General features: G+C 63.4%; 50 protein-coding genes. 19 read left to right on the top strand and 31 right to left on the bottom strand.

The genetic code is table 11. The features are described from left to right. Window positions 1–114: 114 nt before the first annotated feature. Window positions 115–951, bottom strand: a complete 837-nt coding sequence (locus tag I0K07_RS03910) for a 2-keto-4-pentenoate hydratase (RefSeq protein ID WP_203291525.1) — start codon at window positions 949–951, stop codon at window positions 115–117. A gap of 203 nt (window positions 952–1,154) precedes the next feature. Here I0K07_RS03910 and I0K07_RS03905 point away from each other — a divergent pair, with 203 nt between their 5' ends. Genes I0K07_RS03905 through I0K07_RS03890 form a run of 4 tightly spaced genes read left to right on the top strand, consistent with a single transcriptional unit; the run spans window position 1,155 to window position 5,468 of the window. Next, on the top strand, window positions 1,155–2,681 hold the full coding sequence (locus I0K07_RS03905) for a pectate lyase family protein (protein ID WP_203291524.1): 1,527 nt from the start codon (window positions 1,155–1,157) through the stop codon (window positions 2,679–2,681). 26 nt (window positions 2,682–2,707) lie between these two features. After that, window positions 2,708–3,691 carry a TRAP transporter substrate-binding protein gene (locus I0K07_RS03900; protein ID WP_203291523.1) on the top strand — a complete coding sequence of 328 codons (984 nt, stop codon included), beginning with the start codon at window positions 2,708–2,710 and terminating at the stop codon, window positions 3,689–3,691. Further along, a complete protein-coding gene (locus I0K07_RS03895) occupies window positions 3,691–4,185 on the top strand; it encodes a TRAP transporter small permease (RefSeq protein ID WP_203291522.1) in 495 nt (164 codons plus the stop codon). The genes I0K07_RS03900 and I0K07_RS03895 overlap by 1 nt, the downstream gene beginning before the upstream one ends. Window positions 4,186–4,187: 2 nt before the next feature. Next, the gene (locus I0K07_RS03890) at window positions 4,188–5,468 is read left to right on the top strand and encodes a TRAP transporter large permease (RefSeq protein ID WP_203291521.1); all 1,281 of its coding nucleotides are present in this window, start codon (window positions 4,188–4,190) and stop codon (window positions 5,466–5,468) included. On the opposite strand, the gene I0K07_RS03885 is transcribed toward I0K07_RS03890, so the two are convergent. From I0K07_RS03885 to I0K07_RS03875, 3 genes are all read right to left on the bottom strand, one after another. After that, window positions 5,465–5,926: an XRE family transcriptional regulator gene (locus I0K07_RS03885; protein WP_203291520.1), complete on the bottom strand. Its 462-nt coding sequence runs from the start codon at window positions 5,924–5,926 to the stop codon at window positions 5,465–5,467. The two genes, I0K07_RS03890 and I0K07_RS03885, sit on opposite strands and share 4 nt — an antisense overlap. A gap of 174 nt (window positions 5,927–6,100) precedes the next feature. After that, the gene (locus tag I0K07_RS03880) at window positions 6,101–6,769 is read right to left on the bottom strand and encodes a DUF1013 domain-containing protein (protein WP_203291519.1); all 669 of its coding nucleotides are present in this window, start codon (window positions 6,767–6,769) and stop codon (window positions 6,101–6,103) included. Between the two features lie 155 nt (window positions 6,770–6,924). Further along, the gene (locus I0K07_RS03875) at window positions 6,925–7,911 is read right to left on the bottom strand and encodes an NAD(P)H-quinone oxidoreductase (RefSeq protein WP_203291518.1); all 987 of its coding nucleotides are present in this window, start codon (window positions 7,909–7,911) and stop codon (window positions 6,925–6,927) included. A gap of 62 nt (window positions 7,912–7,973) precedes the next feature. On the opposite strand from I0K07_RS03875, the gene I0K07_RS03870 reads away from it, so the two are divergent. Both I0K07_RS03870 and rcdA read left to right on the top strand, forming a co-directional pair. Continuing rightward, window positions 7,974–8,171: a DUF1192 domain-containing protein gene (locus I0K07_RS03870; RefSeq protein ID WP_203291517.1), complete on the top strand. Its 198-nt coding sequence runs from the start codon at window positions 7,974–7,976 to the stop codon at window positions 8,169–8,171. Window positions 8,172–8,250: 79 nt separating this feature from the next. Next, window positions 8,251–8,775: a protease adaptor protein RcdA gene (gene rcdA, locus I0K07_RS03865; protein WP_203291516.1), complete on the top strand. Its 525-nt coding sequence runs from the start codon at window positions 8,251–8,253 to the stop codon at window positions 8,773–8,775. On the opposite strand, the gene I0K07_RS03860 is transcribed toward rcdA, so the two are convergent. The 4 genes from I0K07_RS03860 to rpmE all read right to left on the bottom strand — a co-directional run bounded on the left by I0K07_RS03860 (window position 8,772) and on the right by rpmE (window position 11,716). Further along, window positions 8,772–9,398, bottom strand: a complete 627-nt coding sequence (locus I0K07_RS03860; RefSeq protein ID WP_203291515.1) for a helix-turn-helix domain-containing protein — start codon at window positions 9,396–9,398, stop codon at window positions 8,772–8,774. The genes rcdA and I0K07_RS03860 overlap by 4 nt on opposite strands. A 56-nt stretch (window positions 9,399–9,454) precedes the next feature. Next, window positions 9,455–9,916: a BLUF domain-containing protein gene (locus tag I0K07_RS03855; RefSeq protein ID WP_203291514.1), complete on the bottom strand. Its 462-nt coding sequence runs from the start codon at window positions 9,914–9,916 to the stop codon at window positions 9,455–9,457. Next, window positions 9,916–11,268 (bottom strand): globin-coupled sensor protein, encoded by a 1,353-nt coding sequence (locus I0K07_RS15950; RefSeq protein ID WP_203291513.1) that lies wholly within the window; start codon window positions 11,266–11,268, stop codon window positions 9,916–9,918. Before I0K07_RS15950 ends, I0K07_RS03855 begins: the two co-directional genes overlap by 1 nt. 229 nt (window positions 11,269–11,497) lie before the next feature. Next, window positions 11,498–11,716, bottom strand: a complete 219-nt coding sequence (rpmE, locus tag I0K07_RS03845; RefSeq protein ID WP_203291512.1) for a 50S ribosomal protein L31 — start codon at window positions 11,714–11,716, stop codon at window positions 11,498–11,500. Window positions 11,717–11,885: 169 nt separating this feature from the next. Between rpmE and I0K07_RS03840 the strand changes: the two genes are divergently transcribed. Together I0K07_RS03840 and I0K07_RS03835 are read left to right on the top strand one after the other, a co-directional pair. After that, complete coding sequence (locus I0K07_RS03840) at window positions 11,886–12,179, top strand: type II toxin-antitoxin system CcdA family antitoxin (RefSeq protein ID WP_238934507.1); 294 nt, start codon at window positions 11,886–11,888, stop codon at window positions 12,177–12,179. Then, window positions 12,179–12,484, top strand: a complete 306-nt coding sequence (locus I0K07_RS03835) for a CcdB family protein (RefSeq protein ID WP_203291511.1) — start codon at window positions 12,179–12,181, stop codon at window positions 12,482–12,484. The genes I0K07_RS03840 and I0K07_RS03835 overlap by 1 nt, the downstream gene beginning before the upstream one ends. A gap of 6 nt (window positions 12,485–12,490) precedes the next feature. Here the strand turns inward: I0K07_RS03835 and I0K07_RS03830 are convergent, their stop codons facing one another. Next, window positions 12,491–13,480, bottom strand: a complete 990-nt coding sequence (locus I0K07_RS03830; protein ID WP_203291510.1) for a peptidoglycan-binding protein — start codon at window positions 13,478–13,480, stop codon at window positions 12,491–12,493. Window positions 13,481–13,483: 3 nt separating this feature from the next. Beyond that, on the bottom strand, window positions 13,484–14,479 hold the full coding sequence (locus I0K07_RS03825; RefSeq protein ID WP_203291509.1) for a hypothetical protein: 996 nt from the start codon (window positions 14,477–14,479) through the stop codon (window positions 13,484–13,486). Window positions 14,480–14,711: 232 nt separating this feature from the next. Here I0K07_RS03825 and I0K07_RS03820 point away from each other — a divergent pair, with 232 nt between their 5' ends. Next, window positions 14,712–15,320 (top strand): FMN-dependent NADH-azoreductase, encoded by a 609-nt coding sequence (locus I0K07_RS03820; protein ID WP_203291508.1) that lies wholly within the window; start codon window positions 14,712–14,714, stop codon window positions 15,318–15,320. A 6-nt stretch (window positions 15,321–15,326) separates the two neighbouring features. Here I0K07_RS03820 and I0K07_RS03815 read toward each other — a convergent pair whose 3' ends face one another. From I0K07_RS03815 to thiE, 4 genes are all read right to left on the bottom strand, one after another. Beyond that, window positions 15,327–16,121 (bottom strand): inositol monophosphatase family protein, encoded by a 795-nt coding sequence (locus I0K07_RS03815; RefSeq protein ID WP_203291507.1) that lies wholly within the window; start codon window positions 16,119–16,121, stop codon window positions 15,327–15,329. Between the two features lie 6 nt (window positions 16,122–16,127). After that, window positions 16,128–16,694: an elongation factor P gene (gene efp, locus I0K07_RS03810; RefSeq protein ID WP_203291506.1), complete on the bottom strand. Its 567-nt coding sequence runs from the start codon at window positions 16,692–16,694 to the stop codon at window positions 16,128–16,130. Between the two features lie 117 nt (window positions 16,695–16,811). Beyond that, window positions 16,812–17,957 (bottom strand): tetratricopeptide repeat protein, encoded by a 1,146-nt coding sequence (locus I0K07_RS03805; protein WP_203291505.1) that lies wholly within the window; start codon window positions 17,955–17,957, stop codon window positions 16,812–16,814. Between the two features lie 68 nt (window positions 17,958–18,025). After that, window positions 18,026–18,643: a thiamine phosphate synthase gene (gene thiE / locus I0K07_RS03800; RefSeq protein WP_203291504.1), complete on the bottom strand. Its 618-nt coding sequence runs from the start codon at window positions 18,641–18,643 to the stop codon at window positions 18,026–18,028. 154 nt (window positions 18,644–18,797) lie between these two features. Here thiE and I0K07_RS03795 point away from each other — a divergent pair, with 154 nt between their 5' ends. Both I0K07_RS03795 and I0K07_RS03790 read left to right on the top strand, forming a co-directional pair. Beyond that, complete coding sequence (locus I0K07_RS03795; RefSeq protein ID WP_203291503.1) at window positions 18,798–19,262, top strand: peptidase S1; 465 nt, start codon at window positions 18,798–18,800, stop codon at window positions 19,260–19,262. 206 nt (window positions 19,263–19,468) lie between these two features. After that, complete coding sequence (locus I0K07_RS03790; RefSeq protein WP_238934505.1) at window positions 19,469–19,906, top strand: peptidase S1; 438 nt, start codon at window positions 19,469–19,471, stop codon at window positions 19,904–19,906. 79 nt (window positions 19,907–19,985) lie between these two features. On the opposite strand, the gene I0K07_RS03785 is transcribed toward I0K07_RS03790, so the two are convergent. The 3 genes from I0K07_RS03785 to gap form a co-directional block, all read right to left on the bottom strand. Beyond that, the gene (locus tag I0K07_RS03785; RefSeq protein ID WP_203291501.1) at window positions 19,986–21,023 is read right to left on the bottom strand and encodes a class I fructose-bisphosphate aldolase; all 1,038 of its coding nucleotides are present in this window, start codon (window positions 21,021–21,023) and stop codon (window positions 19,986–19,988) included. A gap of 189 nt (window positions 21,024–21,212) precedes the next feature. After that, the gene (locus I0K07_RS03780) at window positions 21,213–22,424 is read right to left on the bottom strand and encodes a phosphoglycerate kinase (RefSeq protein ID WP_203291500.1); all 1,212 of its coding nucleotides are present in this window, start codon (window positions 22,422–22,424) and stop codon (window positions 21,213–21,215) included. A 24-nt stretch (window positions 22,425–22,448) separates the two neighbouring features. Further along, complete coding sequence (gene gap / locus I0K07_RS03775; protein WP_203291499.1) at window positions 22,449–23,462, bottom strand: type I glyceraldehyde-3-phosphate dehydrogenase; 1,014 nt, start codon at window positions 23,460–23,462, stop codon at window positions 22,449–22,451. Between the two features lie 400 nt (window positions 23,463–23,862). Between gap and I0K07_RS03770 the strand changes: the two genes are divergently transcribed. After that, window positions 23,863–25,074, top strand: coding sequence for an NAD-dependent epimerase/dehydratase family protein (locus tag I0K07_RS03770; protein ID WP_203291498.1), 1,212 nt, complete (start codon window positions 23,863–23,865; stop codon window positions 25,072–25,074). A 132-nt stretch (window positions 25,075–25,206) separates the two neighbouring features. Then, window positions 25,207–26,139, top strand: coding sequence for an acyl-CoA thioester hydrolase/BAAT C-terminal domain-containing protein (locus I0K07_RS03765; protein ID WP_203291497.1), 933 nt, complete (start codon window positions 25,207–25,209; stop codon window positions 26,137–26,139). On the opposite strand, the gene argE is transcribed toward I0K07_RS03765, so the two are convergent. The 4 genes from argE to I0K07_RS03745 all read right to left on the bottom strand — a co-directional run bounded on the left by argE (window position 26,136) and on the right by I0K07_RS03745 (window position 29,477). After that, the gene (gene argE / locus I0K07_RS03760; protein WP_203291496.1) at window positions 26,136–27,296 is read right to left on the bottom strand and encodes an acetylornithine deacetylase; all 1,161 of its coding nucleotides are present in this window, start codon (window positions 27,294–27,296) and stop codon (window positions 26,136–26,138) included. The two genes, I0K07_RS03765 and argE, sit on opposite strands and share 4 nt — an antisense overlap. Window positions 27,297–27,371: 75 nt before the next feature. Then, window positions 27,372–27,785: a TadE/TadG family type IV pilus assembly protein gene (locus I0K07_RS03755; protein ID WP_203291495.1), complete on the bottom strand. Its 414-nt coding sequence runs from the start codon at window positions 27,783–27,785 to the stop codon at window positions 27,372–27,374. Then, window positions 27,775–28,218, bottom strand: a complete 444-nt coding sequence (locus I0K07_RS03750; RefSeq protein ID WP_203291494.1) for a TadE family protein — start codon at window positions 28,216–28,218, stop codon at window positions 27,775–27,777. Before I0K07_RS03750 ends, I0K07_RS03755 begins: the two co-directional genes overlap by 11 nt. Window positions 28,219–28,223: 5 nt before the next feature. After that, on the bottom strand, window positions 28,224–29,477 hold the full coding sequence (locus I0K07_RS03745; protein WP_203291493.1) for a pilus assembly protein TadG-related protein: 1,254 nt from the start codon (window positions 29,475–29,477) through the stop codon (window positions 28,224–28,226). 249 nt (window positions 29,478–29,726) lie between these two features. Here I0K07_RS03745 and I0K07_RS03740 point away from each other — a divergent pair, with 249 nt between their 5' ends. After that, window positions 29,727–31,223: a TadE/TadG family type IV pilus assembly protein gene (locus tag I0K07_RS03740; RefSeq protein ID WP_203291492.1), complete on the top strand. Its 1,497-nt coding sequence runs from the start codon at window positions 29,727–29,729 to the stop codon at window positions 31,221–31,223. 96 nt (window positions 31,224–31,319) lie between these two features. Next, window positions 31,320–32,873, top strand: coding sequence for a TadE/TadG family type IV pilus assembly protein (locus tag I0K07_RS03735; protein WP_203291491.1), 1,554 nt, complete (start codon window positions 31,320–31,322; stop codon window positions 32,871–32,873). A 9-nt stretch (window positions 32,874–32,882) separates the two neighbouring features. Here I0K07_RS03735 and I0K07_RS16085 read toward each other — a convergent pair whose 3' ends face one another. From I0K07_RS16085 to I0K07_RS15945, 3 genes are all read right to left on the bottom strand, one after another. After that, a complete protein-coding gene (locus I0K07_RS16085; protein WP_203291490.1) occupies window positions 32,883–33,476 on the bottom strand; it encodes a BamJ family beta-barrel-assembly machinery protein in 594 nt (197 codons plus the stop codon). Window positions 33,477–33,481: 5 nt separating this feature from the next. Further along, a complete protein-coding gene (locus tag I0K07_RS03725) occupies window positions 33,482–36,349 on the bottom strand; it encodes a M16 family metallopeptidase (protein WP_203291489.1) in 2,868 nt (955 codons plus the stop codon). 84 nt (window positions 36,350–36,433) lie between these two features. After that, the gene (locus I0K07_RS15945; protein ID WP_275297413.1) at window positions 36,434–38,293 is read right to left on the bottom strand and encodes an ABC transporter ATP-binding protein; all 1,860 of its coding nucleotides are present in this window, start codon (window positions 38,291–38,293) and stop codon (window positions 36,434–36,436) included. Window positions 38,294–38,565: 272 nt separating this feature from the next. Between I0K07_RS15945 and I0K07_RS03715 the strand changes: the two genes are divergently transcribed. Then, window positions 38,566–42,027, top strand: a complete 3,462-nt coding sequence (locus I0K07_RS03715) for a PAS domain-containing protein (RefSeq protein ID WP_203291487.1) — start codon at window positions 38,566–38,568, stop codon at window positions 42,025–42,027. Here I0K07_RS03715 and I0K07_RS03710 read toward each other — a convergent pair whose 3' ends face one another. From I0K07_RS03710 to I0K07_RS03700, 3 genes are read right to left on the bottom strand one after another with little or no spacing between them, the layout of a single operon-like run. Beyond that, window positions 42,028–43,263 carry an ABC transporter permease gene (locus I0K07_RS03710; protein ID WP_203291486.1) on the bottom strand — a complete coding sequence of 412 codons (1,236 nt, stop codon included), beginning with the start codon at window positions 43,261–43,263 and terminating at the stop codon, window positions 42,028–42,030. Continuing rightward, window positions 43,260–43,940 (bottom strand): ABC transporter ATP-binding protein, encoded by a 681-nt coding sequence (locus I0K07_RS03705; protein WP_238934501.1) that lies wholly within the window; start codon window positions 43,938–43,940, stop codon window positions 43,260–43,262. Before I0K07_RS03705 ends, I0K07_RS03710 begins: the two co-directional genes overlap by 4 nt. After that, complete coding sequence (locus I0K07_RS03700; protein ID WP_203291485.1) at window positions 43,937–45,412, bottom strand: efflux RND transporter periplasmic adaptor subunit; 1,476 nt, start codon at window positions 45,410–45,412, stop codon at window positions 43,937–43,939. The genes I0K07_RS03705 and I0K07_RS03700 overlap by 4 nt, the downstream gene beginning before the upstream one ends. 155 nt (window positions 45,413–45,567) lie before the next feature. Here I0K07_RS03700 and I0K07_RS03695 point away from each other — a divergent pair, with 155 nt between their 5' ends. Continuing rightward, complete coding sequence (locus I0K07_RS03695; RefSeq protein ID WP_203291484.1) at window positions 45,568–45,879, top strand: hypothetical protein; 312 nt, start codon at window positions 45,568–45,570, stop codon at window positions 45,877–45,879. On the opposite strand, the gene I0K07_RS03690 is transcribed toward I0K07_RS03695, so the two are convergent. The 3 genes from I0K07_RS03690 to I0K07_RS03680 form a co-directional block, all read right to left on the bottom strand. Beyond that, on the bottom strand, window positions 45,876–47,300 hold the full coding sequence (locus tag I0K07_RS03690) for an efflux transporter outer membrane subunit (protein WP_238934499.1): 1,425 nt from the start codon (window positions 47,298–47,300) through the stop codon (window positions 45,876–45,878). The two genes, I0K07_RS03695 and I0K07_RS03690, sit on opposite strands and share 4 nt — an antisense overlap. Then, window positions 47,297–50,494, bottom strand: coding sequence for an efflux RND transporter permease subunit (locus tag I0K07_RS03685; protein WP_203291483.1), 3,198 nt, complete (start codon window positions 50,492–50,494; stop codon window positions 47,297–47,299). The genes I0K07_RS03690 and I0K07_RS03685 overlap by 4 nt, the downstream gene beginning before the upstream one ends. A gap of 115 nt (window positions 50,495–50,609) precedes the next feature. Next, window positions 50,610–51,803: an efflux RND transporter periplasmic adaptor subunit gene (locus tag I0K07_RS03680; RefSeq protein ID WP_203291482.1), complete on the bottom strand. Its 1,194-nt coding sequence runs from the start codon at window positions 51,801–51,803 to the stop codon at window positions 50,610–50,612. A gap of 144 nt (window positions 51,804–51,947) precedes the next feature. On the opposite strand from I0K07_RS03680, the gene I0K07_RS03675 reads away from it, so the two are divergent. After that, window positions 51,948–52,520 (top strand): TetR/AcrR family transcriptional regulator, encoded by a 573-nt coding sequence (locus I0K07_RS03675; RefSeq protein WP_203291481.1) that lies wholly within the window; start codon window positions 51,948–51,950, stop codon window positions 52,518–52,520. Here I0K07_RS03675 and I0K07_RS03670 read toward each other — a convergent pair. After that, window positions 52,517–53,290 carry an SDR family oxidoreductase gene (locus I0K07_RS03670; protein WP_238934497.1) on the bottom strand — a complete coding sequence of 258 codons (774 nt, stop codon included), beginning with the start codon at window positions 53,288–53,290 and terminating at the stop codon, window positions 52,517–52,519. The two genes, I0K07_RS03675 and I0K07_RS03670, sit on opposite strands and share 4 nt — an antisense overlap. A gap of 217 nt (window positions 53,291–53,507) precedes the next feature. Between I0K07_RS03670 and I0K07_RS03665 the strand changes: the two genes are divergently transcribed. Beyond that, window positions 53,508–56,240, top strand: a complete 2,733-nt coding sequence (locus I0K07_RS03665; protein ID WP_203291480.1) for a M16 family metallopeptidase — start codon at window positions 53,508–53,510, stop codon at window positions 56,238–56,240. Window positions 56,241–56,344 lie beyond the last annotated feature (104 nt).

Raw genomic sequence — 56,344 nt, 5'->3', positions numbered from 1 at the left:
ACCCGGGGTGTCAGCGAACCCTATCGGATGTTCACTTCTCGGGCTGAATACCGGCTGACCTTGCGGGCGGACAATGCCGACCAACCCCTCGTTCTTTTTTGGGCTTCGGGAAAATCAGGCGCTGGCGGCCTTGCTGCCGGTTTCAGCCATGGGTGACAGGGCACTCAGCTCAAGATCGAACGCGCCGTCAGCGCCGAAGCTCACCCGGCTTTTGGCGCCCACTTCGGCCTGGTGAACGCCGGTGACGGCACCCGTCGAAATCAGGCTTCCCCGGGGCAGGGCGATCCCGCGGACCTGCATCAGACGCAGAATGAATTCCAGCGCCCCGAGCGGACCGCCCGGCAGAGAGGCGGCCGTGGTTTCACCAACCGTGACACCATCAATCTCCACCTTGGCCGGCAGATCCGTTAGCGGACGGGTGCGCCAGTTCGCGATTTCCGGGCCGAGGATCAAACCGTAATTATTGCCGAAATCACTGATCACGCAGATCGGGCCCAGATCATTGATGCCCGGAAACGGGCTGGACGCGATCTCGACACCCACATGCAGGGACGCCGCAACCTCACGGGCCAGTTCCGGGGTGATCTCGGTCCCGACGGGCACGTCCGCACCCAGCTTGACGACGAATTCCGCCTCGACCGCAGCAAACCCGTCGGCAAAAACCGGCATGTCGTGGAGCTGGCCTTCCGTATGGGAATGCACCAAGTCCGCAAAGATGGGCCCCACCAGTCGCTCCGCCCCGACCGCTTCGCGGAAATCGGGGGGCACAAGGCCGATCTTCCAGCCCGCAACCGCGTCCGGCCAGCGCGAAATGGAGTAATCCTGGATCTCGTAACCTTCCGCCATACTGCCGGGCAGCGTGCCGGGATATTGCGGCAGGCCAGCCGCCTTTCGGCGAGCCGACACGAAGGCATCCGAGATGGATTTCTGGTTAGGCGTCAAAGCGTGCATTCCCCGGTTTTCCTCGCCTTGTTGTGCGGCGGGTTGGTCTGACGAAGGGGCTTGAACCGCCTTCGTTTTGGGTTACGGTTCCAAAAAAGGAAACCGGTGTCATTTTTCACGGTATTCCCTCAAGATCAAGCCGCAAGCACAAATCTGCGGCCAGCAATTGGGGCGCTGCAGGGGTATAAGGGCAGGCCCGGGAGGAGACGGACATGTTGAGAAGCGCTTTGCTCATTGGCGTTTGCGCCATCGCGACCGGTTGCAGCGATACGCCGCAGCCCGATACCGCCCTTGAAGCCCCCGCATCACCGCACGCCGCAACGTCAGACAATCACGCGGCGGCCCCGCAGATCATCGCCTTCCCGGGCGCAGACGGTTTCGGACGTTACGCGGTCGGCGGTCGCGGCGGCCGGGTCTACACAGTCACCAATCTCAATGACAGCGGACCGGGCTCCCTGCGCGAGGCCGTCGAGGCCGAGGGGCCGCGCACGGTCGTATTTGCCGTCTCCGGCACCATCCAGCTGGAAGACCGGCTGACGATCGAGAATGACAATATCACCATCGCCGGACAGACCGCTCCAGGCGCCGGTATTGCGCTGCGCGACTATCCGCTGCGGATCAATGCCAACAATGTCATCGTGCGCTATATCCGCTCCCGGATCGGTGGCGAAAGCCTGGTCGAGGATGACAGCATTTCCATCGTCGGCGGCTCCGACATCATCGTCGATCACGTCTCGACAAGCTGGGCCATCGACGAAGTCCTGTCCTCCTCGCAGAGCTTCCGCGGCCTGCCCGGGCAGAAACACCTGACCAATCTGACGGTGCAATGGTCGATCATTTCCGAGGGCCTGTATGATGCCGGCCATGAAAAGGGCGACCGCGCTTATGGCAGCCTGATCCGGGGCAATAATGGGGCCCGCTATTCCTGGCACCACAATCTGTGGGCCAACAACCATTCCCGCATGCCGCGCATCGGCAATTACGCGACGCCCTTCGATGATCCGGACGGGCTGCTGATCGATTTCCGCAATAATGTCTTCTACAATTGGGGACATGGCGCGCAGACCGATTTTTGGGACTGGGTGCCGGAAAGCGCCTCCTTTGATCCCAGCCAGCACATGGGCCTGAACCAGCCGCCGCTCTATGGCCGCGAGGGCACGGATTTCCACTATGCCGCCGGTACGGATCTCGATCCCGCCTCGGTCGCCCGCTACAATTTCGTCAATAATGCCTATGTCCAGGGCCCCGACACGCTGGGTCCGATCATCTTCTACATGCGCAACACGACGGGGCGCGCCTATTTCGCCGGCAATACGATGGATGGCGAACTGGGCGAGCAAATGCCCATGCTGCGCTCCGCCGCCCATGAGCTGAGCTGGGTGGATGAACCCTATGATGTCGTCTTCGGCGAGACCCAGACCGCGCTGGATGCCTATGAGGCTGTCCTCAATGGGGTCGGTGCCTCGCTGTGGCGCGATGCCGTGGATGAGCGCGTGATCAATGATGTCCGCAATGGCACGGGCCAGATCATTTCCTCCGAAGCGGAAGTCGGCGGATGGCCGGACCTGCCCGGTGGTGATCCGCGCCCGGACAGCGATGGGGACGGCATGCCGGATGCCTGGGAAGAAACCCATGGCCTGGACGCCGCCGATCCCGCCGACGGTGCGCTGGACAGCGATGGCGACGGCTACACAAATCTGGAAGACTGGCTGAACAGCCTGGTCCCGGCGAACGGATAACGCTGCGGATCCGGGGAGGAGACGCCATGATCAACCGACGACATCTGATTGCCTCGGGTGCAGCCCTGGCTGTAGCCGGATGCGGTCGCGGCGAACGCGCCCTGAATTCGGCCGACGCCCATGCGGCGGACTATCCGACCGTTCAGGGCGTGCAAGCGATGGCCGACATGATCGCCGAACGGTCCGGCGGCCGGCTGTCGATGAAGATCTTTGCCGGCGGACAGCTGGGCTCCGAGCGTGACACGCTGGAACTCACCGTGTTCGGCGCGCTCGACCTCAACCGGGTCAATCTGGCGCCGCTCAACTCGATTGCGTCGGAAACCGTGGTTCCCGCCCTGCCCTTCCTGTTCAATTCGATCGACCATATGCGCCGCTCCCTGGATGGCGCACCGGGTCAGGCCATCCTGGATTCGCTGGAACCGCACGGGCTGATCGGGCTGTGCTTCTATGACAGCGGTGCCCGCAGCTTCTACAATACGCGCGGCCCGATCATGGAACCGGCCGACCTGCAGGGCCTGAAGATCCGCGTGCCCAATTCGGACGTCTATGTCTCCATGGTCGGTGCTCTGGGCGCCAATGCGACGCCCATGTCCTTCGGCGAGGTCTATCAGGGCCTGGTCCAGGGCGTGATCGACGGGGCCGAGAATAACTGGCCCTCCTATGAGGCCACCCGGCATTTCGAGGCGGCCCGCTATTACTCCCTGTCACGCCATGTCATGGCACCGGAAGCCCTGGTCATGTCCAGGCGCAGCTGGGACCGGTTGTCACCGGACGATCAGGACCTGTTCCGCCAGGCGGCCCGCGACAGCGTGCCGGTCATGCGGGCGCTGTGGGATGCCCGGGTTGATGCCTCGCGGCAGCGCGTGCTGGATGCCGGCATCCAGGCCAATGAAATCCCCGATATCGGTGCCTTTTCCGAACGCATGGGCGATGTCTGGGACCGGTATGTGACCAGCGATGTCCAGCGCCGCCTGGTCGAGGATATCCGCAATATGGGGGCCGCGGTCTGATGTCTGCCATTGCCCATTTCCTGCGCCTGGCCAGTCGCAGCCTGCTCGTGCTCGGCGGGATCGGCCTGAGTGTGATGACACTGATCATCGGCTGGCAGGTCTTCGCCCGCTATGTCCTCAATGCCAGCCCGTCCTGGTCCGAACAGGCCTCGCTTGTGCTGATGATCTGGTATGTCTCCTTCGCCGCAGCCGCCGGCGTGAAGGAAGGCTTCCACATCCGCATTTCCGCCCTGGTGAATGCCCTGCCCTCCGGCCCGCAGAAACTGATCAATATCGGTGCCCAGCTCGTGGTCGCCCTGGTCGGTGTCGCCATGGCCGTCTGGGGCGGGGAGTTGATCACCCGCACCTGGGAACATGTCATCCCGACCCTGGGTATTCCGCGCGGCGCGGCCTATCTGCCCCTGCCCGTTTCCGGTGCCCTGATCACCCTGTTCGCGCTGGAAAACATCCTGGAAATCCTCAATCCGGCCGCCGCCGGCGAAACGGAGGCGTAGGCATGGAACTCGCCATTCTCCTCGGAGTTCTCACCCTGCTTCTGGTCTGCGGTGTGCCCGTCGCCTTCTCCCTGCTGGGCGCGACCCTGGTCACCTTTTTCTTCATGGATTTGCCGGCCATCGGCGTGTTCCAGCGCATGGCGGGCGGGATGAGCGTGTTCTCGCTCATGGCCATTCCCTTTTTCGTCTTTGCCGGCGAACTCATGCACCGATCCGGCATCGCCGAAAGACTGGTCAGGGTGGCTGAAGCCGCCTTCGGCCGGGCGCGGGGCGGTCTGGGTCAGGTCGATGTCGGCGCCTCCATGCTGTTCGGCGCTGTCTCTGGTTCGGCCATTGCCTCGGTCTCGGCCATGGGATCCACCCTGATGCCGATGATGAAGTCGCGGGGCTATGACGCGGACTATGCCGTCAATGTCACCTCGACCTCGGCGATCTGCGGCCTGCTGATCCCGCCCTCGCACAACATGATCATCTATGCGGCCGCGGCGGGTGTCGGCGTGTCGATCGGCGAGCTTTTCGTGGCCGGGATCGTGCCGGGCCTGCTAACCGGCGGCGCCCTGATGGTGGCGGCCTGGGCCGTCGCCGTGAAGCGCGGTTATCCGCGCGGCGAATTCCCGGGCTGGATGGTCTTCCTGCGGGCCCTGATCATGGCGCTGCCGGGCCTGATGACCGCGATCATCATCGTCGGCGGCGTATTGGGTGGTTTCTTCACCGCCACGGAAAGCTCGGCCATTGCCGTCATCTACACGGTCGCCGTGGCGGCCCTTCTGTATCGCTCCATGGGGGCGAAGGCCTTTCTGGAAGCGGCCGTGCAGGCCGTGCGGACCACCGCCATGGTCCTGCTCATCATCGGTTCGGCCTCGGCTTTCGGCTGGACACTGGCCCTGCTGGAAGCGCCGGCCCAGCTGGCCAGCCTGATCACCACGCTGACCGACAATCCGATCCTGATCCTGCTGATCATCAATGTGATCTTGCTGGTGCTGGGCACCTTCATGGACATGTCACCGCTGATCGTGATCACCACACCCATCTTCCTGCCGATCGTTTCGGGCCTGGGGATGGACCCGGTCCAGTTCGGCGTGGTGATGATGCTCAATCTGGGGATTGGCCTGGTCACGCCGCCCGTGGGCTCTGTCCTCTTCGTGGGCTCCGCCATCGGCAAGGTCCCGGTGGAAGAGACCGTGAAGACGATCTGGCCCTTCTACGGCGCACTCTTCGTGGCCCTGATGGCAGTGACCTATTTCCCCGCCATCTCGATGAGCCTGGTCAACCTGATGCGCTAGCTCCAATTGGCCTGGGCCTGCCGGGTCCGCGCAACAAGCTCGACCATGCCCAGCGTCGCAGCGTGAGCGACCATGCCGACGGACCACCACAGGGTCGGCCATTTCATGATCCAATAGCCGGATGTGTCCCCCAGGCTGATCGCTGCAAAGACCGCCATGCCGATGACATAACCGGCGAAGTGGATGCCAACCGACAGGCGCAAGCCAGACACGACTTTCGCGTCCTTTTTGCGAACAATCTCGGCCGCCTCGGCCTCCGGATCGATGCACAGCGCCAGGACCTCGACACCGAAGGCCGCCGCCAGCGCCATCAGCGTGTCCTTGGAGGCGGGCTCGCCCTTCTCGATTCGCTGCAGGGTGCGCAGGCCGATACCGGCCAGTTCAGCCAGGTGCTCCTGCGACCAGTGCCGCTCTTCGCGCCAGCGTCTGATCTTCGCTGCGTCTGCCTTGAAGGCCATGAAACTCTCCTTGCGGGCTGTTGTAATCCGATTGCCCCGGAAGACCACCTCCCGCGCCGCGCCGCCACGCCAGTCTTGCGTCACGGACCCGCCAGACACCCGCCAGTGACACGCCAGACAGAAAAAGGGCGGCCCGACCGAGCCGCCCTCTTCACAATCCGATGTCCGCAGGGACTAGTCCTTGGAACCGCCAAACAGCGTTTCCAGGTCGATATCATCATTGGACTTGAACTCGTCTTCCTGCTCGGCGTGCAGGTCTTCCTGGGCCTTGAGCGTATCGGCAAGCATTTCCGGATTTTCCTCTTCCAGCTTGCGGCGGCGGGCCGAAGCCTTCTTCACCTGCTCGTCGAGGTCGATCTGGGTGCACAGGCCGAGCGAAACCGGATCGGTCGGCTTGATATTGGCGGAATTCCAGTGCGTACGGTCCCGCACGGCACCGATCGTCGTCTTCGTCGTGCCGATCAGTTTGGAGATTTGCGCGTCGGACAATTCCGGGTGGTTGCGGACAAGCCAGGCGATCGCGTCCGGACGGTTTTGGCGGCGCGACAGCGGCGTATAGCGCGGACCGCGGCGCTTGGACGGGGAGTGGAGATCGGCATATTTCGGCTTCACCACCGTCATCTGGTAGTCCGAATTGGCTTCGGCCTTCTCGATTTCCTCACGCGTCAGCTGACCGTTGGAGATCGGGTCAGCGCCCCGCACGCCCACGGCCACATCACCGTCAGCAATGCCTTTGACTTCCAGCGGGTGCAGGCCGCAGAAACCGGCGATCTGGTCAAAGGTCAGCGACGTGTTGTCGACGAGCCAGACAGCCGTGGCTTTCGGCATCAGGATCTCGGTCATGGATTCCCTCTTCGTTGGGGAGAAACAAAAAAAGCCCGACACGGCGGCCGGGCTTGGGCTTCCGACGCTCTGAAGTGGCGGAGCCAGTCTCAAAGCGATTTGAGACTTTTATATCGCGTTTTCGCGTTACTGGAAAGCGGTCAGGGCGGAGATTGTCAGCAGGTCAGAAGGATCTTTCCCGAGTGCTGGCCACTATCGAGACGTTCGTGCGCCGACGCGGCGTCAGCGAGCGCAAACCGGCTGTCGACGACGGGGATCACCTGGCCGGCCTCGATCCAGGGCCAGACCGTCTTGTGAATGGCCGCCGCCAGCCGCGCCTTCTCCTCGACCGGCCGGGCCCGCAGGGTGGAGCCCGTCAGGGTGATCCGCTTCAGCATGACACGCATCAGGTCCAACTCGCACCGGCTGCCCTGCAGGAAGGCGATGGAGACAATGCGGGCGCCGGCCCGGGCGCAATTGATGTTCTTCTGCACATTGCTGCCGCCCACCATGTCCAGGATGACATCGGCGCCGCCGGCCTCGTTCACAACAGTCTCGAAGTCTTCCTCGCGGTAATTGATCGCGATATCCGCGCCGAGCTTGCGGCACAGAGCAAGCTTGTCCGGTGTCCCCGCCGTCGCGATCACACGGGCTCCGTGCGCCTTGGCCATCTGGATGGCGGTCGTGCCGATCCCGCTGGTCCCGCCATGCACAAGGAGTGTTTCATCCCGCGACAATGCGCCAATCTCGAACACATTCGTCCAGACCGTGAACACGGTTTCGGGCAGTCCGGCCGCATCGACGAGATCAACGCCGGAGGGGGCCGGGAGAACGGAACCTGCTGGGGCCACCACATGTTCGGAATAACCGCCGCCAGCGACCAGTGCGACGACCGCATCACCGATCGTGTGCCCCGTTACGCCTTCCCCCAGAGCCACGACATGTCCGGAAACCTCCAGCCCCAGGCCTTCCGGAGCACCGGGCGGCGCGGGATAGAAACCAAGCCGCTCGATCTGGTCCGGGCGATTGACGCCACAAGCGGTGTTCCGGATCAGGATTTCGCCCGGCCCCGGTACCGGAATGTCCCGTTCCACCAGCTCCAGCACGTCCGGACCACCGGGCTCGCGGGTTATCACGATATGATTGATCTGGGGCTGGGACATGGGAATAGCTCCGCTCTCGCGCTATATGATCGGGCGAACCGCAACAAACAGGTGGGACGGTCATGTTTCATGATGAAGATAGCGCCGCCGGTGCCAAGGCCAAGCACACGATCACACCGGGCGAAGACCTCTCGGAGCTTTCTCTGGAGGATCTGGCGGAACGCAAACGCCTCCTGCAGGAGGAAATCCTGCGCATCGACGCGATGACTGAGAAAAAACAGGCCGGACGGTCCGCTGCCGACGCCGTGTTTAAGTTTTGATCAAACTCTTTTGGGAAGCTGGCCCGCGGATTGCTTTGATTCGTTCGAACCCTGAGATCGACCGATAAACGGACGCGTGATGACTGATACGACGCCGACCCTCTTCCCCGCCGGGGGCGCACCTGCCGCCCGAGCCCAGGATTTTGCCAATTCGGAGATGTTCCAGAAACTCTTCCGGGAAGGCATGGATCTGGTCGAGGAGACAGCCGCCTATCTGGATGGGCCGGGCCGCGACGATTCCAAATCGCTCGACCGCGCCGGCGCCCTGTCCTACGCCACCGAGAGCATGAAGCTCACCACACGCCTGATGCAGGCCGCCTCCTGGCTGCTCGCCCAGCGCGCGGTCTCCGAAGGTGAAATGAGTGCCGAGGATGCCACGGACGGCAAATACCGTCTCAGCACCGACAAACCGACCGATGGTCTCTGGCCGGAAGGCGAAGACGCACCGCGCACGCTGATGGATCTGGTGACCCGGTCACGTCGTCTCTATGAGCGGCTGAAGCGGATCGACGACAATCTCTACATTGATGGTCTGGTCGAAGCCGACAGCAATCCCGTTGCGGATCAGATGGCCATGCTGCGCGGCGCTTTCGGCGACCGCTAGAAGTCCGGTTCCAGCTCGGAACGACGGTGCGGCAGCATGATGAGCTCAGGCTCGACATGCTGCACATTGTCAACGGTCAGGGACGGATAGCGCACTTCCACGCGAACGACGAAATCAATGTCCGCACTCTCGATGCGGAACGGGATCATACTGACCTGGACGGGGCGTGAGCGCCCTTCGCGGGTCAGCATGGCCATCGCCTGGACGCCCTCAAGCTTGCCGTCAAACAGACCCGCCTTCTCCAGCTCCGCCAGCTGGGCATCGACCTGTTCACCGAACAGTCCGCGCAGGGGACGTCCGACATCATCGGCACGCAGGAAATCTGTGCGGGCCTCCAGACCTTCACTGACCAGCTCGATATGGACAGTCCCATCACGCCGCGCCATCAGGAAAGCAACGTTGGGACTGGAGCGGACACTCTGTTTGAGGGCGCGCAGAAAGCGCTCGGGCGGGGTCTGGGCCAAGCGGCGAAGCAGGCGGCGCTGGGCGCTCTCCGGTGGCTCTGCAACCCCGCGCTCCCATTGACTCACACTGGCTTGGCTTACGCCCAATTGCCGCGCGAGGACATCCTGTTTGAGGTCCTCAAAATAGCGCAATTCCTTGATTTTTCTTGCCCAGTCCATGCCCCAAACACGTACTTTTATTGTGTATTTATCACACTTGCCTTGTGCCCGGAAGGCTATGCGAAATCCAGCGTTATTTTACTAGTCCGGGAGAGGAGTGCCGAAGTTTCGCCCTCCGTGCATAACAATCTCTCAATACTCACCTGAAAGGCGTCGAACGTGGTGACCTCCGGACTGGCGAACCAGGGCGGACGCGCCGACTCTCCGGGCTTGCGCCGGACATGCACATTCCAGCCATCGAACAGGCGGTCTCCAACTTCCACCAGACCGGCCAGCACGACTTTCTCGTGCCGGGCATCCGTCTGGATCCTTGAGAAAGTCCGCGTCAATGTCGAGCGAGGTCCTTCGAGGACCTGCACGAAAAGGTCGTCATCGACGATCAGGACACCGCTGAGCCCGTCGCGGGGATTGTTGCGGCGTCCCGCTTCCAGAATGTTCTCCAGCATCCGCTCGGCATCGGCCGGGTCTGTACCCTGCCAGCGCCGCCGGCTGAAATAGAGCAGTCGGGACAGCAGCATCAGCCAGCGGCCCGGGTCTGTTCGAGAAAGCCATGCACTTTCTCGCGCAAGGAGGTCACGGCCTGGCGAACGCTCTGGGCCTCCGCCTTCACGAAGTCGGAGGACTGGGAGCATTCGCGCACGCTTTCCTCCAGTTTCGCGGAAGACTTGGCTCCGGCCGCATTGCCCGTCGCGGCTTCATTCGCGCTCCGAACGATTTCACGGATCGCGGAAGACTGCTCCTCGATCGCAGCATTGATGCTGACCGAGGCCTCATTCACCGCGTCGATGGTCTGGCGGATATTGCGGATCGCATCGCCGGCCGTGGAGGCACCCTGCTGCACGGCCCCGATCTGCTGGCTGATCCGCTCCGTCGCGTTCGCCGTCTGCTGGGCCAGATGCTTCACCTCTCCCGCGACAACGGCAAAACCGGCACCGGCTTCGCCGGCACGGGCGGCTTCAATGGTGGCATTGAGCGCGAGAAGATTGGTCTGTTCGGCGATGTCCTGGATCAGACCGACAATATTGCCGATCTCCTGGGCAGCGCCGTTCAGCGTGTCCATGACCTGGCCGGCAGAGCCAACCTGATCCACCGCTTCCCGGGCCCGGTCGCTGGTCTGGTTGACCTGACCGGAAATTTCATCGACCGCGCCGCGCATCTGCTCGGCCGCAACAACGACAGACTGGACATTCTGGGACGCAGCCTGGGCTTCGCGCGAAGTGGTTGCCGCATCCTCCAGCGAGGCATTGACGGCCTCGCCGACCCGGCCCGCCAGCTCGTCCAGGCGGTTGGAGGTGTCGGCCAGCTCGTCGAGCGTCGCCGAAACATTGGCATCCAGCGTATCGGCCACGCGAACCCGCGCTTCACGGGCCTGGGCCTCACCGGCTTCCAGATAGGTTGAAAGCGCCAATTCCATATCCAGGAAGACCGCCCGGATCAGGGCGTCCACCCAGGCGTCCGCCTTGTCCTCCTGCCCGCGTGAAAACAGCCCGCGACGCGCGCCCGCCTTCATCGCGCCCCGGACCAGATGGGATGCAATCCCGGCATAGCCGGCGACATAGATGCGCGGCTCCAGTCCGATCTCGCAATGGACCTCGCCAATCCTTCGGACATTCTCGAAATAACAATCATCAAACTCGCCGGACAGGATTGATTGCCAGTGGGAGATCTGATGCTGTTTGGCATGATCGCGATGGGCGTCATCCCGGAAGAACTCCGCGACGCCCGGCGCGCGGGACAAAGTCGCGTAGAATTCTGTCAGTGCGCCTTCCAGAACACTGGGCAGGACATCCTGCATGTCGCACAAGCTGTCGCGCGTCTCTGCGGTGATCGCAAAATTGGAAATGCGTTCGGCCTTGAGCTGATCAGACATGGCCCTTCCCCTTGGTGGCTTATTTCAACCGACGGTGAAGAAAACGCGGTAAACAGCTCCTTAATGACCCCCAAATTACTAAAATAATTCAGTGACTTGCTAGTAAAATAGTAGTTTCATCGAGCAACAACGATACAATTATGCAAGCTTGGACACGAAAAAGCGCGGCACCTTCCGGTACCGCGCCTTTGCATGACAAGTTTTATGCGCGCTCTGTCGCGCGTCAGGCTCAGACGAAGCCTTTGAACTTGTCCTTGAAGCGGGACACGCGGCCACCGCGGTCCATCAACTGCTGATTGCCGCCGGTCCAGGCCGGGTGAGACGTCGGGTCGATATCCAGGGTCAGGACATCGCCTTCCTTGCCCCAGGTCGACTTGGTCTGAAACTCGCTCCCGTCGGTCATCTTCACGGTGATGACGTGGTATTCGGGATGGATATCCTTTTTCATCGGTCCGGCTTTCTTTCATCCGCCGCGCCACACCGATCCACAGCCGGGCACGCAGCTCAATAAACTCAGGAGCGGGGCTGATACAGGATGTGCGCGAAAAGGGCAAGCAGGCTTGTGAGTCTTATGGAATGCGCCGGACCGGACCTTGGATGGGGGCCGCAATGTGTGTATGCTTATACATACATCCAGCGAGGCCGCGATGAGCGATCCGGACTACACGCAACCAAGCCGCCGCAAGCGCACCAATCTGACCGTGCGCGAAGACATCATGGCCGAAGCCAAGGCCTTGGGCCTGAATACCTCACGCGCCGCGGAAGCCGGTATAGCCGCCGCAGTGAAGGCCGAGAAAGAACGCCGCTGGCTGGAAGAGAATGCCGACGCAATCAAGGCCCACAATGAGCGGATCGAGCGGGAGGGCATGTTGTTGCCAACGCCTTGGTGGGCCATTCCCAAAGACGACTGATGGCACGGTTCGACCTCTACAGGGTGCACAACTGGCCCATTCCGTTGCTGGTCGATGTTCAGGCAGACTTTCTCGATGACCTGTCCAGCCGGGTCGTCATTCCGCTCAAATCACAGGCGAACACGTCGGGCCCCGACCTTCCCCGGCTGACACCGACCCTGATTATTGAAGGCCAGCCCTATTGGCTCATGACCAGCGAGATCGGCGCCCAACCACTGAGGTGGCTTGGCCAACCCGTCGGCAATATCCGCCAGCATCGCGACACGATCACCGCCGCGATGGACTTCCTGTTCCAGGGGTTCTGAACCGACCTAGCGCGAGGTCAGTTTCAGCTCGATCCGGCGATTGCGGGCATTGGCTTCGGCCGTGCGCCCCTCGGCGATCGGGTAGTGCTCACCGAAACCGGCGGCTACGAGCCGGTCGGAGGGCACACCCAATTCCTCGAACCAGTTCACCACCGAGATCGCCCGCGCGGCAGAGAGGTGCCAGTTGGACGGATATGTCGTGCGGATCGGCACCGGATCGGTATGGCCATCAATCCGGATCACCCATTCCAGGTCCTCCGGGATTTCTTCGGTCAGCTGGATGATCGCATTGGCGATCGGGCGCAGGCTCTCGCGCCCTTCACTGGACAGGGCTGCCGAGCCGGACGGGAAGAGGACATCGGTCTCGAACACAAAACGGTCCCCGACCACGCGGACCCCCGTGCGGTTGCCCAAAATGGCCTGGAGACGCCCGAAGAAGTCGGACCGGTAAGCGGCCAGTTCTGCAGCCCGTTCGGCCAGGGCCGCATTCAGGCGGCGCCCCAGATTGACGACCTGGGCCTCAGCCTCTTCCGCCCGCTGTTCAGCGGCATCCAGCGCTGCATTGAGCGTGGCGATCTGGTCGCGCAGGACCTGCATCTGCTGGTTCAGCAGGGCGAGAGCCCGCCGGCTGGATTCGGAAAGTTCCTGTTCTGCCGTCAGCTCGGCCTGGAGCTCGGCCGCCTGGCTGGTGGCCAGGGTGAGCGCGCCCTGCAGGGCATCGCGCTCTTCTTCCAGACCGGTGATGGTCAGTTCCAGCTGGGCATTCTCGTCGCGGGCAATATTCAGCTCGTCGGCAAGCTGGGCGAGCTGGGCATTGAGATCGGCCAGCTGGTCGTCACGATTGGTCAGGGCACGGGACAGGGCGAACTGACCCGCTACGAAGATCGCCAGCAGGAAGATGATGACGAGCAGAAGCGTGGCCAGGGCATCGACGAAGCCGGGCCAGTGGTCGCCATTATCGGCTTCCTGGAAACGCGCGAACCGGGGCGAAGACATGGCTTACTCCCCTCCCCGCTCCCGCTGTTGCAGGGTTCGGATCAGGACCCGGATTTCATCGCGCAGGGCGCGGGCCGCCTCTTCATTGGAGGCACGGCTGTCATCGGCAAAGCGCTGCAGCGTGGTGTCGAGCTGGCGGGTATGACGTTCCAGCGTGTGCGCCAGCCGGTCCAGCGTCTCGGCCGTCTGCTCCAGCAAGGCACCAACATATGCGGATGACACTTCACCATCGCCGTCCGTGGCCGGACCCGCCGCCGCCAGGCGGGAGATGGAAGAGAGCCATTCCTCAATCTCATTGTAGAAACGGTTCTGGGCGCGCCCGGCCTGCAGATCGAGGAAGCCGATCACCAGCGAACCGGCCAGACCGAAGAGCGAGGAGGCAAAGGCGGTGCCCATGCCCTGGATCGGCTCTTCAATGGCCGACATGAGGCGCATCACATCCGCTTCACCGCCGGTGGAGCTTTCCGTCACGGCGCGCACGGCCTCACCGACATCACCGACCACCTGCAACAGGCCCCAGAACGTGCCCAGCAGGCCAAGGAAAATCAGCAGGCGGCCGAAATAGCGGGTAAAGGCGCCAGCCTCCGCCATGCGGGCAGCCACGGAGTCGAGCACGGTGCGGACCGAGCCGGCGGAGAGGGAGACTTTCTTGCCCGTCGCCCCGATCATCGACGCCATGGGCGCGATCAGCGCCGGCGGACGACCCAGAGCGGCGGGGTCTTCGGAAGAACGGAAACGCATCAGCCAGCGCGCCGCCGGACCGATCCCCAGCGCCTGGGCATAGGTGTAGAGCACGCCGATCACCAGAACGCCGATGATCAGGCCATTGATCGCCGGATTGGCCAGGAAAGCCGCTTCCAGCGGGCCGATCAGGAAGACGGCCAGCGCGATGACCACGGCGGTGAACATCGCCATCCAGATGATGTAGCGCCACGGGCCGGTGAAACGCACTTCCGGTGCCGTGTCACGCGGCTCATCATTCCGGTCCAGTACAGGCATGCTTTCCCCTTATGGCAGCGTACGACCTTCCTCACCCCCGATTGGGACATTTTGGAGGCGAGGTCAAAGCCTTCATTCCCGCCGTCCCGCTTCGGACGTGGAAACCCGCGCGAAACATTATCCGATCTGGAAACAATAAGCTTCCGCTCTCCGGACTTATTTCCACCCGGGGCAGACCCATTTCCCGGATCAGGATTTTGCCCCCACAGGGCCCCGAAACAGGAGTGGAACCATGTCCTCTGCAAACCGGAACCGCGTTCTGCGGATCGATGCCAGCATGCGCCGCGACGGCTCGCAATCACGCGCCCTGACCGATCGTGTGATCGAACGATTGCGCGCCGCGCAGCCGGATCTCAAAGTCCAGGTCCGCGACTTGGCCGAGCCGGGCCTGCCCTTCATCGATGAAGCCTGGATCAATGCCAATTTCACCGACCCGGCCGAACGCAATGATGATCAGAAAGCCGCGCTGGCCCGCTCTGATGCTCTCGTCGAGGAGCTGCGCCAGGCCGACACGATCGTGATCGGCACGCCCATCTACAACTACACCATCCCGGCAGCCCTGAAGGCCTGGATCGACATGGTGGTGCGGGCCCGCGAAACCTTCCGCTACACCGAAGACGGTCCGGAAGGCTTCCTCAAGGGCAAGCGCGCCATCATCGTCTTTACGTCCGGCGGCACGGATCTGGGCGGGGAGAATGACTTCGCGTCAGACTATCTCCGCTACATCCTCGGCTTCATCGGCATCACCGACATCGACTTCATCAATGCCGGCGGGCTGGCCTTCGGTGCGGATGAGCGTGTGGCGGCCGCGAGCGAAACCATCGAGACGCTCGCGGCATAAGCCGGATTACTTGGCGGCGATGAGGCGCTTGTTGAGTTCGCCCAGCATGGCCTCATTGCCCGCCACGATATTGCCGGTGCGCAGGATATCCTCGCCACCATCAATCTCGGCGACAAAGCCCCCGGCTTCCTTCACCAGGACAATGCCGGCAGCAATGTCCCAGGATTTCAGATTGCGTTCCCAGAACCCGTCATAACGACCCGCAGCCACCCAGGCGAGGTCCAGCGCGGCTGAGCCCATGCGGCGGATGCCGGCGCAATGCGGCATGATCTGATGCAGTTCTTTCAGGAAGGAGGCATGCCCCGTCTTGCCCAGGAAGGGCATGCCGGTGGCAAACACGGCTTCATCGAAATGCTTGCGGTCGGCCACGCGCAGGCGGCGATCGGCCAGCCAGGCACCCCGGCCCTTTTCCGCATGGAACATCTCGTCAGTGGCCGGATTGTAGATGACACCCGCCACCAGCTCTCCCTCACGCTCCAGCGCGATGGAGATGGCGAAATGCGGCATGCCATGCAGGAAGTTCAGCGTGCCGTCGAGCGGATCGACGATCCAGCGGTGGGAGCGGTCCGACCCTTCCACAATGCCGCGCTCTTCCATCAGGAAGCCATAGCCCGGGCGGGCCGTGGTCAGGCGGTCATAGATGATGTCCTCGGCCTTCTTGTCTGCCACCGAAACAAAGTCCGCCGGCCCCTTGCGGGAGACCTGCAGGTGTTCGATGTCGCGGAAGTCCCGGTTCAGCGACCGCCCGGCGCGGGCAGCCACTTCGGTCATCACGGTGAGGAGGGGAGAGAGCGCACCCATGACGGATCAGTCCGCGCGGCGGACGTAGGAACCGTCCTCGGTCGCGACGATGACCTTCTCGCCAACACCCACGAAAGGCGGAACGGAGGACCGCACACCATTGTCCAGAATGGCCGGCTTGTAGGAATTGGCCGCGGTCTGGCCCTTAACGACCGGCTCGGTCTCGGCAACTTCCAGGGTGACGTGCTGCGGCAGGGAGATGCCGATCGGACGCTCTTCGTGGAATTCCACGACCACGGTCATGCCTTCCTGCAGATAGGCCGCACGATCTTCACCGACGAAATCCTTCTGCAGCTCGATTTGCTCATAGGTCTCGCTGTCCATGAAGGTCAGCATGTCGCCGCTGTCGAACAGGAAGGTGTGGTCCTTCTGTTCCAGACGCACGCGCTCGACCTTGTCGGCGGCGCGGAAGCGTTCATTCAGCTTGCGGCCATCGAGCAGGTTCTTCAGCTCGACCTGGGCGAAAGCGCCGCCCTTGCCCGGTTTCACGTGATCGGTCTTCACCGCCACCCAGAGCGTGTCCTGGTGCATCAGCACATTGCCGGGACGGATTTCATTGCCGTTGATTTTCATGAACTCACCTGTCGAGCCGAGAGCAAGACGCGCCGGCCCCTGCCGCGCGCTGCCGCCAAATTTGGCGCTCTCCTATCAGTGAGGACGCAGAACGGCAAGCGACGGGCCGATATCGCCTCAGTCGGTTTCACCCAATTCGCGCATCCGCGCCTGAACATCCAGGGGCAGAACCCGCTCGAGCGCCGCCTGCAGGCGGTCGCGATCCGGATTGTGGACCGGCACGCCCATCACATCGCTGGCCGCCGCAACCGCCCAGCGATAGGCGGTTTCAAGATCCTGCTCGACACCTTCACCCTGGGCAAGGACGAAGGCGTAAAGATACTGGCTTTCCGCATCACCGCCCCGGGCCCCTTCGCCGAACCAGTGTGCCGCAGCGCTGCGATCCATCTCGCCGCCGCGGCCCTGATAGAGCATCAGCCCGTACTGGCCCTCCGCCGGGGCATAGCCGCTTTCCGCGGCAATGCGCAGCCAGCGGCGTGCTTCGACATCACCGGCCGGCCCGCCTTCGCCATCCGCCCACATCATGCCGGCCTGGAAGGCGCCTTCGGCGATATTCGCTTCGGCAGCCCGTTCAAACCAGACCCGGGCGCCTTCCGCATCGCGCGGACCGCCCACACCTTCGTCCAGCATCATGGCCAGCTGATACTTGGCCTCTGCGGAGCCTTGCTGGGCCGCGCGCTCCGCCCATTCACGGGCCAGGACGGCTTCCTGCGGAATGCCGGAGGTTTTCAGGGCGAGCGCATAGGCGACCATCGCATCGATATGACCGGCGCGCGCGGCCCGATCGAACCAGCGGCGCGGCGTACCCAGGCCCAAGCTTTCATCACCCAGCCGGGCCAGCAGGCCGAGCTGATAGAGCGCAACCGGGTGATCGGTTTCGGCCGCCCGGCCGAACCAGTCGGCGGCAGCGGGAATATTCTGGGCCTGACCGACACCATCGCGCGCCATGATGCCCGCCAAAGCGGCCGCATCGGCCTGGCCCGCCACCGCCGCCGTCTCGGCATAACGGCGCGCCAGCACCCAATCACCGCCCATATAGGCGATCTGGGCGCGGTACCAGGCTTCATCCACCGGCGTCATTTCTGACGGCAATTCCGCCGCCTCCGCGTCCAGCCCGTCGGCCGCAGCATCCTGCACGTCCTGCGGCAGCAGGATCAGCTCGTTCGGAAAAGCCGGCGCTTCCTCGCTGTCCGGTGCGGTCTGCGCGAGACTGGCCGGAGCAAAAAACACAAGGGCGAAGCTGGAGAGAAAACGCGTGATCATGTCAGTCTTTCAGCGCCGGGATGGGGTCCGGGTCAAGTGACAAGGCCGTCATCCGGTCCGGACCAGTCTCAGGCCTCACACAGCGCGTTGAAGGCCTTGACGGCGGCTTCCGGTCCATCCGGATGCTGCCAGACGCCACCGCACACGGCGAGAAAGTCCGCACCGGCCGCAATCAGGGGCGCCGCATTCTCGACCGTGATCCCGCCAATCGCGACACAGGGCAGCTCGAACAATTCGGTCCACCAGGTGAGAACATCGGGACTGGCCTGATGGGCGACATCCTTCGTGGCGGTCGGGTAGAAGGCGCCGAACGCGACATAGTCGGCCCCCGCCTCGCCAGCGACCATGGCCAGGTGGCGGCTGTCATGGCAGGTCACGCCCACCGTACGATCCTTGCCCATGATGGCACGGGCCGCTTTCACCGTTCCGTCCTGCTGGCCGATATGCACCCCGTCACACCCCAGCGCGTCCGCCAGTTCCGCGTCATCATTGAGGATGGCAGCGACACCGCGGGCCTGGGCGATCCGGATCAGGTCGGGCGCCAGCTTGCGGATGTCGGCCTGGTCGTGATCCTTCAGGCGGATCTGCAGGGCCGCCACCTCACCCGCATCCAGCGTATCGGCCAGGCGGGCCGCAAAGCCGGCATCAATACGGGGGGGCGTAATCAGGTAAAGCTGACTGGTCATGGCGGGCCTTGTGACAGCTGACCCCGGACGTGACAATGAATTTTTCCCGGGAAATTCCGCGTGTTCATCACCGCTTCATGTTCAACATTACAGTGTGCATTCCAGATCGATCATTGTAGGCTCGATTACCCATAACGCTTGAGGGGATATCCAAATGATGAAAACAATTCTCGCCGCCACGGTTGCTGTCGCTGCTTGCGCCGGTGCGTCCTTCGCCCAGGACTGGTCGCTGAACCCGACCTTCGGCTCCACCACCCTGTCCGCCGGTTTCGCGCCGGACCCGTACACCGTGTCGATCACGGCGGGCGGCAATATCGACGCCGGCTCTGCGCTGGGCGGTTCCTGCCGCGGCATGATCGCCAACGCTCCGGACTATCGTCTGAACTACAACGCCGGCAGCCTGCCGCTCTATATCGGTGCCCGCTCCAATGCCGACACGACCATCGTCGTCAACGCGCCGGACGGCCGCTGGTACTGCAATGACGACGCCAATGGCCTGAACCCGCAGGTCTGGTGGTCCAACCCGCAATCCGGCCAGTACGACATCTGGATCGGCACCTATGGCTCCGGTTCCGGCATGGCGTCCTCGACGCTGACCATTTCCGAGCTGGGCCACTAGTCGGATTGCCAGCGAAAGCGGGCACCGGTTTCGCGGTTCGGCAAACCGACCACCAAGAAACCAGACCAAAGCTCAGCTGAAACGAGAACGGGGCCCCGCGGGGCCCCGTTTTTTGTTGGGAAGATTTCCCGTTTTTCCTTCAATGCTTAGGCGGACTGTCCTAACGTCCCGCCGCGCGACGTCGCGCATTTTCTTCAAGGGGGAACATGATGTTCAACAAAATCGCAGCCACGGCTGCTGTCGCCGCTCTGGCCCTGTCGGGTGCCAGCTTCGCTCAGGACTGGTCGCTGAGCCCGAATTTCGGCACGGCCTCGCTGAGCGCCGGCTTTGCGCCGGACCCGTACGGCGTCGAAGTGGTCGCCGGTGGTTCCATCAATGCGTCAAATGTCGGCTGCGCCGGCATGATCTCGAACGCTCCGGACGTGCGCCTGCAATGGAGCGGCGGCCGGATCACGATCGGCGCCACCTCCGGTTCCGACACCACACTGGTGGTCAACGCCCCGGACGGGTCCTGGTATTGCTCCGATGACGTGAACGGCTTCGATCCGGCCCTCGTCATGTCCGGCTCCGGCCAGTACGACATCTGGGTGGGCGTCTATGGTGGTGGCACGGCCAACGCCACGCTCTACTTCACCGAATTCTGATCCGGTTCACACCGCTCAAACGGAAACGGGGCCCCGCGGGGCCCCGTTTTTTGTGTTCGGCATTCAAAAAACGACTGACTTAGGCCAGTTCTTTTTCCATGTCCGGCTCGTATTCGCCCAGCGCGGCCAGACCATTCATCTTGGCGCGGTGGTTGAAGGCTGCCATGCCGGCCGCGACATTCTCGGGCTTGCCGGCCCAGGCGGCCAGCGGTGCGGCCTGCAGGGCGCGGCCATAGGAGAAGGTCAGCGGCCAGGGCAGGTCGTAGGAGCCGTTCATCAAAGACAGGTGATGCGTGGCTTCCTCGTCGGACTGGCCGCCCGACAGGAAGGCGATGCCCGGAACAGCGGCCGGCACGCAATTGGCCAGGCACTGGACGGTCATGTCGGCGACTTCTTCCGGGCTGGCGCGATCAGCGGCCTTGGTGCCGGAGATCACCATGTTCGGCTTCAGGATCGTGCCTTCCAGCACGACGCCCTGATCGAACAGTTCGCGATACAGCGTCTTCAGCGCGAACTCGGTGACTTCATAGCAGCGCTCGATCGAGTGATCGCCGTCCATGATGACTTCCGGCTCGACGATCGGAACGATATTGGCTTCCTGGCAGAGCGCGGCGTAACGGGCCAGGGCATGCATGTTGGTGTTGATGCAGTATTGGGACGGGATGCTCTCATCACCCTGGGCCCCGATATTGACCACGGCCCGCCATTTGGCGAAGCGCGCACCCAGCTCGTAATAATCGGCCAGGCGGTCACGCAGCCCGTCCAGGCCTTCCGTGATGGTCTCGCCTTCGGCACCGGCCAGCGGCTTGGCACCCGTATCGACCTTGATGCCCGGAATGGAACCGGCATCCTGGATCAGCTTGACCAGCGGCGTGCCATCCTTGGCGGTCTGGCGAATGGTTTCATCATACAGGATGACGCCGGAAATCCGCTCGGACATGGCCGGCTCGGTGCGGAACAGCATTTCGCGCCAGTCGCGCCGATTGTCCGGCGTGGAGTCCAGATTGATCGAGGCAAAGCGCTTGCCGATCGTGCCGGTGGATTCGTCCGCGGCGAGGAGACCCTTGCCGGGTGCCACCATGCCACAGGCGATTTCGTTGAGTTGATCGAGATCCATCACATCTACCCCAGTTCGTGATCTGCTTCCGCGGCGCGGACCCCAGGCCCGCCCAAACTGTCGTCCGGACCGTTGTAATACGGTGCGGCTCGCTTGCCCACCGGGGTCAGGCGAATAGGCATTCGTCCGTCCCGGCAGAATTCATGTTATCGTTACCATCCGCCTCGCAGGGAGGCAATCGGCTTCCGGTCAGGCCTCGACACCCTCGGCTTCGAGGAGAACGGCCACGCCCGGCAATTCCTTGCCTTCCATCCACTCCAGGAAGGCACCGCCCGCCGTCGAGATGAAGGTGAAATCATCGGCCACACCGGCCTGGTTCAATGCAGCGACCGTGTCGCCGCCACCGGCCACCGCGACCAGATCGCCGGACTTGGCCATCTTGGCCGCGTGCTCGGCAGCCGCCACAGTTGCCGTGTCGAAGGGCTTGGTCTCGAAGGCCCCCAGCGGACCGTTCCAGATCAGCGTCTTGGCGCTTTCCATCGCGAGCGACAGGGCCACGACGGTCGCCGGACCGCAATCCAGGATCATTTCATCATCAGCCACATCCGTGACGGCCGCCAAGCGGGTGTCCGGATTGGGCTTGAATTCCTTGGCCAGAACGACATCGCTCGGCAGCATCAGCTTGCAGCCGGATTCCTCAGCCGCGGCGAGGATGGCGCGGGCCGTGTCGACCAGATCCTTCTCGCACAGGCTGGCCCCGACTTTCACGCCCTGCGCATGCAGAAGCGTGTTCGCCATGCCGCCACCGACGAAGAGGATGTCGACCTTCTTCACCAGATTCTGCAGGAGATCGATCTTGGTGGAGACCTTGGCACCGCCCACGAGAGCAATCACCGGACGCTGCGGCGCTTCCAGGGCGGCGACCAGATGGTCGATCTCGCGCTGCATGGCCAGGCCGGCGAAGGCCGGCAGGAGCTGGGCCACGCCCTCGGTGGAGGCATGGGCGCGGTGGGCCGCGGAGAAAGCATCGTCAACATAGAGATCGCCAAGTTCGGCCAGGAGCTGGGCGAAGGCCGAGTCATTCTTCTCTTCACCGGCATGGAAACGCGTGTTTTCCATCAGCATCACGTCGCCGTCTTCCAGATCGGCGACGGCAGAGGCGGCGTGCTCACCCACGGTTTCCGTGCAGAAGCTGATCGCTTCACCCAGAAGGTCGGCCAGCGGCTGGCAGACCGGTTCCAGCGACATTTCCGGCACGACCTGTCCCTTGGGACGGCCGAAATGCGCCAGCAGGACGACTTTGGCACCCGCCTCGGTCAGGTATTCGATGGTCGGCAGGGCCGCGCGCAGACGGGTATCGTCCGTCACTTCGCCATCTTTCATCGGCACGTTGAAATCGACGCGGACAAGCACGCGCTTGCCGGCGACGTCAGCATCCTGGATGCGGCGGATCTCGGTCATGTCGTCCAGCCCTGTCAGTTCGGCTTACAGAAAGCGGCCCATGGCGACCGCGGTATCGATCATGCGGCAGGCAAAGCCCCACTCATTGTCATACCAGGTCATCACGCGGGCGAGGCGCTCATCGATCACCTTGATCTTGTCGATGGCGACGATCGAGGAACGGCTGTCATGATTATAGTCGATGGAGACGAGCGGGATGCTGTCATAGCCCAGCACGCCCTTCATCGGACCATCGGCCGCGGCCTTCACGGCTTCGGCCAGTTCCGCTTCCGTCGTCGCACGGCCCGGCGTGAAGACCAGATCGATCAGCGAGACATTCGGGGTCGGCACGCGCACCGCGGCACCGTCCAGCTTGCCAACGAGTTCCGGCAGGACCAGGCCGACAGCCTTGGCGGCACCGGTCGAGGTCGGGACCATGGACATGGCCGCGGCGCGGGCACGGTGCAAATCCTTGTGATTGCGGTCCAGGGTCGGCTGGTCGCCCGTATAGGCGTGGATCGTGGTCATGTGACCGCGCTCGATACCCACGGCATCATTGAGCACCTTGGCCACCGGGGCCAGACCATTGGTCGTGCAAGACGCGTTGGAGACGACGAGGTCGTCGGCGGAGAGCTGGTCGTGGTTCACACCGTAGACGATGGTCTTGTCCGCATTCTTGGCCGGGGCCGAGCACAGCACCTTCTTGGCGCCGGAGCCTTCGATGTGGGCCATCGAGGCTTCCTTGGAATTGAACTTGCCGGTGCATTCCAGGACGATGTCGATGCCCAGATCTTTCCAGGGCAGCTGGCTGGGATCGCGGTTGGAGACTTTCTGGATCTTGCCGAAGCCGGCATCGATCCAGTCATCGCCCACCTTGATCTCACCCGGATAGCGGCCGTGGACACTGTCATAGGTCAGCAGGTGCGCATTGGTCTCGGGCGTCGAGCTGTCATTGATGGCGACAACTTCAATCTCGTCCCAGCGCTTGTTTTCCAGGACGGCACGCAGTGCCAGGCGGCCAATACGGCCAAAACCGGTGATCGCGACGCGAAGAGCCATGCTTTTCATCTCCTTGACAGCCACCGGATCTGCAAACCAGTCCGGCAAATCTGGCGCGGATTTAGCGGCCTTTCCCGCCCCCGTCCACCGATGGAGTGTGACGAAATCCCGGAAAACGGAAGTTTTTCATTTTCTGATGCAGGCGCGCCAATCATTCGAGCACGGATCAAGGTGCGCAAAATATAGATCGCGCTTTGTCATAAGCTGGCGAAATATTACCCATGATAACGCTACCGGGGCCAGCACGCTCGCCGCAGCGGTACGGATCGCAGTCACAATGTGCTGTTTTATTTTTGAATCAGCGTCTCGGCAGCCTGTGGCGCAGGCCGGGACTTGAATTACGGCCGCCCCCTTGCGAGAACCCTTGGTCAATTGATCAACACGTCGAGGGCAGACGTACATGAAAGTTATCGTTCTTGGTGGAGACGGCTTCTGCGGATGGCCGACGGCGCTTCACCTTTCCAATCTGGGCCACGACGTGGTCATCGTGGACAATCTGTCCCGCCGCAAGATTGATGTGGAACTCGAAGTCGAGAGCCTCACACCGATCCGTCCGATGTCGGAACGACTGGCGGCCTGGAAAGAGGTTTCCGGTCGCGACATCAAATTCGTGAACATGAATATCGGCAAGGACTACCAGGAACTGGTGGACCTGATTGCCGACGAGACGCCGGACACGATCGTCCATTTCGCCGAACAGCGCGCCGCGCCGTACTCCATGAAGTCGGCCCGCCACAAGCGCTATACGGTCGACAACAACCTCAACGCCACCAATGACGTGCTCGCCGCCATCGTCGAGAGCGGCCGCGACATCCATCTGGTCCACCTCGGCACGATGGGCGTCTATGGCTATGGCACGGCCGGGATGAAAATTCCCGAGGGCTATCTCAAGGTGAAGATCGAAACGGATGAAGGTCTCAAGGACCAGGAAATCCTCTACCCGGCCAATCCGGGCTCGATCTACCACATGACGAAAACCCAGGATCAGCTCTTCTTCCATTTCTACAACAAGAACGACCAGGTGAAGATCACCGATCTCCACCAAGGCATCGTCTGGGGTACGCAAACGGAAGAGACCAAGCGCGATGAGCGCCTGATCAACCGGTTCGATTATGATGGCGATTACGGCACGGTGCTGAACCGTTTCCTGATGCAGGCCGCCGTGGGCTATCCGATGACCGTGCATGGCACGGGCGGCCAGACCCGCGCCTTCATCCATATCCAGGACACGGTGCGTTGCGTCCAGCTGGCGGTTGAGAACCCGCCGCAGCATGGCGAAAAGGTCCGCATCATGAACCAGATGACCGAGACGCACCGCGTCCGCGATCTGGCCAAGATGATTGCCGATCTGGCCAATGCCGAGATGCAGCTGGTCCCCAATCCGCGCAATGAGGCGGACGAGAACGACCTGCACGTGGAAAACGACACCTTCCTGCAGATGGGCCTGAAACCCACCACGCTGGCCGACGGCCTGATGGAAGAAGTTACCGACATCGCCCGCAAATATGCCGGGCGCTGCGACAAGACCAAAATCCCGTGCATCTCCTATTGGGGCAAGGGCCGCGAAGAGGCTGCCGCCAAGCCGGAAGCCGAAACGACCGCTGCCGAATAGGTCTGTCACGATATCGAATGCGAAAAGGGCGCCCGTTGCGGCGCCCTTTTTTGTTGCTGGTCCAACCGCCCCCACTTAGAACAACACGCAGAACGTGTGGGGGCGCTCGTGTCCAAATTTCCGGGATCCAGCATGCTGGCTTGTGTACTGGCCCTGGTCGGCACGACGGCGGGGAATGCTCAACCTGTTCAGTCAATTGCTGTTTCGCATCCGGTCGAACAGAACACGCTCGTTCTGCAAATGACAGAAGTTGACCTGTCCGCCGAACGATTGCCGCCTCTGGTCGTTTTGCTGGGAGGCTCCGATGGCGGGCTTTGGTTTGGTCAGATCGGCGTTGATCTGACGCGCGCCGGCTACTCCACGCTCAGCCTTTCCTATTTTGGACATGAGCTACAGTCATCCCACTTGATCGAACGCCCGCTCGAACCGATCGCTGATGCCTTGGCGCAAGCGCGCCGCTCGAGAAATGCCCACAATCGGTGCATCGCCATCATTGGCGCGTCCAAGGGTGGCGAGCTTGCCCTTCTTCTGGCGGCCTATTCAGGCGAGCTGTCCATCAACAACACCCCATTGGCAGACGCCTATGTCGCCGCCTCCCCCAGCCATGTTGTCTGGCAATCACCCCACATCACACTACGATCGCGTTCCAGCTGGTCCATTGCGGGCGAACCTCTCGACTTCGTCCCGCACCCCTGGCTGTCCCGGCATCTGCCGGACGTGTTTTTTGATCGCTGGCGCGTGGGCCGATACCTGCAGGATGCCTTGCAGAATGAGCGCGCCGTGAGCCGGGCGATGATCCCGGTCGAAAACATCACCCAACCCACCCTGATGCTGGCCGGCGAACTCGACGAGATGTGGCCGTCCGCCGATATGGTTCGTGCCGCCAACGCGCGCCTGGAAAGACGGGCACCGACGGCGCCCGTCTCTGCCGACATCCGTCAGCTCAATCACTTCGTTCTTTCGGATGAAGACGCCCGCGCGACCGCCATCACATTCATCAGCGAGACACTGTCTGCATCCATCGCCGGGGGCCAGTGCGACGCGGACCTGCCGCAAGGCCCCTAACCCTCCAGCACGCCGACCATATTCTCCAGGAACCCGCAGCATTCCTGAAGCTGGCTGATCGCCACGAATTCATCCGGCTGGTGAGCCTGGCTGATCGAGCCGGGGCCGCAGACCACGACGGAGAGGCCCGCTTTCTGGAACTGCCCCGCCTCGGTGCCATAGCTGACGACACGGGTGGAATTGTCCCCGGTCAGCTGGCGCGCCAGGCGCTCGGCCAGACCATTTTCCTCGGGCGCGAAAGCCGGCACGTCGGAGCGCACGGAAATCTCGATCTTCGCTTCCGGCGCGGCTTTGCGCATCTCGGCCTCAATGCCGGCCGCTTTCTCGCGCAGACGCTCGGCCAGGCCGTGCGGATCATCCCAGGGGCAGGGCCGCATCAGCGTTCCGAACTCGCAGTCCAGCGCCAGGATGTTGAGCGCCGTCCCGCCCTTCACCTCGCCGATCGTCAGCGTGCCATAGGGTGGGCTGAAAAGGCTGTCCGCCGGAGCCGCGGCTTCCATTTTCGCGGCTTCCTCGACCAGGAAATTCATCAGCGGCACGGCATGGGTCACCGCGCAGGCGCCATCCTTGACCAGGGAGGAATGCGCCTCGCGTCCGCGCAGCTTCACCACCATGGAGAAGAGGCCCTTGTGCGCCGTGACGACTTTCATGTCGGTCGGCTCACCGACCACAACCATGGCCGGCTTGATCGGGCCTTCCATGATCCGGTCGATCAGGGCCGGTGCCCCCAGACAGCCAACCTCCTCATCATAGGAGAGCGCGATATGGATGGGTTTTTGGAGATCGGCCGCCGCCATTTTCGGCGCCAGCGCCAGGATGCAGGCCGAGAAGCCCTTCATGTCGCACGTGCCGCGGGCATAGAGCTTGCCATCACCCTTGTCCGTCAGCACCCACGGGTCAGACGTCCAGGGCTGACCATCAACCGGCACGACATCCGTATGCCCCGACAGGATCACCCCGCCGTCCACGGCCGGACCAAAGCGGGCGTGCAAATTGGCTTTTAGCCCATCATCAGAAGGGATGCGCTCACACACCGCGCCGAGCGCGGTCAGCTTGGCCTCGACATGGTCGATCAGGGCCAGATTGCTGTTTCGGGAGGTCGTGTCGAACGCGACAAGCTCGCGCAATTCGTCGATGGCGGTATCGAGATGGGTCATGCCTCTCGTCTGGCAAGGCCGATGACCGCCGTCAACGGATTTTGCGGTCCTCGCCTGCCCTCGCCAACCGTCTGATCACACCTGGGGCATCGGCACGACACTGTCGACCGAGAAAGTGGCATAGAAGGTTTCCACCAGGGGGAGCGTCACCGGATAGGCGTAATCCACCTGGATCCGGCCGATCGGCACGGCGCCGGTATCATCGACCTGGAAGGCTACCTCGACCTGGAGGTCCTCGCCCATCTCGGCGAGATCGGTCTGGATGATCTGGGTCAGGGCCGAGGCGTCGACACTGGCATCGATCATGGCGGTACGGACAGCCCGCTCAGCGATCCATTGCACGGTGGAGCCCTTGTAAAGCGCCAGCGAGACCTGGATCACGCCAATGATCATGAAGATCAGTGCCGGGGAGATCAGGGCAAATTCCAGGGCGCCGGCCCCGGAGCGGTCGCGGCCGAAACGCCGCAGAAGGTTCCAATCAGCGCGCACGGACAACCTCCTCCACACTCACTTCATACTCACCGAACACGCCGGTGAAATAAGCCGTAGCTTCCAGCTCATGCACAATGTCCGGCACACTGCCGTCCGGGCAAAGCTGGCCGCAGGGCGCATCGGCTTCCGCGCACAGGCAGCACTTCACCACGGTGACAGCGGCATTTTCCGGACGATTGGTCCAGGATCGGTTCACGATCGAGATGGCTTCATCAATATCCTCGCCGCCCGCCATGAAATACTGGGCCCCACCCCGCACGGCGGCATGCAGGTCGGTTCGGTCATAGGTCATCCGGCCCAGATCGAACACGCCCAGAAGGAGCGCGGCGAGCACGGGAACGATCAGCGAGAATTCCACCGCAGCCGTGCCGGCCTTGGAGGCACGGAAAGCGGACAGGGTCTGCAGGATTTGGGGAAAGAAACGTGTCATCAGCATCACTCCACCAAGCGGACATCGCCAGGGATTTTCGGGAAGGTCAGGCCAACGCCTGTGCAGTCGGTCGTGATATTGGCATTGCCGCCGATCTCGACCGTATAGCCGACCAGTTGCATGCAGCCTTCCTGGCCGGAGAAATCGCCCAGAAAGCTGATATCGCTGGCAGGCGTGTAGATAGCGCCCGTGATCAAGCTATCGGCCGTGCCGTTGAAGACATGATCGACACCATAATCATCACGATCCCCGAAGAAGACGAGACCGGCATAATCACCGGTGCTGGGCGCCGAAAGCTGAACCGTGGCGCCGCCATTGAAGCGCGCCCGGGCACCGTCGGTGAAATAGAAGGTCACACCCTCGCCATAGACATTGGCCTGGGCACCGATCCGGAAGTCACCGCCATCAATGACATAGACACCCGGTTCGAACTCGTAATCGCCGGACAGGTTCAGACCATTGCAGAAGCGCTTCACGCCTGAGGCTCCGGCACTGACCGTGACCAGCCCGCCATTCGGGCCGCCGCCACCGCCATTGATATTGGAACAGGAGGACGGCAGCGTCGGCGGCGGCACATCCTCATAGGGATCCTGCGCGCGCGGCAGATTGACCCGCGCCTCGCGACAATCGGTCAGCGTATAGCCAGCGCTGCCACTCACATCGAACCCGCCCACCGAATTGATGCAGGGCGTCAGCACCTCGGTGGACCCGCGCAGGGTCACCGCATCCTCCGCGATCGAGTTGGACATGATCTCGCAGGCAATCATCGCCACATTGGACGAGCCGAACAGGTCGATCGCCGCGCCGGCATCCGGGCTCAGAGCCAGCAGGCAGGCGTCGCTTTCTTCCTGATAGGTCGCCACGGCGCGCACCGACACGGTCAGCGGTTCCTGGGAGATGATCGAGGAGAAAAAACGCGGCAGGGTCTGGCTCAGCACGACTTCCATGGAACGGCTGTCCTGGTAGTTGCCGGACTGGGGCGGCGACATGGCGTTGATCACACCGGCAGTTGCCATGAAACCGTGCAGCCGGGCCTCCGCGGCGGCTTCTTCGCGGGCCTGGGTGACCGGTTCGTGATTGCGCAGGGAGACAGCGCCGGCATAGGCGGCCAGGTCGGCAGCGGTCTGGGCTTCGCGTTGACGGTATTGCCAGAATCCCACTTCCACGCCGAGGCCGGCGCAGCCCATGACGATGGGCAGGCAGAGGGCAAAAACGACGGTGGTATTGCCGCGGCGGTTTTTGAGCCAGTTGGTGATCATGGTGGCGACCCGGTGAAACATGCTCCGGATTATCGCGCTGATTCCTTCGCCGGACGTGAAACCCGGAGGCCCATTTTTCGGAAAGATTTCAAGGGTTTTAGATCAAAATAGAATGATTTTAACGCATTGATTTCATGAGGGTTTTTCGGCGGTTATCCAGACCTTTACCCAAGCCATGGATTGCCGGTGCGACCCGGCCCAACCCATGCGAGCATCCCGCGCAATGACCGCTTAATTTAATGAAACCGGATGCCCACGCTTTCACACCTTGCCGACAGGCTGATCCGCCGCTTTGCCCGCGACCATTCGGGCAATGTCGCGATGATCTTTTCGCTTCTCCTGGTCGCCCTGGCGGTCCTGGCCGGTGGCGCCGTGGATCTCAACCAGGCCATGAATGCGCGCACCCGTCTGTCCCAGGCACTGGATGCTGCCGCCCTGGCCGTCGGCGTGCAGACCGATATCAGCACCGAGAGCGCCACCGTGCTCGCTACCAATTTTGTGACGGCGAACTATCCTGCCCGCGAGATCGGCTCGGTTCGCAATCTCACCGTGACGCAGGACCGGGTGAATGACCGGGTCACCGTCCAGGCCGAGGCCGCGGTTGATACGCTCTTTCTGGGCCTGATCGGGATCGAGGAATTGACCGTGCACTGGGAGAGCGAGGTCCAGCGGGCCCGCAGTGCGCTGGAACTCGTCATGGTGCTGGACAATACCGGCTCGATGGGCGGATCGAAGATCGAAAGCCTGCGCAATGCCGCCCAGCTGCTCACCGAGATCCTGTTCGAGAGCTCCGACCCGGGCCGGCTCCATATCGGACTGGTACCCTTTTCCTCCACCGTGAATGTGGGCACCCAGTATGAGCGCGAATGGTGGCTGGACCCGGACGGGCTGAACCCGCTGCACAGCGAGAATTTCACCCCGGCGGCCAATCGCTGGGACATGTTCGATGCCGTGAGAAACCGCGATTGGGGCGGCTGTGTCGAGGCCCGTGCCATTCCGCATGATATCGAGGATACGCTGCCCGATCCCGGGCGGCCGGAAACCCTCTTCCTGCCCTATTTCGCACCGGATGAATCCGATCGCGGCTCCTACTCCAATGACTATATGGATGACCAGATGGGCGGGTATGACGAGCGCGCCCGCATGCGCAACAGTGCCAAATATCCCGGGGAACGCGCCAGCGGTGCCGGGCCGAACTGGGGCTGTTCCGCACGTCCCATCACGCCTCTGACGGACCGCCGGACGACCATCGACACGGCGATCGGAAACATGATTGCCAGCGGCACGACCAATATCCCGATCGGGGTGAGCTGGGGTATCCGCGTCCTCTCCCCGCAAGCCCCCTTCACCGAAGGCGTGGCGTTTGATGATGAGGAGACCATCAAGGCGATGGTGATCCTGACCGATGGCGACAATGTCATGACCGGTCGGTCCAACCAGAATTATTCCGACTATTCCGGCTATGGCTATTCGCGGGACGGGCGGCTGGGCGTGGTCTCGTCGAGCTCCTCCACGCTGGCCGACGCGCTGGATGACCGGCTGGCGGACGCCTGCGACTATGCAAAATCCCTCGATATCCGCGTCTACACGATCACCTTCCAGGTCTCGTCGAACACGACCCGCAACATGATGCGCGACTGCGCTACCACGCCCTGGCTGTATTATGACAGCCCGTCGGAAGAGGCCCTGCGCGAGGCGTTTGAGATGATCGCCGGCGATCTGACCAATCTGCGCCTGTCCCGCTAAAGCGCCCGCGCTGTTAACCGGAAGGAAACCCTGCGAAATAACGGGACCTTAATGCACATCCGCTAGAATTTTACCGATTAGAGGTGGGATTCTGCCATGGCCTTCAAACGGCTGGTTTCGAAATTCGGGGACATGCTCGGCAATCGCCGGGGCAATGTTGCCATGATTTTTGCGCTCTCCCTGCTGCCGGTGACCCTGTTGTCCGGCGGTGCTGTGGATCTGAGCCAGGCCATGAATGCGCGCTCGCGCCTGTCCCAGGCGCTGGATGCGGCAGCCCTGGCTGTCGGCGTGAACACATCGCTGTCGAATGAAGACGCGATGGAAATCGCGAACAATTTCATTTCCGCCAATTATCCCGGCCGTGAGCTGGGCACGGTGGTCGATGTCGCCGTCATCATTGATGACGAGAATGACAGCGTCATGGTGTCCGGGGCCGCGCGCGTGCGTACGACCATGCTGGGCCTGGCGGGGATCGACTACATCACCGTGCACTGGGAAAGCGAAGTCCAGCGGGCCAGAAGCCGCCTGGAACTCGTCATGGTGCTGGACAATACCGGCTCGATGGGCGGGTCCAAGATCCGCTCCCTGCGCGACAGTGCCGAACTGTTGACCGAGATCCTCTATGACGCCGCCGATGAAACCGGTGATGTGAAGATCGGCCTTGTGCCCTTCGCGGCCACCGTGAATGTCGGCACGGAATATGAGCGTGACTGGTGGCTCGACCCGGATGCCCTCTCGCCGCAGCATGGCGAATGGGGTGGCAATACGGTCGAGGTGGAGACCTGCACCGGCTGGGGCTGGCGCCGCACCTGCACGACCGAGGAATACCAGATCAATCACTGGGATCTGTTCGACCAGATCCGGAACTCGTCTTGGCAGGGCTGTGTCGAGGCCCGGGCCATCCCCTATGATATTGACGACACGCCGCCGTCCAACAGCCGGCCGGAAACCCTGTTCGTGCCCTATTTCTCGCCGGACGAGCCGGACAATGGGCGTTTCAGCAATTCCTATCTGAACGACCAGACGTCAGGTGGTGTCGGTGAGCGCCTAGTCTACATGCCCAAATATGACGGCGCTTCGGCCCAGAACCGCTACACGAACCGCTCCTGCACCACGACGCCGATCACGCCGCTGACCACGAATGAGCGCACGGTCCAGAACGCGATCGACGCCATGGACGCCAGCGGCACCACGAACATCCCGAACGGAATTGGTTGGGGCGTGCGCGTGATTTCGCCGGGCATGCCCTTCACCGAAGGCGTCAGCTGGGATGAAGACGAAGTCATCAAGGCGATGGTGATCCTGACCGATGGCGACAATGTCATGTCCGGTCGCAACACCAACCTCATGTCCGACTATGAAGCCTATGGCTACGTCACCGATGGACGCCTGGGCGTGCGCAGCTCCAGCGGCAATGTGCTGAACCGTGAATTGAATGAGCGCACCGAAGCGGCCTGCGACTATGCCAAATCCCTGGGCATTCGCGTTTACACGATCACCTTCCAGGTCTCTTCGTCCTCGACGCGGCAGCTGATGGAAGACTGCGCCACGCATCCGAGCCTGTATTTCGACTCGCCGTCGAACGAAGCCCTGACATCGGCCTTTGAGACGATCGCCTCGGACCTGACCAATCTGCGGATTTCGCGCTAGGCGAGGCGGTTATTCCGCCCCGTCCTCAGCGTCATCTTCAACGCCGGGCAGATCAACCAGCTCCAGCTCGAAGACCAGCGCCTGGTTCGGCCCGATCGGACCGGTTCCGCGCGCGCCATAGGCCAGATTGCCCGGGATATAGAGTTCCCAGCTTTCCCCTTCGCGCATCAGCGGAAGCGCCTCGACCCAGCCCGCGATCAGACGGTCGGAGGGGAAGGTCGCCGGCTCACCGCGCGTGCGCGAACTGTCGAACACTTCGCCATTGGGGAATTGTCCCGTGTAGTGGACGGTGACCAGATCGCCGCGTTCCGGCGAGGGTCCCTCATCCACCGACTGACGGATCCGGATGATAAGGCCGGACGGCAGTTCATAGACGCAACGCTCTTCAAGAATCTGGGCCAGATAGGCCTCGGAGGCTTCCGTATTGGCAGCCCCGACCCGGCTCGAAGCCGGACCATCGACCGTCAGGATGGCGGTGCTCTCCGGCGTACTGCAGCGGCGTGCCGCCGCCAGGATTTCTTCCGGGGTTTCCGGTGGCGCACTGCTGCAGGCGACAAGGGCCAGGGCCGGCACAGCGGCCAGAAGGGCAAATTGCGGTCTCACAGGCTCTACTCCTCGGACGTGTCACCTTCGCGCGGCAGGATGGTCACCCGCCAGCTCGTGTCAGGCTGCAGGTATTCTGCGGCCATGGCCACCAATTCTTCCTGCGTGATCGTCTCATAGTCTTCGGTCAGGGCGCGGATACGGTCCAGCCGCTCCGGATGTGCCCAGGACTGGGCCAGCCAGCTCATCCAGGCGCCATTGCTCTCGAAGGCATTCTCGATCTGTTCGAGCAGGGGGCGGCGGGCCCGCAGGAGTTCGTCTTCGGAAATCCCGCCATTGGCCAGTTCGGCCGCCAGCTCGTCGATCGCCGCATAGGTCGCGTCGACATTCTCCACGCGGACATCCGCCCCGACATAGAGATAGCCGTAATCGGGATAAACCTCCGAGGCGGTGTCATTGTTGAAGGCGGAATAGGTAAAGCCCTCCGCTTCGCGCAGACGCTCGGTCAGTTTCAGGTCGAACACGGCACGCAGCAGGGACAGGGTGCGCGTGCGATGCGCATCACTGTCGTCAAAGGTCGGCCAGTAGACATTGGCCATGGCCTGATAGTCTGGACCATTATGATGCAGGACCACCGGCTCGATGACCGGGTCCGGGAAGCGCACGGTGCGGGCTTCCGGATAGTCCGGCCAGTCTGCCGCGCGGGCCGGCAGCGCCCCCAGCGTCGGTGCCATGGCGGCGATCAGCGCCTCTTCACTGATATCGCCCACCACGGTCACCTCGATGGGGGCCTCGGTCAGGGCCGGGCTCAGGAAGGCACGGATCGCGTCCATGTCGATCGCGGCAACCTGTTCCGCATCGGGCAGGCCATAGCGCGGATCACCGGACCGGATCATGCGGGTGACGTCGGCCTGCAGCACGCCGCTCGGCGAGGCGTAGAGATTGCGGCGGATTTCCGGGATCACGGCGCGGAACTGGTCCAGGCCTTCCTGGCGCCAGCCCGGATCGGTGAGATAGGCGGTCAAAAGGTCGAACTGCACACGCAGATCCGATGGGGTCGTGCCGGCCTGGAAGGAGAAACTGTCATCCCCCACGCCGAAGCCCGCGCCGACATTGCGTCCGGCCAGAACCCGGCCAAGCTCGTCCTGGCTGTGCTCGCCCAGACCGGCCGAGGTGAAGACGGAACCGGCAATGATATCCACGCCGTCCTGAGCCCGCGGCTCAAGTTCGCCACGGCCGAAATCGACCCGGATCCGCACCGTGCCATCCTCGAAATCGGTCTGTTTGAAGGTCACAGCCACACCATTGCCGAACCGGAAGCGCACCAGGCCGAGATCCTCAACCGCCTCACGCTCAACCACGGAACCGGCCGGGCCGAAATCGGTATAGGCAAACTCGATCGCACCGCTTTCCTCCGGCGGCGTGACCGCTTGCTGGGCACTGACCTCCCAGGCGTCCCGGATCGCGGTTTCCGCGTCCGGCAAGGCCAGGGGCGAGGCCAGGAAGAGCAGCGGTGCGCTACCATCCCATTGCTCGCGGAAGGCGGCATTCACCGCTTCCACCGTGACATCGTCCAGCGTCGCCTCGAAACGTTCCAGCATGGAGGCCGGCGTCGTCATGACCTGGTCCTGGCGCCAATTGGACCAGATCTGGTCGGCGAGGCCGGAGCTGGTCCGGGTACCGGCCTGATCGGCCGCATCACGCAGGGAGGTGTGCATATTGGCCAATTGCTCGGCCAGTTCGGCTTCGGTGAAACCGTATTCCAGCGCCCGGCGCAATTCCTGCTCGACGCTGGCGACGGCTTCGCGCCACTGGTCGGGACGGGCCACAGCCAGGACACTGGCGCGGTCCGCCAGTTCGAAATCGGTGGAATGGGCCGCCGACGCCTGGATCAGCGGCGAGGTGCCGGAACTGGTCAGCGTGGCGAAACGGCGTGACAGGATCCGGTCGCCCAGCGAAGCGAGATTGTTCTCGAACCGGGCCGCGGCCGTATCCAACTGCGGCACATGGGGCCGCATCACGTCCACCGTAAAGATGGTGTAGATTTCCGGATCGTTGAAATAGCCCACCGACATGGGGCGTTCCGCATCGAAGCTGCCGACATCGGGATCGCCGCGCGGATCCTCGATCGAGGTCCAGCTGGAAAAGCCTTCGCGGATTTTCGGTTCGATCATGTCCGGATCGATATCGCCGGTCACCACCAGAATGGCGCGCTCGGGCACGTAGTAATTCTCGTAATAGTCGACAAAGCGCTCACGCTGGGCGGTCTCGATCACCTCAACCGTGCCGATGGCGTCGCGGTCGGCGATCAGCGTGTCCGGCAGGCGGAAGCGCCAGAGCGCATTGTTCCAGCGGCGGATCGGCGTATTGCGGAAGCGTTCTTCCGACAGGATGACGCCGCGCTCGCGGTCGATCGCCTCGCTGTCCATCAGCAGCTCGCTGGCCGTCTGGCGCATCAGGAAGAGCGCTGTGTCCACCGTCTCGGTGTCCACTTCGGGAATATCGAGCTGATAGCCGACCGTGTCACGACCGGTGAAGGCATTGGTGTCCGGACCGAATTGCAGGCCGAAACGCTCCAGCAGGGGCACCATTTCGCCCTCGGGCACTTCGGTGGAACCGTTGAAGGCCATGTGTTCGATGAAATGCGCCAGGCCACGCTGATCATCGGCCTCGGCCATGGAACCGACATTGAAGACCAGACGCACAGCCGCCGTGTTCGGCGGGGTCTGGTTGGCCAGGATGGCGTAACGCATCCCGTTTTCCAGCTCGCCATAACGGATCGCCGGATCGGCCGGCAGATCGGAAACCTCGTGAACGAAACTGTAGTCCGCGACCGGTTCAGGCGCCTCGGCCGGTTGGCAGGCGGCCAGGCCCAGCAAGGCCAGACCGGCCACAGGTGCGGCCAGCCACTTCATCTCGCGCGGAAAAATCATTCACAGCTCCCGTTTCGATCCCCATTGGAACCTAGCGGGGCATGGCCATGTGTCGAGTAAATTAGCGGAAAGGACTGCGTTACCTCAGGCCGCGTCTTCAGCGACCGGGTCATGCTCGGCCACCCAGTGGCCGGTCTCCACCTCGATCAGCTCGGGCCGGTATTGCTCGGCGTCCGGATCATCGACCAGTTTGGACTTCATGAAGCGCAGCTGGGCTCGCGTATCCATCGGCGAGGGCAATTCCCCGTCCAGCTTGATGCGGACCTTGGCCTTCTCGATGGCGGGATCCGGCACCGGCACGGCAGAAATCAGCGCCTTGGTATAGGGGTGGCGGGCGTCTTCATAGATCTGGTCGCGATCAGCCATTTCCACCACGCGGCCAAGATAGAGCACCATCACGCGGTGTGAGATTTCCCGCACGACCGAGAGGTCGTGGGAAATGAAGATCATGGACAGGTCCAGCTCTTGCTGGAGCTCGATCAGCAGGCGCACGATCTGGGCCTGGATCGACACGTCGAGGGCCGAAACCGCCTCGTCGCAGATCACGAGTTTGGGGTTCAGGATCATCGCGCGGGCAATGCCGACACGCTGGTTCTGACCACCGGAGAGTTCGTGCGGATAGCGGTTGATCATGTTCGGGTCGAGGCCGACCTTTTCCATCATCGAGCGGACCGCTTCGGTGCGTTCCTTCTTCTTCATCGACTTGCGGAAGGTCAGCATGGGTTCCTCGATCGAGGCCCCGATAGTCATGCGCGGATTGAGCGAGGCCAGCGGGTCCTGGAATACGATCTGCAAATCCTCGCGGGATTTGCGCAGCTCGTTCGACTTCATGCCCAGCAGGTCCTTGCCGATCCAGGACACGGTTCCCGCAGCAGCCGGCACGAGACGCAGAACGGCGCGGGCCAGGGTGGATTTGCCACAGCCGGACTCCCCCACCACGCCCAGCGTCTCGCCGGGCTTGAGATCAAAGCTGATCCCGTCAACGGCCCGCAGCGTCTTGAATTGCGGCTTGAACCCGCCGGAGACCCGGATCGGGAACTGGACTTTCACATCCTCGACCTTGAGCAGCGGATCAGCGGTCTCGGCGTCCGGCACGGGCTGCAGCGGGGTGTGACCCGGACGGTCCGGCTGGTCCAGGCGCGGCATCGCGTCCAGCAGCATGCGGGTATAATCGTCCTTGGGTGCGGTGAAGATATCCTCGATCTTGCCGCCCTCGACATAGACGCCATTCTTCATCACCTGGGCCCGGTCCGCCATGCGGGCGACCACGCCCATATCATGGGTGATCAGGGCCAGCGCCGCACCGGTCTCGCGCTTCAGCTCGTCCATGATGTCCAGGACTTCCGCCTGCACGGTCACATCCAGCGCCGTGGTCGGCTCGTCGCAGATCAGCAGGTCGGGCTCGCACAGCATGGACATGGCGATCATGACGCGCTGGCGCATGCCGCCGGACAATTCGTGCGGGAATTGGTTGAGACGGCGCGCGGCTTCGGGAATGCGTACACGGTTGAGCCATTCCAGGGCGCGCTGCTCGGCCGCCTTGCCCTTGAGCTTCATGTGGATGCCCAGGACTTCTTCCATCTGGGCGCCGATCCGCATGTGCGGGGTCAGCGAGGTCAGCGGATCCTGGAAGATCATCGTCATCTTCCGGCCGCGCACCGTGTTGAGCTTTTTGGGCGAGAGGCCGAGGATTTCCTGGCCGCGATACTTGATCGAGCCCTCCGCCTTGCCGTTGGACGCCAGCAGGCCCATGGCCGCCAGGAAGGTCTGGCTCTTGCCGGAACCGGATTCACCCACAACAGCCAGGCATTCGCCCGCGCTGATCTCCAGGGACACGCCCTTCACAGCATTCACGACACCATCGGGTGTGCTGAAATTCACCGCCAAGTCTGAAACCTGGAGGATCGGGCCCTGATCGCTCGAAGCGGCACCGGTTGTCGTCAATTCACTACTCCTCACCCCTGGCGAAGGGCAGAGCATATCGGCGGATTCCGCCTTGACCAGCCTTCGCTTCAGGCCTGACGCATCCGGACCGGCTTCCTGCTTGCGGCAATGGGCGAACCAGCGGGCAGCTTTCCCGGCAAATCAAATAATTGCAGTATGCGACGAGAATTCTTTTCCAACCGGATGCGCTTGATGCAAAATGGCGTCATTCACCAGTCGGACCGCAAAAACATGGGATTGAACATCCGGCGGACATTCTCCCGGGGGGTACAGTGACCCGGCGAACCGACGACCGTCTGCGCGCGCTCTATCAAAGCACGCCGAACGCCGTGATCCTGCTGGATGATGCGCTCTGCCTGCGCTCCTGCAATCCCGCCGCCCAGCGCTTGTTCGGACCGGCCCTGACCGAGATGACCGGCAAGACGGCGCAGATCCTGTTCGCCTATCCCCGCGATTTCGACCAGCAGGCGGAACGGGGCTTCGGCCTCCACCATGACCGGATCGAAAATACCTTCAATGCCCGCTATCGCAGTCTGGGCGGCCGGGTGTTCGATGGCGAAACCGTCGCTGTCCGGGTCGAGGCGGAGGATCCCGTCAACGCGCCGGACGTGATGCTGATCATCCGGGATGTGTCCGCCGAACTGACATTGAAGGCCAAGCTGGAGGCCAGTGACATCCAGCTGCGCGCCGCCCTGGCCTCGGCCAATGAGGGGGCCTTCTCCCTCAACCTGGTCACCGGGCTCGGCTCGACACGCGGCTTCATCAACGAGTTTCTCGGCATCGCGACCACGGACGCCACGATCAGCCTGGACCGCTGGCTGGGCGTGATCGCGCCGAATATGCGGGACACGGTCGACGAGGCGATCCAGCGCCTGCGCAAACACCCGACCGAAGCCCTGGACCAGATCTTCCGCGCCAAGCGGGCCGACGGGGTCTGGCGCTGGCTGCACATGCGCGGCCGGGTCACCGAATTCATGCGGGACGGCACATCGCAGCGCATTTCCGGCGTGGTTTCCGATGTCACCGAACGCCAGGCGCTGGAAGAAAAACTCGCCGAACGGGAACGCCAGCTCGCCAATGCCATCGAGGCCGGTTCCTGCGGGGTCTGGGAATTCCGGCCCAGCACACGGCAGATCACACCCTTCGGCGAAATCCGCGACATGCTGGGTCTGGAAGACGACGAAGTCGCCATTGCAGCGGAGCGCTGGACCGAGCGCACACATCCGGATGAGCGCGAAGCCGTCTCCCAGCGGATTCGTGACCTCGTGGCCGGCGATGAAACGGCCATGGACCTGGAATACCGCTTTCAAGACATCCGGACGAATGAATGGGTGTGGCTGCGCTCGCGGGGCCGGATGACGCGGTCAAGCAACAATGAAGCCGTGGTTGCCGGGGTCCTGACCGACGTCACCGAACGCAAGGAGATGGAAGCCGCCATCGCGGAAAGTGAAGTCGTGCTGCGCGAGGCGGTGGATTCCGCCAATGCCGGCACCTGGAACTGGGATGTCCAGTCCGGCATGCTGCGTGTGTCAGGCTTCGTCGTACCCCTGCTGGGGCTGGGCGAACTGGACGCGGAGCTCAGCTTCGACGACTGGATGAAGAATGCGCCCAATTACGACAAGGATCGGGTGTTCGAGCGCCACCAAGCCCTGAAAAACGCCACGCGCAATTCTCCCCAGGAGATCCTGGGCGGGATGTTCGGTGAGTTTCCGATGATTTCCGCCGATGGCAGCGAGGTTTGGCTCCGCTCCCAGGGGCGCATCGTGGAGTGGACAGCGAATGGCCACCCCAAGCGCCTGACCGGCGTGATCACCAATATTTCCGAGGAACACCGGCTCTCTGAAGCGCTACGCCAGAGCGAGTCCCGCCTGCGCGACGCCCTGCGGGCCGCCAATGAAGGGGCCTGGCGGCTCGATCTGCGCCAGCGGATCGCCGAAATCACCGCCGTCATATCGGAAATGGTGGGCCTGCCGGCTTCCGATGCCCGGATCAGCTATGATGACTGGCTGGAACGGGTCCATCCGGAAGACCGCAAAATCTGCAATGAGGGTCTGGATGCCCTGATCGACGGCAGCAGTGACACGGTGGATTACATTGTGCGCTACCGGTCGGAGAAGGATGGCTGGATCCACGTCCACAATCGCGGACGCGTGTCCGAGCGCGCGGAGTCCGGCAAGGCCCTGAAGGCGACCGGCTTCATCACCAATGCCAGCGACCGGATCGAAGCGGAGAAACGCCTGGCCGAACGTGACCAGCAAATTTCCGAAGCTGTTGACGCCGCCGCCCTGGGCACTTGGCGCTACGACTACAACAAGAACAGGATCACGCTCAGCGGTTCCGTCGTGGCGGCCCTGACCGGTTCCGGCACCCAGATCGAATTCCCGCAGCAGAGCTGGACAGACCTCATCCATCCCGAGGACCTGCCCGGCCTGGGCCAGATGTATGAAGACGTGATGGCCGGCAAAACCGCACGGCTGGATGCCGAATACCGGCTGCATCATCCCGACGGCAAATGGTATTGGTACAAGGTCACCGGCAAGGTCGTGGAAACCGATGAAAACGGCCGCCCCACGGCCGGAAGTGGCGTTGTCTGGAATATCGATGCCGCCCGGCGCGTGGAGATCGAACTCGAGGAAAAGCGCGAACGCTTCGAGCGGATTTACCGTGCCTCTCCGGCCATGATGCACACGATCGACAAGGACGGATATATCGTCGAAGTCTCCGATTACTGGCTGGCCCAGCTGGGCTATCAGCGCCATGAAGTGATCGGCCGGAAATCCGTCGACTTCCTGGATGAAAAATCTCGCGCTCAGGCGATCGAGGAGAACCTCCCCTTCCTGTTCGAGCATGGCTACAACACCAATCTCTCCTACGGCATGCTCCGCAAGGATGGCAGCGTCATGCGGGGCCTGCTCTCCTCCTTCCTGGAGCGGGACGAGAATGGCGATCCGCTGCGCTCCTATGCCGTGATCACCGACGTGTCCGCCCTGCACAAGGCGAATGAGGACCTGGCCAGGACCAATCGTGAGCTGGACCGGTTTGCCACCGTCGCCTCCCACGACTTGCAGGAACCGCTGCGCAAGATCGCGGCCTTCTCCAGCCTGCTGCAAAGACGCTATGCGGAAAAACTCGATGCGGACGGCATCCGCAATCTGGAATTCCTGGTCGACGCGGCCCACCGCATGCAGCGCCTGATCGACGACCTGCTCGCCTATTCACGGCTGGCCAGCCTGGAAATCAAACCCCAGCCGGTCGATGTGCGCCAATGCCTGGACGACGTGCTGGCCAATCTCGACGCCGCAATCAGTGAAAGCGGCGCGCAGATCACGATTGGCGACATGCCGATTGTTCAGGCCGACCCGACCTTGCTGGCCCAGATTCTCCAGAACCTGATATCCAATGCCGTGAAATACCGGGGTGAAGCCACGCCCGAGATCATTGTGTCTGCCCACCCGGACACGTCCGGATGGGTGGTCTCTGTGCAGGACAACGGGATCGGCCTGGACGTGAAATTCGCCGAGAAGATCTTCGCGCCTTTCCAGCGTCTGCATTCACGCGACGCCTACAAGGGAACCGGGATCGGCCTGGCCATCGTTCGCCAGGCCGTCGAGCGGCATAATGGCAAGATCTGGGTTGAGAGCGAAGAAGGCCGCGGTTCGACCTTCTCCGTTCTGCTTCCGGGCAAACTGCCCCAGCCCGCCCCGGACGCGCTTCACGAAGAGCCCGCCAAATAGCTATTCGAAGCGCAGGGCCTCGATCGGGTCCAGACGCGAGGCACGGTGCGCCGGATAGAGGCCGAAGAACACGCCGACCATGGCCGAGGCCCCGATCGCGATACCGACAATCATCGGATCGATCACGATCTCCAGCTGACCCACTTCCGCATAGACCAGCGTGCCCCCGACACCGGCAACCAGGCCGGCCAGACCGCCGATCAGGCACAGCACGATGCTTTCGATCAGGAATTGATTGCGCACATCGCGCCGTTTTGCACCGACGGCCAGGCGCAGCCCGATCTCCCGGGTCCGTTCGGTCACCGAGACCAGCATGATATTCATGATGCCGATCCCGCCCACGAGCAGGACAATGCCCGCCCCGACCGCCAATAGCAGGCCCAGCTGGCTTTCCGTCTCATTGCGCGCGCGGATGAATTCGGCCAGCGATCCGACATTGAAATCATCCTCGGCGCCCGGCGCGATCTCTCGCCGTATCCGCAGCAGGTCCTGGATGTCGGCAATCACCCGGCTGGTGGATTCGCCCGGTGCAATGTCCGCATAGACGGTCTGCACGGCATCACGGCGCGTCACCTGGATACCAGCTCCGAAGCGCTGCCTGACCGTATTCAGGGGCGCAAAAATCACATCATCCTGGTCCTGTCCCCAGGAGGTCTCGCCCTTGCGGGCCAGCGTGCCGATCACCTCGAAGGGCTGCCCCCCGATCCGGATCGACTGCCCTAGCGGGTCGGCCCCGTCAAAGAGTTCCGTGATGATGGTCTGTCCGACCAGCGCATAGCGGCGGCCTGAGGTTTCCTCGGCACCGGAAAAGGCCCGCCCATCGGCGATGGTCCAGCCGCGTGCGGAGAAATAGTCCGGGTTCACGCCCTGGATCCGGGTCGACCAGTTCACACCACCGAATACGACGGTCGAGGCAGAGCTCACCTCTCCGGACACCCCGGCCAGACCGGCAATTTCATTGCGGATCGCCTGAACATCCCCGTCGGTGAGCGGATCGGCCGTGCCGGCCCCGCCGCGGCGGCCACCGAACATGGACGAGCCCGGACGAATGATCAGGAGATTGGCCCCGAAACTGGCGATCTGTTCCTCGACCGCACGCTTGGTGCCTTCACTGATGGAGACGAGGACGATCACCGACGCCACCCCGATGATCACGCCCAGCATGGCCAGCGCGCTGCGCAGGGCATTGACCCGAAGCGCAATCAGCGCGACGCGCAGCGAGGATAGAAGGTTCATGACCGGTCCTCCAGGATCTGGCCGTCACGGAACACGATCTGGCGGCGGGCATGATCGGCCACCTCCTGTTCGTGTGTCACGAGGATAATCGTGATGCCCTCGCGGTTCAGCGTGTCGAAAATCCCCATGATGTCGTCGGAGGTCTGGCTGTCCAGCGCCCCGGTCGGCTCGTCGGCGAGCAGGATTTTCGGATCATTCACCAGCGCCCGGGCAATCGCCACGCGCTGCTGCTGACCGCCGGACAATTGCGAAGGATGGTGATCGGTGCGCTCTCCCAGCCCGACCTGTTCCAGACGGGCCAGAGCCCGCTGCCGGCGCTCCGCGGGCGCCACGCCAGCATAGACCAGCGGCAGGGCCGCATTCTCCAGCGCCGAGGTTCGCGGCAGGAGATTGAATTGCTGGAAGACGAACCCGATCGTGCGATTGCGGAAGGCCGCCAACCGGTCGGCATCCAGACCTGCCAGCTCCTCACCGGCAATGCGCAGGGAACCGGAGGTGGGCCGGTCCAGCGCGCCCATGAGGTTCATCAGGGTCGACTTGCCCGACCCTGACGCGCCCATGATGGCGACGTAATCGCCGGGCGCGATGTCGAGGCTGACCCCGTCCAGCGCGCGCACGGTCTGGTCGCCCATCGTATAGGTCTTGACCAGGTCACGGCATTCGATCAGTCCGCTCATTCGCGAACCTCACGGGCCCGCGTCACCACGGCCTCGCCGACTTCCAGATCACCGCCGACCACTTCGGTCGTCTGACTGTCGGAAATGCCCAGGCGCACACGGCGTTCTTCCAGCGTACCGTCCGCCATCTCCACCCAGAGCGTGGCCGCCCGGGTATCCCGCATTTCACGCATCATCTCGCGATAGCGGGTCAGCTGGTCGGCATCGAGGATGGCTTCCATGCCACGGGCGATCTCCGCCTGCAGACCGTCGCGGTCGAACTCACCGCCCGCCTGAGCGGCGGCCCGGGCACGGCCCATCGCCTGCATGAAGACGCTGCGCGCCTGTTCCTGCTGGCTCTCGCTCATCCCCAATTCCTCGGCCATGCGGGCCATCGGGTTCTGGCCACCGCCCTGGGGCGGTCCGCCGCGCTGTCCGCCGCCCGGCGTCGGGGCCTGCAGCGGACGGGCCCGGCTTTCCAGCGCCGGAGACGGGCGGAAGCGCAGCGCGCCATTGCCCACGGTGAGAACGCCGGAGCGCTCGCCCGTGATGATGTCCATATTGGCCGTCATGCCCGGCAGGAGACGCTGGCCCGGATTGGCGGCCGAGACGACCACCGTATAGGTGACGACATTGTTCAGCGTCTGCGGTGCGAGGCGGATCTGTTCAACCTGACCGGTCAGTTCGGTATCCGGATGCGCATCCACCGTGAAGCGCACGGCCTGGCCCTGACGGATCTGGCCGATATCGGCTTCATCCACCTGGGCATCGATCTGAACCTGGCCGAGATCCTGGGCGATGGTGAACAGGACCGGGGCCGACAGGCTGGCGGCCACGGTCTGGCCCACATCCACGGCGCGATCGACGACCACGCCATTGATCGGCGCGCGGATCGTGGTGCGTTCCAGGTCGATGCGGGCGCCTTCCAGGGTCGCATCGCGCTGGGCCAGGACGGCGCGGGCATTGGTAATCTGCGCGCGGGCCACACCCAGTTCCGCCTGGGCAGCGGCGAGCGTGGTTTCGGCGGTATCCAGGGCCGATTGGGCCACAGTGCCGCGGTCATGCAGGGTGACCATGCGGTCATATTCCAGCTGCGCCTCGCGCAGATTGGCCTGGACGCGGGCAAGCGAGGCCTGCTGCAGCTCCAGACTGGCGGCGGCCGTGGCCCGCGAGGCCTCGGCTTCGCGAACCCGGGTTTCAAATGTCTGGGGATCAAGGCGGGCAATGACCTGTCCGGCTTCCACCGTGTCATTGTAATCGGCCATCAGCTCGGCGATCTGGCCGGACAATTGCGACCCGACCTCCACCGTGACAAGCGCACGCACGGCACCGGAAGCGGCCACGATGCGCCGGACATCGCCCGTCGCAGCGGCTTCCGTCTCGATGACGATCTCACCACTGTCACCGCCGGACCGGCCGAACATCCACCAGCCAGCCGCCAGCAGCACAATCACGGCCGCAACCGCAGCCCATAAACGCTTGTTTTCAAGCATGCCTAACCCCTTCAGCGGATGCCCCCGCAATCCGTATCGCTCTCTGCCAACGCAGCACACGGACAATTCCGTCGCTCCTGCGGCACATCGAGGGATGTAGCGCGCTGATGGTGGAAAGGCTATGCAATCCCATCAGATCGGTCAGAGAGTACAGCGTGGAAGATTTTCGAGCCCTTTTGGACGTGCCCGGCATGGGCCTCGCCCTCAAGGCGTCCCCGATTGCCGGCGTGGCGATCTGGCTGTTGATCACGGTTGCCTTGTGGCGCGGCGGTTTCCGCGATCTGGTGGAGCGGATGACACGCCCACGCTGGTCGGCCCGGGAGAAACTCCATGCCGCCGCGATGATACCGGTGCGGGCCCTGATGCTGGCAATGGTCGCCGCCATCGCAGCCGCCATGAGCCTGGCCGGCCTGCTGTTCAACGCCGCCATCATCCTCAACCTGGTCAGCCTCATCCCGTCCGGCTAGCCGACCTCATTGCCAGGCCAGCCGCCACCGAGCGCCAGGAAAATATCGACCTGGGCACTGGCGACCGCCGCCTGCGACCGGACCAGCGCGGTTTCGGCATTCGCCAGTGTCCGCTCGGCGTCCAGCACGACCACAAAACTGTCAGCCCCGGCGCGATAGCGCACCCGCGCCAGTTCGGCCGCTTCCTGTGCCGCATTGCGGGCGACCTCGAGCGAGTGCAGGCGCTCACGCTCGGACACGAAGGCCGCCAGCGCGGTTTCTGTCTCCTGCAAGGCGGTCAGCACGGTCCGGTCGAACCGGGCCAGGGCGGCATCAGCCCCCGCTTCAGCCGCAGCCAGACGGGCGCGGGAGGCGGACAGGTTCGGGAAGGACCAGGACAGCACCGGGCCCAGGGAAAGGGTAAGGCCGTCACTATCGCCCAGATCGCCGATATCCAGGGCACTGGAGGAAACGGACCCGCCCAGCACGACGCTGGGATAGAGACCCGCCGTGGCGATATCAACGCGGGCGGCAGCACCGGCCAGGGCGTGTTCCGCCTGGCGGACATCGGGACGCCGGGCGATCAGACTGCCGGCATCACCGGCTGCGATTGGCCGGGTGAGCACCGGGATACCGTCACAGGCCGGAATGGCGCTGCGCATCTCGACCGGGGTCCGGCCGGTCAGCGTGCCCAGGCGGAAGAAGGCCGAGGCCTGGGCGGCCTGCAGGCTGGGCAATTCGGCAGACGCTGTTTCCAGAGCCGACTGCGCCTGGACCACATCCAGCCGCAAGCCCCGTCCGGCCTCATAGAGGCGCTCGGTGAGCTGATAGGACTGGCGGGCAATTTCGACATTCTGCGAGGCCACATCCAGCAGGGCGGCACTGGCGCAGTAATCCGTCCAGGCGCGCACCGTATTGGCGATCACCAGGATATGGGCCGCATCGCGCGCCGCTTCGGCCTCCAGCACGCTTTCGCGGGCGGCACCGACGCTGCCCCGGACACGGCCGAAGAAATCCAGCTCATAACTGACATCCAGACCGGCGGAATAGGCATCGCTCTCCACCGGGTCACCGCCCGTCGTGGAGGGGCGCCGCACATAGCCTCCGGAGCCCGACACACTGGTCTGTGGCAGCAGCGCGGAGCGTGCTTCGCCCAGTCCGGCACGGGCCTGTTCCAGGCTGGCGCGGGCTTCGGCGAGGGAGGGGTTGGACGCCAGGGCATCGCTGACCAGCTGGTTGATGGCGGCGCTTTCATAAAGCTGCCACCAGACCGCCTCGGGCGCCGCATCCGTCAGCTCGCCGGCCTGGGTGGCCAGCAGGGCTTCGCCGGACAGGTCCGCCAGTCGGGACGGATTGGCCGGTGCCGGCTGCAGACTGGCGCAGGCGGTCAGGGCCGATGCCCCCAGCAGGAGGGGCAGCAGGGTTTTCATCGCACGGGTCATGCTTGGTCTCCTTGCGATCCGTCCGAACCTTCCGGAGCGGGGCCCTTGGGCAAGAGGCGGGAGATGAAACGGCCGATCACATAGAAGACCGGGGTGAAGAGAAGACCGAACAGGGTCACCCCGATCATGCCGGAGAAGACCGCAATACCGATCGCCTGGCGCATCTCCGCACCCGCGCCATGGGCGAAGGCCAGCGGCATGACGCCGAAGATGAAGGCGAAGGAGGTCATCAGGATCGGACGCAGGCGGATGCGCGCACCTTCCACGGCGGCCCGGGTCGGTGTCAGCCCCTGTTTCTCCTCGGCCTGTTTGGAGAACTCGACCAGGAGGATGGCATTCTTGGCCGCCAGGGCGATCAGAACGACCAGACCGACCTGGGTGAGGATATTATTCTCCATGCCCGCCAGATTGATGCCGATCATCGCCGCGAGCACGCACATGGGCACGATGAAGATCACCGCCCAGGGCAGGGTGAAGGCTTCATACTGGGCTGCCAGGACCAGGAAGACGAAGACCACGGCGAAGACGAAGATCAACAATCCGGAATTGCCCGCCGCCTTCTGCTGATAGGCGATCTCGGTCCATTCATAGCCGACGCCTTCGGGCAGGACGCGTGCCGCGATCTCTTCCATCGCCACCAGCGCTTCATTCGAGGACACGCCCGGCGCGGCCTGGCCCTGAAGCTCGATGGAGGGGAAGAGATTGTGACGGACCACACGGACCGGACCGGTATCGTCAATGATCCGGGCCAGAGCCGAGAGCGGCACCATTTCGCCGGAGCTGGAGCGCACCTGGAGCTGGCCGACATCAGCCGCTTCGTCCCGGAAGGGCGCATCGGCCTGGGCCGTCACCCGGACCGTCCGGCCCAGGAAGTTGAAATCATTCACATAGGTGGAGCCGAGATAGGTCCCCAGCGTGGCGTAGATTTCCGACGGCGCGACCCCCAGCTGGAAGGCCCGTTCCCGATCGACATCGACGCGCAGGCGCGGCGAGGTCGTGTCGAAGGTGGAATAGACGCGGGTGACGCGGCCATCCTGGTTCGCGGCTCCCATCATGGCGAAAGCGGCCTGCTGCAGCTCGTCAAAGCTTTGCCCGTTGCGGGCCTGCAGCATCATCTTGAAACCACCCCCGCGACCCAGGCCACGGACGGCCGGCGGTGCGATGATGAAGGCCGAGCCCTCCGGAATGGCCTGGTTGATGACACCGGTCAGACGCCCGGCCAGCGCTTCGGCCGTCAGGTCCGGATGGCCGCGGCGATCCTCGAAACTGTCCAGGCGGATGAACATCAGGCCGGCATTGGAGGCCGGTGAGAAGGTTGCGCCATTCATCCCGGCGAGCGCCACGAGGGTTTCGACGCCCTCGGTCTGGAGCAGCGCATTCATCGCCTCATTCATCACGGCGTCCGTCCGCGCCAGGGAGGCGCCGGGCTGCAGCTGGACCACACCGATCAGCGTGCCCTGGTCCTGATCAGGGATGAAGCCGGTCGGCGTTTCCGCCAGGCGCCAGCCGGTGACGGCCAGAAGACCGGCATAGGCCACCAGCATCATCACGACGACACGCAGGAGGCGGGCCACCAGAAGAGAGTATTTGGTCGATAGCCAGTTGAAGGCGTCATTGAAGGCCTTGGACAGGATACGCAGCGGGGCGAGCCAGGCCGGACCGGTCTCGTCGCCATGATCCTTGTGCGGTTTGAGCATCAGGGCACACAGGGCCGGTGACAGGGTCAGGGAGACGATCAGGGAGATCAACGCGGCCGAGGCGATGGCCACGGCAAACTGGCGATAGAAAATCCCCGGAATGCCCGGAATGAAAGCCGTCGGCACGAAGACCGAGACCAGGACGAGCGTCATGGCGATCAGGGCGCCGGACACTTCCGTCATGGATTCCCGGGCCGCCTCGCGCGGGCTCAGACCCTCCCGCATCAGACGTTCCACATTCTCCACCACGATGATGGCGTCATCGACCACGATGCCGACCGCCAGGACGAGCGCGAAGAGCGAGAGCGAATTGATCGAGAAACCCAGCGCCAGCTGGATGGCGAACACGCCGACAATGGACACCGGAATGGCCACGATCGGGATGAAGGCCGCCCGCCAGTTCTGCAGGAAGATCATCACGACGAGAACGACCAGGAAGACGGCCTCGATCAGCGTGTGCTGGACGGCCTCCACGGATTCCTCGACGAATTCGGATGGGTTGTAGGGAATGATGTAATCGACACCCGGCGGGAAGCTTTCCGCCGCGGTCTCGATCGCCTCCATCACGGCGGCCGCAGCTTCCAGCGCATTGGCACCCGGCTGCTGCACGATGGCCATGCCGACACCGGGCTGGCCACCAAAATAGCCATTCACGGAGAAGTCTTCACCGGTGATCTCGACACGGGCCACATCGCTGAGCCGGGTGACCTGGCCATCCGCGCCACGCTTGATCACGACATTCTCGAACTCGTCTTCCGCGATCAGACGGCCCTGGACCGAGATCGGGATCTCGAACGGCACGGCACCGGCATCGGTGAAGGGCGGCTGGCCCAGACGGCCACCGGCGGCCTGGATATTCTGGGCGCGCAGGGCCGCGACGATATCGCTGGCCGTCATGTCATTGGCGGCGGCGCGTTCCGGGTCGATCCAGACCCGCAGGGAGTAATTGCCGCTGCCGAAAATCCGCACATTGCCGACGCCTTCCAGGCGCAGCAGCTGGTCGCGCAGGACGGAGTTTGCGTAATTGCCCAGATAGGCGCGGTCCACCGCGTCATCCTCGGCGCGCAGCGCGATGATCAGCAGGAAGCCGGAGGATTCCTGGGCCACCGCCACACCGGTCTGGCGGACCTGGGCGGGCAGGCGCGGCTCGGCCCGGTTGACGCGGTTCTGCACCAGGACCTGGGCCGTATCCAGATCCGTGCCCGGCTGGAAGGTGACCGTGATATTGACCTGTCCCGTCGCGGTCGCCGAGGAGGTCATGTAGAGCATGTTCTCCACGCCATTGATCTCCTGCTCCAGCGGAGCGGCGACCTGTTCAGCCAGATCCTCAGCCGTGGCGCCCGGATAATTGGCGCCCACACGGATGGTCGGCGGCGCAATCTCCGGATACTGGGCCAGCGGCAAGGACGGGTAGGCGAACACCCCCATCAGCGTGATGAAGATCGCGATCACGCCGGCAAAGATCGGGCGGTCGATGAAGAAGTGGGAAAGCCGCATGGGCGGAACTCTTTTCTCGGGTAGCGAGGGAGGGGGTCCGGACCCTAGGGCTGGGTCCGGACCAACGGCAGATCGGATCCGGGGGCAGGCTGGGCCGACCGCCGCATTCTGGGTTTCAGTCCGTCACGCGGGCCGTACCGGCCGGCCGGTTGAGGGCCGCAGTGACGTCTGCGGGCTGGACGTCGCGGGTGATCGAACCGGAATGTGTCGTCACGCTCATGCCCGGGCGCAGCCCCTGCAGGCCGGCAATGATGACGCGGTCCGACCGGTTCAGACCGCTTTGCACGACCTGGAGATTGTCGCTCGTCGGTCCCAGCACCACGGACCGGACGGAGACCTTGTTCTCAGCATCAACGACATAGACCAGACGGCGCGTCGCATCCGAGAGGATCGCGGTCCGCGGCACCAGAAGTGCCTCATAGGGGTCAGATCCGCGCACGCGGATCGTGCCTATCATGCCGGGCCGGATGAAGCCGTCCGGATTGGCGATTTCGGCGCGCATCAGGATGGTGCCGGAGCCGGGCTGGATCTGGTTGTCCACGAAGACGATCTCGCCGGAGCGCGAATAGTCCGCCTCGTCCTGCAGGCGCACTTCCACCGGCGCCCCCTCCCCGGTGCCGCTGGAGCGCTGGTAGCGCAGCAGCACACTCTCGGAAGCATAGAAGGGGAAGTAGAGCGGGTCGGAGCTGACGATCGTGATCAGCGGATCACCCTGGGCCGTGCTGCCCTGGACCAGATCACCCGGATCACTGGTCCGTGCGGACAACTGGCCGGAGATCGGCGCCCGGATCTCGGTGAATTCGAGGTTCAGCCGGGCCGCTTCGGCATCGGCCTGGGCCGTGGCCAGCGAAGCGCGGGCATTGGCCAGCGCGGTCTGGGCCTGTTCCAGGCTTTCCTGGGAGATGGCATCAACGCCCCGCAGCTCCTCGGCGCGCTGCAGATCAGCCTGAGCCTGGCGGGCATTGGCCTGCGCCATGGCGGCGCGACCGCGCGCGGCATCATAGGCCGCCTCATAGGGGCGGCGATCCAGCGTGAAGAGCAGATCCCCGGCCTCAACCGTCTGGCCATCGCGCACATGCACGGTTTCCAGATACCCACTCACCCGCGCCCGGATCGAGACATGCTGCGGCGATTCAAACCGGCCGGTGAACTCATCCCAGTCGGCGACCTCCTGCACCAGGGGCGCCGCAATCTCGACATTGGGCATGGGCTGCTGGGCCGCGACCGGCTCGGCCTCGCCTGCGCTGCAGGCGGCCAGGGCAAAAGACGCAAAAAAAGCGCCGCACAGAGCGGCGAGGCGATAAGGCATGGGGAGGAGCCCTTACTTGACTGTCTGGCACCGGAGACGGGACCTTCAGGCCTCTAAGTCATCGGCGGATGACTTTTATTTGACATTCGTCCGCACGGATGTCAACACTTGATGACAAAGAACAATCACAAAAGATTTCGGTCGATGAAAACAAAACCGGCAACGACCCGGGCGAGGAATGCCGAAGCGACGCGCTGTGCCATCCTGGAAGCAGCGCGGAACCGCTTTGCCCACAACAGCTATGACAATGTCGGCATCCGCGAGATCGCGTCCGAGGCCGGCGTCGATTCCGCGCTGATCTCGCGCTATTTCGGCTCCAAGGAAGAACTCTTCGCCCAGGTGCTGGACAGCGCCAAGAAGTCCGACCTGTTCCAGGGCGGACGTGAAGGTCTGGCCCGGCGCACGGCGGAGCATCTGATCGACAATCATGGCGGCGACAAACCGCTGGACGATCTGCTCGTCCTGCTCAATTCCGCCGGATCGGAAACCGCCGGCGAGATGGTCCGCCGCTCGATCCATGAGCGCTATAACGAACCCATGGCGGAGCTGCTGGGCGGACGCGACGCCCTGTTGCGGGCGCGCATGTTCGGTTCAGCCCTGATGGGACTGATCATTTCCAGCAAGATTCACGGGACCCGCTTCCTCGGCGACCTGCCGCGCGAAGCCATGCTGGAACGGCTCACGCGGCTGGTCGAGGAAGCCATCGCGGAAATCTAGCCGCCGCGCGTGTGCGACACGCCGCCATCCACGGTCAGCGTGGACCCCACGACATAATCGCCGGCCCGCGAGGCCAGGAAAATGGCGGCACCGGCCATGTCTTCCGGTGCCCCGATCCGGCGCGAAGGAATGTGCGGCGCCACCGCATCAGCATGATCCCGGGCCACCTTGTTCATCTTGGAGGCAAAGGCCCCCGGTGCGATCGCCGAGACGATGATATTCTGCGGTGCCAGTTCCAGCGCCATCCGCTTGGTCAGATGGATCAGGCCGGACTTGGAGGCCGCATAGGAATAGGTCTGCATCATCGAGACCGACAGACCGTCGATCGAGGCGATATTGATGATCTTGGCCGGCTGGTCCGGCGAGGACGCCGCCTTCAGCGCACCGAGCAGGGCCTGGGCCAGGAAGAAGGGGGATTTCACATTGAGATCCATCACCTTGTCCCAGCCGCTTTCCGGAAACTCTTCCAGCGGCGCACCCCAGGCGGCCCCGGCATTGTTCACCAGGATGTCCAGCTGGCTTTCCTGGGCGAGGAATTTCTCGGCCAGACGCTTGGCGCCATCGGCCCCGGAGACATCTTCCGGCAGCGGAATGCACTCACCGAATTCCGACAGGCGTTCCGCCGTCGCAAAGCAATCCTCCGCCTTGCGCGAGGAGATATAGACTTTCGCGCCGGCCCGCAGATAGCCCTCGGCGATCATCTCGCCAATCCCGCGCGACCCGCCGGTGATCAGGGCGGTGCGGCCTTTCAGGCTGAACAGGTTTTCCATGATGTCTTTCTCCCCGTTTTGTGTGGCCTATGGCGTAGCCCTGAGCACAGGGCGTGTCGAGCCCCGGGTATGCTCGTGACCGTATCGCCAGAATGCAAATATGGGAGATTCCCGGCTCCGGTCCGCCAGCCAACGGAACATTACAGGCAATTAATTTCACCCCCACGACCAGCCCGTTGCACTTTGCGCCCACACGCATTCGAGGTGGGAGAAACCAATGACCCGTGTCTTTACCGCGGCGCTCACCGCTGCGCTGGCCTTTACCGGCCTGGCGACAGCGCAAGTGCCCGATGTCGATATTCCCTATGAGAGTTTTCAGCTCGAGAACGGGCTGACCGTTGTCGTCCATGAGGATCGCAAGGCGCCGATCGTCGCCGTGTCCATCTGGTATGGCGTCGGCTCGGCCAATGAGCCGGCCGGCCGTACCGGTTTTGCGCACCTGTTCGAACACCTGATGTTCAACGGGTCGGAAAACTATAATGACGATTATTTCGGGCCCTTCGAACAGGTCGGTGCGACCGGCATGAACGGCACAACCTGGTTCGACCGCACGAACTACTTCCAGACCGTGCCCACCCCGGCCCTGGAAATGGCGCTGTGGATGGAATCCGACCGCATGACCCATTTGCTCGGCGCCGTCGACCAGGAACGCCTGGATGAGCAGCGCGGCGTGGTGCAGAACGAGAAGCGCCAGGGCGACAACCAGCCCTACGGCATGGTCGAGTATTCCCAGCTGGCCGCCCTCTTCCCGGAAGGCCACCCCTATGCCCACTCCACGATCGGCTCGATGGAAGACCTGTCGGCCGCGTCCCTGGAAGACGTGCAGGAGTGGTTCCGCCAGTATTACGGCGCCTCCAACGCCGTTCTGGTCCTGGCCGGTGATATCGATGCCGAGGAAGCCCGCCCGCTGGTCGAGCGCTATTTCGGTGACGCCCCGGTCGGCCCGCCGCTCTCCCGCATGGAACAGTGGATCCCGGAGCGCGAATACGACACGACCGAAGTGATGTATGACGACGTGCCCCAGCCGCGCATCTACCGCACCTGGGTCGTGCCGGGCCGCATCACGCAGGAACGCGCCGAGCTGGAAGTCTTCGCCACCGTTCTGGGTGGCGGCCGCACGTCGCGCCTCTATCGTGACTTCGTCTTCGATCGCCAGGTTGCAACCCGCGCCGTGGCCTATGTCGAGGAACACCAGCTGGCCAGCCAGTTCCATATCGAAGTGACGCTGAACCCGGGCGAGGATGTCGCCGCAGCCAGCGCCCGCATCGACGAAATCCTGGGTGAGCTTCTGGAAGACGGTCCGACCCAGGACGAGCTGGATGCCGCGCGCACGCGCATGAATGCCGGCACGATCCGCGGTCTGGAACAGATCGGCGGCTTTGGCGGCAAGGCTGTCGCCTTGGCTGAAGGTCAGCTCTATGCCGGTGATCCGGGCTTCTGGCGCACCAATCTGGAGCGCATGAACAATGCCACGGCCGACGAAATGACAGCGACGGCGAATGAGTGGCTGACATCGGGTTCGCACCAGATCAATGTCCTGCCGTTTGGGGAATACGCCTCGGTCGAGACCGATGCCGACCGTTCCGCCCTGCCCGTCGTGGACACCACGCCGGACCTGGTCTGGCCGGACGTTCAGACGGCCGAGCTGTCCAATGGCGTCGACATCGTCTTCGTGCGCCGTGACGCGGTTCCGGTTGTCGAGATGCAGATGGTCTTCGATGCCGGCTATGCCGCCGACAGTGCCGAAGGCGGCATGCTGGGCCTGAACTCCTTCATGATGAACATGCTGGATGAAGGCGCCGGCCGCATGGATGCGCTGGAAATCTCGGCGGAAGCCGAGAGCCTCGGGGCCAATCTGTCGACGGGGGCCAATCTGGACCTGTCCACGGTGACCCTGTCGGCCCTGGCCTCCAACCTGCAGCCTTCGCTGAACCTGATGGCGACGGTGATCACGGACCCGACCTTCGCGGATGAAGACATCGAGCGCGTTCGCGAGCAGACGCTCAACGGCATCCGCCAGGAAATGGCCAATCCGATTGCCATTGCCCTGCGCACCCTGCCGCCGGAAATGTATGGCGAAGGCCATGCCTATTCGGTGCCCTTCACGGGGTCCGGCACGCCGGAATCCGTCGCCGGTTTCACCCGTGAAGCCCTGGTCGCCCACCAGCAGACCTGGCTGCGTCCGGACAATGCCACCCTCTTCATCGTCGGTGACACGACGCTGGAAGAAATCACGCCGATGCTGGAACGCGCCTTCCGCCGCTGGGATGCGCCCTCCACGCCGCTGCCGGTGAAGAATATGGGCGAAGCGTCCAATTCCGGTCAGCCGCGCGTGATCATCGTGGACCGTCCGAACTCGCCGCAATCGCTGATCCTGGCCGGCCTGATCGGTCCGGAAGGCAATGTCGACAATCCGGAAGTCTATTCCGCGATGAATGACGCCATCGGCGGGTCCTTCACGGCCCGGGTCAACATGAATCTGCGCGAAGACAAGGGCTGGTCCTATGGTGCCCAGACCCTGCTCTGGGGTGCCCGCGGCCAGCGTCCGTGGATCGTCTATGCGCCGGTCCAGACCGACCGCACCGCCGACAGCCTGTCGGAACTCCTGCGCGAGTTCACGGAATTCACCTCCACCAACCCGGCGACCGAAGCCGAGCTGGAGCGGTCGGTGAACAATTCCACGCGCTCCCTGCCCGGTCAGTTCGAAACCGCGTCCGCCGTCCGCGGCTCGCTGGTTTCCAGCTATAATTATGGCCGTGACTGGAATTATCCGGCCACGCTGACCGAGCGCTATCGCGCCCTGGAACTCGGCCCGATCCATGAGGCCGCCGAGGAAGTCGTCAACACCGACAACCTCGTCTGGCTCATCGTCGGCGACGCCGCCCAGATCGAGGACAGCATCCGCGAACTCGACATGGGCGAAATCGAAGTCCGCCGCCTGGGCCAGTAAGGCTCAGCGACAGGATGAAACAAGAAAGGGCGCTCCGGCCGGAGCGCCCTTTTTCTTTGGGATGCAGGCCAGCCCCCCCTTCTCCCCGGGGAGAAGGGGCCGCG

This window comes from Maricaulis parjimensis, assembly GCF_016817355.1.
GTDB lineage: Bacteria > Pseudomonadota > Alphaproteobacteria > Caulobacterales > Maricaulaceae > Maricaulis > Maricaulis parjimensis.
The sequence above is the reverse complement of the archived record's forward strand: the minus strand, read 5'-3'. Positions and strand labels throughout refer to the sequence as shown.

Excerpts from the sequence above, each read along its gene's own strand:
- I0K07_RS03860 (WP_203291515.1), bottom strand. The coding sequence starts at position 9,398 with ATGGACTGGGCAAGAAAAATCAAGGAATTGCGCTATTTTGAGGACCTC.
- I0K07_RS03815 (WP_203291507.1), bottom strand. The coding sequence starts at position 16,121 with ATGGGTGCGCTCTCTCCCCTCCTCACCGTGATGACCGAAGTGGCTGCC.
- I0K07_RS03790 (WP_238934505.1), top strand. The coding sequence starts at position 19,469 with ATGATGTTCAACAAAATCGCAGCCACGGCTGCTGTCGCCGCTCTGGCC.
- I0K07_RS03855 (WP_203291514.1), bottom strand. The coding sequence starts at position 9,916 with ATGCTGCTGTCCCGACTGCTCTATTTCAGCCGGCGGCGCTGGCAGGGT.
- I0K07_RS03805 (WP_203291505.1), bottom strand. The coding sequence starts at position 17,957 with ATGATCACGCGTTTTCTCTCCAGCTTCGCCCTTGTGTTTTTTGCTCCG.
- thiE (WP_203291504.1), bottom strand. The coding sequence starts at position 18,643 with ATGACCAGTCAGCTTTACCTGATTACGCCCCCCCGTATTGATGCCGGC.
- rpmE (WP_203291512.1), bottom strand. The coding sequence starts at position 11,716 with ATGAAAAAGGATATCCATCCCGAATACCACGTCATCACCGTGAAGATG.
- I0K07_RS03750 (WP_203291494.1), bottom strand. The coding sequence starts at position 28,218 with ATGACACGTTTCTTTCCCCAAATCCTGCAGACCCTGTCCGCTTTCCGT.
- I0K07_RS03680 (WP_203291482.1), bottom strand. The coding sequence starts at position 51,803 with ATGCCTTATCGCCTCGCCGCTCTGTGCGGCGCTTTTTTTGCGTCTTTT.
- I0K07_RS03870 (WP_203291517.1), top strand. The coding sequence starts at position 7,974 with ATGTTTCATGATGAAGATAGCGCCGCCGGTGCCAAGGCCAAGCACACG.
- I0K07_RS03705 (WP_238934501.1), bottom strand. The coding sequence starts at position 43,940 with ATGAGCGGACTGATCGAATGCCGTGACCTGGTCAAGACCTATACGATG.
- I0K07_RS03875 (WP_203291518.1), bottom strand. The coding sequence starts at position 7,911 with ATGTCCCAGCCCCAGATCAATCATATCGTGATAACCCGCGAGCCCGGT.
- I0K07_RS03905 (WP_203291524.1), top strand. The coding sequence starts at position 1,155 with ATGTTGAGAAGCGCTTTGCTCATTGGCGTTTGCGCCATCGCGACCGGT.
- I0K07_RS03740 (WP_203291492.1), top strand. The coding sequence starts at position 29,727 with ATGCCCACGCTTTCACACCTTGCCGACAGGCTGATCCGCCGCTTTGCC.
- I0K07_RS03745 (WP_203291493.1), bottom strand. The coding sequence starts at position 29,477 with ATGATCACCAACTGGCTCAAAAACCGCCGCGGCAATACCACCGTCGTT.
- I0K07_RS03665 (WP_203291480.1), top strand. The coding sequence starts at position 53,508 with ATGACCCGTGTCTTTACCGCGGCGCTCACCGCTGCGCTGGCCTTTACC.
- I0K07_RS03840 (WP_238934507.1), top strand. The coding sequence starts at position 11,886 with ATGCTTATACATACATCCAGCGAGGCCGCGATGAGCGATCCGGACTAC.
- argE (WP_203291496.1), bottom strand. The coding sequence starts at position 27,296 with ATGACCCATCTCGATACCGCCATCGACGAATTGCGCGAGCTTGTCGCG.
- efp (WP_203291506.1), bottom strand. The coding sequence starts at position 16,694 with ATGAAAATCAACGGCAATGAAATCCGTCCCGGCAATGTGCTGATGCAC.
- I0K07_RS03895 (WP_203291522.1), top strand. The coding sequence starts at position 3,691 with ATGTCTGCCATTGCCCATTTCCTGCGCCTGGCCAGTCGCAGCCTGCTC.
- I0K07_RS03785 (WP_203291501.1), bottom strand. The coding sequence starts at position 21,023 with ATGGATCTCGATCAACTCAACGAAATCGCCTGTGGCATGGTGGCACCC.
- I0K07_RS03880 (WP_203291519.1), bottom strand. The coding sequence starts at position 6,769 with ATGACCGAGATCCTGATGCCGAAAGCCACGGCTGTCTGGCTCGTCGAC.
- I0K07_RS15950 (WP_203291513.1), bottom strand. The coding sequence starts at position 11,268 with ATGTCTGATCAGCTCAAGGCCGAACGCATTTCCAATTTTGCGATCACC.
- rcdA (WP_203291516.1), top strand. The coding sequence starts at position 8,251 with ATGACTGATACGACGCCGACCCTCTTCCCCGCCGGGGGCGCACCTGCC.
- I0K07_RS03835 (WP_203291511.1), top strand. The coding sequence starts at position 12,179 with ATGGCACGGTTCGACCTCTACAGGGTGCACAACTGGCCCATTCCGTTG.
- I0K07_RS03670 (WP_238934497.1), bottom strand. The coding sequence starts at position 53,290 with ATGGAAAACCTGTTCAGCCTGAAAGGCCGCACCGCCCTGATCACCGGC.
- I0K07_RS03825 (WP_203291509.1), bottom strand. The coding sequence starts at position 14,479 with ATGCCTGTACTGGACCGGAATGATGAGCCGCGTGACACGGCACCGGAA.
- I0K07_RS03885 (WP_203291520.1), bottom strand. The coding sequence starts at position 5,926 with ATGGCCTTCAAGGCAGACGCAGCGAAGATCAGACGCTGGCGCGAAGAG.
- I0K07_RS03710 (WP_203291486.1), bottom strand. The coding sequence starts at position 43,263 with ATGAACCTTCTATCCTCGCTGCGCGTCGCGCTGATTGCGCTTCGGGTC.
- I0K07_RS03685 (WP_203291483.1), bottom strand. The coding sequence starts at position 50,494 with ATGCGGCTTTCCCACTTCTTCATCGACCGCCCGATCTTTGCCGGCGTG.
- I0K07_RS03675 (WP_203291481.1), top strand. The coding sequence starts at position 51,948 with ATGAAAACAAAACCGGCAACGACCCGGGCGAGGAATGCCGAAGCGACG.
- I0K07_RS03900 (WP_203291523.1), top strand. The coding sequence starts at position 2,708 with ATGATCAACCGACGACATCTGATTGCCTCGGGTGCAGCCCTGGCTGTA.
- I0K07_RS03780 (WP_203291500.1), bottom strand. The coding sequence starts at position 22,424 with ATGACCGAGATCCGCCGCATCCAGGATGCTGACGTCGCCGGCAAGCGC.
- I0K07_RS03820 (WP_203291508.1), top strand. The coding sequence starts at position 14,712 with ATGTCCTCTGCAAACCGGAACCGCGTTCTGCGGATCGATGCCAGCATG.
- I0K07_RS03830 (WP_203291510.1), bottom strand. The coding sequence starts at position 13,480 with ATGTCTTCGCCCCGGTTCGCGCGTTTCCAGGAAGCCGATAATGGCGAC.
- I0K07_RS03725 (WP_203291489.1), bottom strand. The coding sequence starts at position 36,349 with ATGATTTTTCCGCGCGAGATGAAGTGGCTGGCCGCACCTGTGGCCGGT.
- I0K07_RS03735 (WP_203291491.1), top strand. The coding sequence starts at position 31,320 with ATGGCCTTCAAACGGCTGGTTTCGAAATTCGGGGACATGCTCGGCAAT.
- I0K07_RS03890 (WP_203291521.1), top strand. The coding sequence starts at position 4,188 with ATGGAACTCGCCATTCTCCTCGGAGTTCTCACCCTGCTTCTGGTCTGC.
- I0K07_RS03690 (WP_238934499.1), bottom strand. The coding sequence starts at position 47,300 with ATGACCCGTGCGATGAAAACCCTGCTGCCCCTCCTGCTGGGGGCATCG.
- I0K07_RS03770 (WP_203291498.1), top strand. The coding sequence starts at position 23,863 with ATGAAAGTTATCGTTCTTGGTGGAGACGGCTTCTGCGGATGGCCGACG.
- gap (WP_203291499.1), bottom strand. The coding sequence starts at position 23,462 with ATGGCTCTTCGCGTCGCGATCACCGGTTTTGGCCGTATTGGCCGCCTG.
- I0K07_RS03700 (WP_203291485.1), bottom strand. The coding sequence starts at position 45,412 with ATGCTTGAAAACAAGCGTTTATGGGCTGCGGTTGCGGCCGTGATTGTG.
- I0K07_RS03765 (WP_203291497.1), top strand. The coding sequence starts at position 25,207 with ATGCTGGCTTGTGTACTGGCCCTGGTCGGCACGACGGCGGGGAATGCT.
- I0K07_RS03795 (WP_203291503.1), top strand. The coding sequence starts at position 18,798 with ATGATGAAAACAATTCTCGCCGCCACGGTTGCTGTCGCTGCTTGCGCC.
- I0K07_RS03910 (WP_203291525.1), bottom strand. The coding sequence starts at position 951 with ATGCACGCTTTGACGCCTAACCAGAAATCCATCTCGGATGCCTTCGTG.